Consider the following 42,804-nt stretch of genomic DNA (forward strand, 5'->3'; position numbering starts at 1 on the left):
CTGACTATGACGTCGAAGCTGTCGCGGACCGGCGTTCGCCTCGCATCCTCCGTGACGTACTTTGGTTGCGCGGCCTCCGTGTCCGCGGTGGAATTGGCGGCTTCAGCCACGGAGGGCACCGCCCATCATGTTCGAGCCCTTGAGCACGATCCGCTGCGCCAGTACGAGCACCAGCATCACGGGAAGCATGGTGATGATCGTGGTCAGGATGACCTCGGGGATGCCGATGTTGGAGTTGCTGATCACGTTCGGGTTCAGGTCGGGCGAGGTCGACGCCAGCACCGCAAGACCGACCGAGAGCGGGAAGTCGCTGCTGCGCAGCATGATGTACGGCAGGATGAATTCGCCCCACGACCGCACGAATGAGAAGAAGCCGACGAGGGCGACGATCGGCCACGACAGCGGCAGAGCGATGCGCGCGAAGATGCGCCACTCGCTGGCACCGTCGATACGGGCCGCGTCGTACACGTCCCGGCCGATTGTCGTCGAGAAGAAGATGAACGTGAGGTAGATGCCGAGCGGGAACACGCTGCCGGGCAAGATCACCGCCCACCTTGTGCCGATGAGGCCGAGGGCGACCATCTCGAGGAACTGTGGCAGCACGAGCGCTCCGCCGGGAAGCAGGATCAGCGCGAGGGTCGCGGCGAGCGCCGGCTTACGGAGCCGGAACGAGCAGGCTCCGAGCGCATAACCTGCCGGAATCGTGACCGCGAGGGTCAGTGCAAGTTGGCCAACGGTGAGGACGACGGTGTTCCAGATCCAGGAGTAGATCACACCGTTGTTGAAGGCCGCGACGTTCGCCCACGCGTTGACGACGTTCTGGATGGACCCAAAGCTCCATGCCGGCTGTGTCGCGAGTTCGGAGCCGGTCTTCGTGCCCGCGATGACGAGCCAGAGGATCGGGAGTACCGTGTATGCGGCCCAGAGCAGCAGAGCGACCCAGGCGAAGAGGATCAGCGCGCGCGATTTCGCCCGGTGGTCGACGCTGATCCGCATCCGCCGCGGTGGTCGTGTTCCGGCGACGACTGCCGCTGTGTCGGGGGCCGTGTGGGTTTCGGTGAGTGCCACGGTTTCAGATCTCAATCTTGAACAGTCCGGTCGTCCTCACGACGAGGGCGGCGGCCGCGAGGCCGATGACCAGGAGAACCAACGAGATCGCCGCCGCCCCGGGGAAGTTGCCGTACTGATAGGCGTAGGTGTATGCGAGCTGCAACGGCGAGAAGTTGTTCCCGACGGCGCCGTTCGTCACCGCGACCATGAGCTGCGGTTCGGCGAAGAGCTGGGTCGCGCTGGCAACACTGATGATCAGGAGGTAGGCGATCCACTTTCGCAGGATGGGCAGCTTGATGTGCCAAAACACCTGCCACCCGTTGGCCCCGTCGATCGCTGCAGCCTCCTCGACTTCTTCGGGCACCGAGCTGAGCGCAGCGAACATGAGCAGGATCCCCTGGCCCGATGTCCACACCGCGATCAGTGCGAACAGGGCCGCGAGGCTGGCCGGGCTGTCGGGGCGGACGATGTCATAGAAGCCGCTGAAACCCATCCACTCGAGGAACCCGCCGATCGGCGAGATGCGCGGTGTGAGCAGGAACATCCACAGCAGCACGCCGGCCACGCCGACCACGGCGTGCGGGAGGTAGTACAGCGTGCGGAACGTGGCGGCGACGCGCGGCGCCCTCGACTGGAGTAGCACCGCCAGCCCGATCGAGATGATCATCGTCGGAATGAGGAACAGCAAGGCATATAGGCCGAGGTTCGCGAACGCCCGCAGGAAGCGATAGTCGTTGAACACCTGCACGAACGTGTCGAACCCGGCGAACCCGCCCGTGGGTGACATGAAGGCAAGGTAGACCGTGTAGACCGCCGGGATCAGTGCGAAACCGGTGAGCAGCAGGAGGTACGGGGTCGCGAAGAACACACCCGCACGCGCCTGGCCTGAGTTGGGGTTCTGGCGGCGCCGCGGACCGCCATTCACGCGCACCGTACCTCCTGCTGTGGTCGTCATCCTCTCAGCGCTCCGTTTCCACGGTCCAGCCCGCAGCTTCACCCTCGTCGATGATGTACTGCTGCCAGGTCGGCACCAGCTCGGCGACAGTCTTCCCCTGTGCGATGCCTGGCATCACGACCTGGTCCCAGCTCGCACGAACTGACTCGACCGGCATCTCGAACCAGTAGTTGGAGAGGGAGTCCTGAGCCGCTTCGAAAACGTCTGCCAGCGAGCCATCCTCGATCACGAAGCTGGCTTCGTTGGTCGTGATCCAGTTGTCCTGTGCCGGCTTGTAAGCGGGCAGCGTGACGGTTTCTTCAGCCGTCTGGTACGGCCCGGTCGCGAGCCATTCGACGACGTCGGTCGCCGCCTGCAGGTACTCGCTGTGGCGCGAGACCGCGTAAGAGACGCCGCTGCTGTAGTTGAAGACCTCGTCCTCGTCGGCCCAGCGCAGCGGAGGCGCGACGCCGAGGTCGCCGGGCTGCCAGCCGTAGGCGTCGAGGAGGCGGAACTTGCCGACGTGGGCAGGACCGACGAGCATGGCGAGCTTCTTGGGCTCACCGAACTCGGCGATGAACTCGGGCGAGTTGCCCGCGAGCGGCGTCATGGCGCCGGCAGCCAGGAGGTTGTCGACCATGCTGATAACGCGTTCGCATTTCGGGTCGGCGAGGTCGCTGAGGATGGTCAGCTCGTCGACCTTCTCCGCCTGCGGGCATCGCGACGGTGGGAACATGCTCAGCCGGACGGCGCCGTCGCTGACGATGTAGCCGGGGTGCTCCTGCGCGATCTGCAGGCCGAGGGCCTCGAACTCCTCCCACGTTTCAGGGATGTCGTACCCGTTCTCGGCAAGGAACGGCGCGTTGTACCAGAGCACGATGGGCGAGATGTCGTTCGGCACGCAACGAACGTCGTCGGCCTCAGGACTGCAGGACTCGACGACCGCGGGCGCGAAGTCATCGAAGAAGCCGTCACTGAGGTACGGCGCGATGTTCGCCGAGTAGTTCACCGGCGCCGAGCTGAAGGCGTCGATCTGGAACTTGTTGAGGGTGATGATGTCGGGCCATCCCTCGCCGGCCTGATTGGCGAGGAGCAGTCGCTGTTCGACGTCGTCCGGCAGGATCTCGATGGTCAGATCGACTTCGGGGTGCTCTTCGGCATACATCTTAAATGCGGCCTCACGGGTCGAGTCGGTCCAGACGAGGAGCTCGGCCGGGCCTTCCTTCTGATCGACCTCAGTCGCGGGCTGGGCAGAGCCGGGCACGCATCCTGTGAGCACGAGAGCGGCGGCGGCGGCGACCGTAGCGCCCGTCGCCAGGCGGAACGGGCGGGGCTTGGCCCGCGCGATCCAATGGGCAATCGTCATTGATTCTCTCCTTCGTCTTTCGACTCCACACAGCGTCGTCAACGACGCTCATGTCAAATCATCACATATCTTATCTGTTATCTGTTCAAGAGATTCGACGCGATATCGAACCGTTACCTTTTCAGCGGACCTACCCCTTGGCCTCGCCGTGGTATGCCGCCAGCAATACCGCCTTCGTCTTCGCCCATGATTCGCGGATGTGCGACTCCATCGCCTTTGCAGCTGCGTCGGCGTCGCGCCGCTCCACCGCCTCGAAGATCGCCTGGTGCTCCCGGTGGGACTGCTTGACTCGGTGCATGGGCACGAGCCCGGGGTATGAGTGGGTCCACTGGTGCGCACAGCGGACGACCCATTCGCCGATGTAGTTACCCGACTGCTCGAGGAGCACGTGATGGAACTCGCGGTCGGCGCGCAGGTACGCGGTCGGGTCAGGCTGCGCTTCGACGAGCTTCGCAAACGCCGCGCGAAGCTCCTGGTCCCGCGCGTCGTCGAGCGCGCGGACCGTTCGCCGCACCAGTGCACCCTCGATCGCGGCGCGCACATCGATCAGGTTCCCGGCGATCTCCAGTTCGGGGTCATGCTTGATGAGCGCGTTGATCACGATGGGGTCGAGCACGTTCCAGTCCGAGCGCGGACGGACGGTCGTCGGCTTGCCCTGCGCGATCGCCACCAGCCCCTTCTCCTCGAGCACACGCAGCGCTTCGCGCACCACGCTCCGACTCACCCCGAGTTCGTCGATTAACTCTCGCTCGAAGGGAAGCCGCTCACCCTCGGGGTAGGCGCCTACGGCCATGCGATCGACGAGCGCCTCAACGACGGCCGGCACGAGGTGCCCTGCTCGGACAATGGTCCCGCCGATGGGTGCACCCATGGTACTTCCCGGAAGCGTGTTCGACATCGGTCGCCTGCCTTTCGATAGGTGAGATATCTTACCTGTGACGAGCCGAACCGCGAAGGAAGACACGATGAAGCGACTTCACCCCGACCTCACCTGGCCAGCCCCGTACTCGTGGGTGGCCGACGACGACTGGCCGCGCGCGGACGGGATCAGCGGGCTCACGCCTCGCTACGAGGGTGGTGAACTGCTCGGACTCGACAACGACCGGGTCGAAATCCGCGTGACGACGGAACCTTGCGGAGCCTTCCGTCTGCGCGTGACTCCGAGCGATCCGTCCACGCAGCCGTACCGAGTGGACGACCGTGTGCTCGCGCCAGAGCGCGCGTCGTCGGCCCCGATGGCCACCGAGACCGCCGACGCGGTGGAGTTCCGGCACAGCACGAGCAAGCTCCGACTCACTTATCCGGATTTGTCGATCACGCTCGACGACGAGCAGGGAACGGCGCTCACACTCACGCGCCTGGCCATCGACGACACGGCAGCGCCCACGCGCTTCCGCATGGACTTCCTCCGGGGTGCCGACGGCCCGATCCTCGGGCTCGGCGGCCGGATCGCGTTTCCCGACCGTTCAGGGAGCACGGCCGACATGTTCGCGACGAAGGGGTATCACCAGCGCGGCGACTACGGGGGCCTGCCCATTCCGGCGTTCCTCGAGCTCGGAGGCAGCGGGGTGATCCTGTTGAACCCCCATCCGCACGTCTACTTCGACCTCGGCTACAGCGATCCGCGGGCATGGTCTGTCGAGTCGCCCGGCGGACCGATCGACCTCGTCGTTCTCGCACGCCCGACACCCACCGAGTGGACGCGACTGCTGCACGAATTGACGGGGCGACCGCCGTTGCCGCGCCCGCAGTGGCTCGGCACCTGGTTCTCGTGGGCCGGATACTCGTCGTCCGACGAGTATCGCGACTGGATGCTCCGCTTCGAGGCTGAACACATTCCAATGGACGTGTGCGCACTCGACCTGCACTGGCGCGGCGGGAGAATCTTCGAGGAGGACGAAGGCGGCGAGGGGATCAACCTCGGCTGGGACCCCGAGAAGTTCGGCTCGCATGCCGATCTGCTCGCGACGCTCGCCGACCAGCAGATCGACACCGTGCTGCACGTCAATACGAAGATGTACAGCGGCGCGCTCGCTGATCAGGGCCGACGCGACGGCCTGATCCTCGATGCCACCGAGGATCAGTGGATCGTCGATCTCGAGAATCCCGTCGCGGCAGACTGGGCGTGGGACGAGTACCGGCCGCGGATCGAGGAGGGTGCCGCTGCGTGGTGGATCGACAACAGCGAACGGGTCGAGGGCGTGCTGACGAGCGGGATCCCGGCGCGTAACTTCTACAGCAGCCTCTGGAACCGCTTCCTCACCCGACGTACCACCGAGCTCACGGGTGAGCCCGTCCTCACCCTGACGAGGGGTGGCTGGCTCGGCGACCAGACCGCCGCGCTGCCCTGGTCGGGCGACACAACAGCAGGCGTGAGCCGGGTCAAAGAGGACCTCAACTTCATCCTGAACCTCGCCATGACGGGCTTCCCGTTCGCATCCGTCGATCTGGGCGGGTTCAAGGAGCAGTCGACATCCGGTCTCGGCGTCATCGACACCGACGAGAACGTCATCCGCCGCATCGCACACGGATTCCTTTTCATCCCCGTCCCACGACTGCACAGCGGCGTGCTCACCGAGCCGAAGCTACCGTGGCGCTACGAGGGCAGAGCGCGCGATCTCCTCATCGAGTTCATCCGACTCCGTCATCGCCTGGCACCGACCTATCTGTCCGGGGCGATCGACGCCGTCGAACGCGGCATCCCGCTCGTGCGACCGCTCCTGTTCGACTTCCCCGACATCACAGCGACGCACTCGATCTTCGATGAAATGCTTGTCGCACGGTCGCTGCTTATCGCACCCATCACCGACGAAGGGTGGGGCGAGCGTGAGGTGTTCCTTCCGCCGGGCTCCTGGTACGACTACTGGTCGGGTCGACGGCACGAGGGCGGGCGCGCGCATCTGGTCGACGCGCCACTGTACGAACGCGCGGGGCTGCCCGTGTTCGTGCGCGAGGGCGGCATTCTCGCGTCACGCGCGATGTCGCGACCTCGTGAAGGCTTCACCGAGCTCACACTGAGCATCTACCGCCGTGCGGAAGATCTGCTCAGCACTGACGAACGCGACCCCGAACCGATGGTATTTACAACGCCCCGCGGCAGCCGCCTGACCCTCACTGCCGACTGGGACCGGGACGAGCTCACTCTCCAGACGACGGGAGACGAGACCTGGCGCTTCGCGTTCGACTTCCCGGTCGCCTCCGGTGCACCCCGCCTGCGCACGGCGGACGGCCAGCTCGTCGAGCACCAGCTCGTGATCCCGCCCGGGGACCGCCGGCCCATCAAGATTGAATGGGCGGCCCCCGCCTGACTCGATGTGCGATGCGCCCTTCTTCGGGCAGTCCGTTCGTCTGCCATCATCGGGTCGATCGCGGCCCGCCGGCAGTCACCCAGGCCCGTTCGAACGCTCTCGTACTCCTGCTGTCGTCGACGACGACGACGGATAGACCATTGCGACGAATACTGGGGAACGACCCCATCGCGATGCGCTCGTTTTCAACCGTCGCCGACTCCTCCCGCACGTTGACGCCATGCTGGCGTCGCGGAGCGAGTGATGGTGCTCATCCGAGGCCCGTCCGGGGTCGCGTTGAGAGATACCGTCGAGCGTCCACGTGGACACATGGTGGACACAAGCTGGGCAGATCGGGCCCGAAACCACTGACCGAGGCCGAACGACGCGAGACGGCGGAAGCATTCGAAAACCCTTGATTTTGCGCGGCAGGACTCCTCACTCCGCGGAATCCCGCCCTAGACTTGACACTCCGAAATCCCGCCAACCGCAGTTTCGAGTCCCGTTACTCGCCTCTCTATGTCCGCGCGCTCGACGACCGACGGGCGCTATCAGTCGCCGCCCTCGCCGCGCTTGAGTGCCCGCCTGAACTGAACTGCGCATGCAGCCAGCGACACGACGACAGCGAAGAGGAACCCGATGATCTTGAACGGCAACTCTTGCGGCATTACGACTGCCAGCACGAGACCAATCAAGATTCCCAAAGCGAAGCCTTCTCGAACGTAGAAGGCGGCAAACTTGGCGAGCACGGTGACCCCGATCGGACTTCAGAAGCGACTTCGACCATAGCTGCATGGATGTGATCCGCTAGCGCCCGCTCAGCGACCGACATGAGGGCGCGCCGATCGCAGCGATGGGATGCTGGACGCATGGATGTGACCGGCGCGTTAGACCTTCTGAGCTTGATGCGTCCGGCCAACGTCGAATTGTCTGCAGAGACGGGACTACGCCACGACGCGGCCTACCTGCGAATCTGGCAGCCCGCCAGACCGGATCGATGGGGCGTGGTCTGCACCCCAGGTGACCGATGGTTTGCACTGCAGGTCGGCGGCGGCTTCTCTTTGAACCATTTCGAGGAGGACACCGATGACGAAGATGTCCGTCGGCTGCTTTCGAACTACGTCGATCTCGCGGTCACTTATGTTCGCGGTGATATCACGGCCGCGAAGACCGGCCGGTTGCGCTCGCCGCGCGTGACACTGCCGACCAACAACGGTCCCGTTGACTTGAGGATGTCGGTGCTGGCCGGCTTTCGAGCCGCGATCACGCCAAGCCGCTGACCTGAACGCTCCGTGACCGTGCGCTCGGCGACGGGCCGCTGCGCGCGGTGATCCACCCTTTACTGAACGGGCGGCGCTTCGTTCGGATGCGGCGGCAAGATAGGAGCGTGCCGTCGACCTTCACGCTCGTAACTGACGCTCAAATCTCCGCTCAGGCACTCTTCGACCTATCGCTCGATATCCATGCGCATGTCTCGTCGATGTCGCAATCTGCCGAACGCGCAGTGGCGGGCGTGATGACGGGACAGATCGGTCTCGGCGAGACGGTCACCTGGCGAGCCCGGCATTTCGGTGTCTGGTGGACCATGACGTCACAGATCACCGCGCTAGACCGACCCACGCAGTTCATCGACCAGCAGGTCCGCGGCCCGTTCAAGACGTTTATCCACGAGCACCGGTTTGAGCAGCTCACGACGGGCTCCCGCATGACTGACACAGTCACAGTCGCGTCGCCGATCTTCGGATCGCTGGCTGAGCGACTGGTACTCGTTCCGTATCTCCGCGGCCTCATCGCGAAGCGCAACGAACATCTCCTCGCCGCGCTGCGCTGAGCATCGGTAGATGCGCACGATGGCCGACCCGGCAGCGCACAGGAGGTTTAGCCAGCCTTCCATCGCATGCTCTGCGGCCTCGATGTGCGGTGGCGACGCTTGGCGTCCGTCCTCGCATCGGGAAACGGATCCAACCACAACCTGCCCTCGTCCGAGTGGCTCGGTTGCCCGTTCACGGGCGGGATGTTTGGATGGCGACATGGCCCTTGCACTAAGCGTTGCCGTCGTGATGATCGGCTCCACGCTGTTGCTGGCATCGGTGCTCGTGGTTACCCTCGCGAAGCCCGACGAGTCCTTTCCGCTCTGGGGCAATCCACGCGTGCGCCGCGGCGCAAGCATCGGACTTCGTGTCGGCGGTGTTCTCCTCGTCATGCTGGGTTCACTTTGGGGCATCGCTCCAGTCGCCGGGTTCTGGGCCATCGTTCCGGTTGTTATTGCGTTCGCCCCTGGAACGGTGGCGATTCTGCTCCACAACACAACCGTTGCCCGTCAGGCGATCACCAGCGAACCGGTAGCGACCTGACGCTGCCGCTTCGACTGATCGTCGAAGCGCGAGGGCCATATGTCCGTCCGGGTGGATCTGAATCGGGTTCGACCCGCAACAGAACCTGCCTGCGCACGTTGACCGACCCGCACACGCGCCGTCGAAGAAGATCCACGAGCGTGCGAGGTAACGGGTTCATCTCGAACCCGCTCGTCTTACGTGCTGGTGCGATATCAAGTGAGCGTGTCGTCGTTGATTGCGTCTCGGTGGTTGGTGAGGATTGCGGCGGTTGGCGTGGCGATGTTCTGCGTGACGGGATGCTCGGCGCAGTCCGCAGCATCGTGTGTCGCGCCAGAGGCGACCGCGTCACCCGAGACCGGTGCGCCGGCTGAGCCCGTGACGATCGCTGGGCAGTACTGGCAGCCGTGCAACGACACGAACTACTCCACGGAGGACCCTTGGCCCAGCGTGTCGGTCGAGTGGAGCCAGGAGAACGAAGTGGTGTCGCTTGGGAGCATCCCGATTGAAGACGGTGCTTTTAGTGGGGAGGTTGAGATCCCCGCTGATGCGAGCCCGGGCGATGCGGTGCTGCGGATCAGCGCTGGGTACTCCGAGCTCGAATTGCCGATCGCTGTCTCAGCGCCATAGCGCGTCGCGCGCTGGTCGACCGGCCCGGGGGCGCGCAACGCGCCTCAGGTGTGAGGATCGGGGTATGGACGTGTCTGACGATGATCCCCAGCTCGGTCCCGCGGACGTCGATCGCGCGGCGCTGCAACAGCCGGGAGTCGTCTTGCACACGCTCGCAACCGAGATCGGCGCGCGGGTGGACGAGGCCTCCGCTGAGGGTGCACCACCCGACGGGTGGCGAGTCCTCAAGCGACACCAGTCCGGCCAAGTCCTCGTTGGCGCGCCTGTTGACGCCGAGGCGACTGTGTGGCGCGTCGCCCATGTCCAGCCGGTTTCATCCGACGCCACGGTCCGTGTGCATCCGGAGACCATGACGCTGCGCCCGAGCCGGGCGCAACGCAGACAGGGCCTCGCGTTGCGTTGGCCGACGTTCATGCAAGGTGCTTCCGGCGCCGACGGATTCGCCGTCGACATCGTCAACACCGGCTCGCACCGCTGGATCCCCAACGGTGACGGGTTTCACGTCGTCGGCGTGTTCACCGAACCCGGCGAGACGGCGTTTCACTTTGGCTGGGCGGACTCCGCTCAGCGCACGGCGGTCCCGCTGGATCCGGGAGAGTACGCACGCGTGAGCGTTGCGATCATGCCGAATGTCTGGGAACGCCTCGAGCCCGGCGCCCACGATCTGCACGCCGTGTTGGTCAGCCTCGGTGTGCGTACCGAGACGGCACTCAACGTGCATCTCTCGCGGGAGGTGCTTGGCTCTCACCGACAGCAGCAGGGGTCACAGCTCACACCCGACGATCGCCGCCGGGCTGTCGATGAGGAGGTTGCTCGCGTTCGGGGCGTTCTCGCCGCCGCCGGGGCATTCGCTGAAGTCACCGCCGCAATCGCCGCATCGAACACGGATGAGAATGCCGTTGCCCGACTGGGCGAGCTGCTCAACCTGGGCGAAGCGGCGGCTGAGGCCATCTACAACTCGACGCTCCACCAGCTCCGCCCAGGCAACGCGACACAGCTTCACCACCGGTTAGACGAACTGCACCGCCACCGCGCGGCGATCTAGCTACACCACGCTCTGCGAACGTTGCTGAGCACTCGCAGCCCGCCCGCTGGCCGACCGGCTTGCGGCCGGCCGCTATCGCATACTTGTCGAATGAGCCTCCGTCGCGGCGATGACTCTCGCGCTGTGCGCCGCCGGAAACGGCAGCCCGGTGAACGGTGGGCACAGGTCAGACCCAGATCCTGGGACGACTACCGGTGGCTCGGGTGGGGTGCAGCAATCTCATTCCTATTCCTCGCCGTGTACTTCGGCGTCGGCCTTTTTCTCGGTGGCACGTTGGAATGGCGCTGAGCGATCGCGGCGCCGGTCCGGTATCCGGTTCATTCGCCGACGACGACGTCCTTACACGGAGCAGCAGCACAGCGCCGTCCACTAGACGACCGTCGAAGGGTCGACGTTGTCGCGAGTCTCAGTCCGCTTTGGGCAGATGCTCGCGCATCCGAGAGTCACTTCTCGGCGGAACGCTCCATGGGCAGTCCGCGCCGCAGATTGAGTGCGGCGATCACGAGACCGACTCCGATGAGAGCCAGCACAATGCCGCCGATCAGCGACATGGTGGGCGCCACGAGCGTCTCGAAGAACTTGACGCCGCCCACGGATAGCAACAGCGGCGAGAGCATGCCAGCAGCGATGAGCGTTGCGGCCGAGTTTGCAGCGAGGATTGCGCCGATCGTCAGCACCGCAAGTCCGGCGACGATCAGCGTCACCTTCACTGTCATCCCGCCTCCGTCGTAGAAGTTGGTGTGACTGTACACCTCACTCCGCCGCCCATTCAGCGGGTCATCACCGGGTGATGTCCTCCGGATTCTCCCTTATTCGGCGGGGTACCGAAGAACCCACTCCTGCGTGGCGTGCTTTCGTCTTAAAGGCGCAGGTCGCCGACGAAGCCGTTGCAGATGCCACTCTCGCTCGCGAGGGCTTGGTCGAGGATGGTTCCGTCGTTGCTGGTCACCCAGGTCGGGTAGGGCTGTTCGGGCATGGTCGCGTCGGCGCGAGCGGCGTACTCCTCGGATGCGGGCGCATCGTTGTCGACGAAGTAGGCATCCCAGGCTGCGTAGACGAACATGCAGTGGTAGATCCCGGCTGTGGTCGCATAGCCCGACCAGTCCCCCTTCCCGTGCCAGCGGCCAGCGGGGAGGCCTGTGATTGAAGACGGCCACGCGAACCCCGGCGGGAGCGGATCCACCCAGGTGGCGACTTCCGCGGCGTACGTGGTGTCGCGCGCATCGACCGGGTGCGTCGGCGTGGGGGTGGGCGATTCCGTTGCGCTGGGGGTCGCGGCTGCAGGCGTCGGGGCCGCCGCTGCGACATCGGCAGTTCGTTCAGCGGCGGCTTCGTCCGCGGGCGCGGTGCACCCCGAGAGTGCGAGCGCAATAACAACACACGATGCTCCCAGAGCGAGTTTGGCGATGCGGGTCACACGCGCATGCTCGCATGCAATCGTGGTGGAGACCAACCGTAGTTTTGGCTCGCGTCGAAATCGCGCTTGAGGGTCCGACCGATGCGCGCTCTTGCGTACCAACAGGTCGAGTCGATCGTCTTTCATCGCCCGCCGCCTCACATCTCCGTACGCCTAGATGCCCGTTCGAGCGGCTGGCCTCGCCGTACGGTGCCCGCACGCCGACGGGCCTGCGTCCGTCAGCCGCTCGCGCTTCGCCCGTCTACTAGCGGGACTGAATCGTTGGCGCTGGGCGCCAACGGCCGAAGCGCCGCGAGTGGTTGCCAGGCTGTACATGACGCCAGTAGCTTTCGGGAGTGGCGCACCAATACGCAGTCGACGTCATCAATTACATCGAGACCAGCTGGGGCGAGGCGCTATCGCCTGCGCTCGCCGAGGACATATCAGGGGCATCCGATCGAGTCTTGGCTGAGTTCCTGGAAGGGTGGCCGAGTCGAAGTGTCGGCGACGGAGCCGCGCTTGAGCCTCCAACGATTGAGCGCGGCCAGCTACGGCCAGTCCTGGGCGCATCCTGGGACTTGGAACGTGAGAAGCGAGCGGCGCTAGCCCTGTTGCTCTACGTGCCTTCGGTATCCGTGAGCGCGGACCTCATTCACTTCCACTGGTACGTGAACACCGAGAACTTCGCGCCTGAAGACGGCCGGGCTCGGATGCGGCGAACACTTGAGTGGCTCGCGCACGTGCGCCCGCTCGTCCTCGACGGTTCGATCTACTTTGGCGGAGGGAACCTCGGCTACACCGATTTCGAGTGGAGGAGAGAAGTGTTCGATCGCCTTCTTTCCGCCAGGAAGAGCAACTGGCGCGGTACCCCGCTGGCTGCCATGTCTCGCGACACGGCCAAGGATCATCGGGAGGCTGAAACAGGCAGGTACGACTGCCCTGGGAACGATCCGGGAACGGCTGCTTGGATCAGACGCTCGACGAGAGTGTGTATGACGGGCCACGGTTCCACTGTTGGGTCGTGATCGGGTGACGCCGATTCGAGGAACGAATCTATGTTGCGCTGCACGGCCTCCTTGTCGCGTTTGGAGAGGCTGCCCTGGTACACGTTGATCGGTGCCTGGGGGCCCTTCCATTCCACCTTCGCCGGGTCTCCCTGTGCGACGCGAAGTTGGTCCAGACCGAACTGAAACTCGATCGAGACGGCACGCCCATTGATGTTCAGTTCTGTGTCACCGCTTGGGCCGTTGGTGGGATAGGACTCGCCGTACGGGACGTCCGGGAGTAGCAGGTATCGGTTGGTGGCTGGCCGCGGCGCGGCGTCGAGGGCTCTTGCTGCGACCTGTCCTGCGGCGTCGTTGTCGAGGACCCCCACAACGCGGTTAGTCACCCCTGCAGCGGCAAAGCTGCGAAGTGTTCGCATGACCTGTCCGCTGTTGTGTTCCGCTTTGGCTTCCTCGTCGAGAAATCGGAACATATGGGCCACGTGAGGGGCGACCAGTTCGAGCGCTCGAGCGAGATAGCGCGCGTCCGTCACGCCCTCGGTCACGACGATGATCGGACCGCCGGAGCTGACGCTCGCGGCGAGCTCGTCCGCAGCCAGCTTCGTGATGTCGTCGACTTCCTTGAAGTAGTCGGCCATGTAGAGGTCGTAAAGATCTAGACGAACCTCTTCGTCGTCGTCAGCAGACTCCAACTGGAGCGCGAAGAGTGCGCGGCGATCGAGGCCTGACTCGACGAAGAGGAAGACCACTTCCATACACGCTTCGTCCACCTTGTCGAGAAGCCGATCCGGCACCCCGCTCTCCAGGGCGACAAGCGCTCGATCGAGGATCTCGTCCGGAGACATGTCAACTAGTGGATCTGCCGGGTCCTCGTCCTCGAAGAACTCCGCGAGGCCGGACGTCAGTTCGTGTCGGCAGGCCGCTGCCGTGAATCCCATCAGGTCCAGGCGGGCCCGAACCGCTGCGACTCTCGCTCGGTAACCGAGAAGGTTTGTGGAGTCGGCAGCATTGATCACGTCTTCGTCGGCGATTTGCTGCTCCTCTTCGTCCGGCCCATATCCAGCGTCGGATCGAGCAAGCGCGGCGAGCCATGCTTCATCGGCGTATTTGTCCGACTCAGTGAAGGCCGTGAGGATGGCCAGCGGCTCTTCGTTTCGACCCCATTGGATCTGCGTGCCTCCGCGATACAACCACCACCTGCTGCTCATCCTTGGCCCTCCCTCTGTCTCGACCGATGCATGGGCTGGTGGGCGGGATCGTTGCTACCTGTACCGCGCCCGCATCATCACCGTAGGCCCTCATGACACGGCAGCGGGGCGATCCTTGGCGGGCGGCGCGGCCGGTCAATGAACAACGGTCCCTGAACCGGACGTTGTCACAATCGCTCCACGGCTACACGTTCGGGGACCGTTGTGAGTGCAGGAACGAGTGGATGCCTAGGTCGATGACGACGTCGGCTGTCTGGTTCCCGCCGCATCGATCGGTGCCATCGATGCGTGTCCAAATCGACGCTGACGATGCCCTCCCGAACCGTGGCCCCGTCAGAGTTAAAGATCCGAAATCCCATATCCGCTGGAGAGTCGAGCAGTGTGGCGGTCCACCCGGCGAGGCTGTCTCCCTCGAGTCCGAATATGCCGGTCGCCACGGGCGGCGCCGTCGACCCGATCTCTACGGGCATTTCGACGGGACCGGTTGTGCAGTCGTGACCGCTGCACAACTCGATGCTCAATCCGGCGGTCGGCTGCGTCAGTTGGATCGAAGGCGACGCTGGTGTACCCGACGGTGGTGCACGCGAACGGCACCGGGAACGACGTGCAGCCAGCCAGCACGACCGCCGCGCCCGACACAGCGATCGAAGAAAACAGCCTGCGCATGCGACTCAGTTTCGGTGGAAGGCGCCCGAGGGGGATCGGATCGTTAGCACCTGCAATTGCGTGAGGCTGCGCGCATCATGGCGATTCGTCGAAAGTTCGTTGCGGTGCACCGGTCGTGTACGGCGGGAAGGTGGTCACCGATCAGCTGCTCCTAGAGCGGCAGATCTGCTGGGTACCCGATTGGCGTGAACGCGCGAGGGCGAATCGGACAATACCTAGTGTGAGTACCCACGACGGCGCGATCATCGCCCGCTCTCTTGATCAGCGGGCCGCGTTCGCCGAGTTGTACGACCGGCACGAGCGAGTCGTGTACCGGTATGCCGCTCGGCGACTCGGTGCGACGCATGCTGCCGACATCACGTCCGAGACGTTCCTGGTCGCATTCAGCAGGCGAGACGCCTTCACCGGCGGCCGGGATGCGCGGCCGTGGCTGCTGGGCATCGCCACAACCCTCATGCACAAGCACGCCCGCCAGGAAGCCCGAGCCTGGAAGGGAATGCTCGCTGCGGACCTCGCCCGCGTCGACGTCGACCACATCGAACAAACCGAAGCTCGGCTGGATGCGAGGACTATCGCGGGACGGCTCGGCCGGGCGCTCGCGCGACTCGCGGCCGGTGATCGAGACGTGCTGTTGCTGCACACCTTTGGAGATCTCGACCACGCCGGCATCAGCGAAGCGCTGAGCATCCCGGTCGGCACGGTCCGCTCACGACTGAACCGCGCACGCCGGAAACTGCGCGCCGCGATCGCCCCGGCACTCGACGAAGACAAGGAAGAGAACCATGGACGAGCTTTCGCTCCTGCGCCGAGCACGGACTGACATTCCCGAGCGCACCCCCGACGAGATCGCTCGCGGACGGGCCGCGCTGTTCACCGCTATCGAGGACGAGTCCCCGTTCGCGATCTTCGACCCGGCCGACACCGCAGCAACTGCGCCGATGCGGGAACCGCTCGATCGACGTCGGCGGCGCGTCGCGACTTGGACGGGGTTCTCCGTTCTGGGGGCGGCTGCGCTGACCGTCACGCTGGTCACGGTCAACGTTGTGGGTGTCCCCGGGGTGGAAGTCGGCGCCGACCCCGCGGCCGCCAGTGTGCTGGAATCGGCCGCCACCGCAACGCTCGACTTCAGCGACCCTGTCGTCGGCGCCGGTCAGTACATGCTCGTGCAGACCGACGCTCTCTACCTGGGACAAGGCAACGTCCCCGGCGACGCCGACTCGCCCGCCGCATTCCTCGAGAACTCCCACGAGGAGCTCTACGTGCCGGCCGGCCGCGCGGACGATTGGGTATGGATCCGCTGCATGCGCACCCCTGCCCAGACCTTCGGCCCCGAATCCGAAGCATTCGCCGCGCAGGTCGCCGAAGACCAAGCCAAGTGGGACACCGATCTCATCCGCCACCTTCCCGCGGGCGCCGCTCCCAACGGGTCGATGTTCAGCGGTTACGGAAATGGGACCACGGTCAGCGACGACTACACCGCTCTGCCTCGCGACCCGACTCAGCTGCTCCACGCGATCTACGAGATCAACGGAGAGACCGGCCCGTCACGCGACGCGCAAGCATTCGAGTGGATCGTCTCCACACTGCGCGGGGGAACCGTTCCCGCCGAGTTCCGCGCCGCCCTCTACAAGGCGACCGCCGAAATTCCTGACGTGACGATCACAGAGAAGCAGGCCACCCTCAACGGCAAGACAGGTATTGCGATCGGCCGCCAGGAGCCGTCGTCGAACACTCGTCGGGACATCATCATCGATCCCACCACCGGGCAGTTCATCGGCGAGCGGGAGGTGGCCATCGACGGATGGGCGGGCGTCCCGGCCGGCACCATAATGGCCTCGACTGCCGTGACCACCACGATCGTCGACGCCGCACCAACGGACACCGCGCTCTGCGGCAATCACCGATAGGCGCACCTCATGATCGACCTGCCCACGGCGAGAACGATCACGCCAGCAGACGTCACACTCCCGCCTACCGTCCACGTCGACATCACCTGGGTCTTAGAAGAAGCTGGCAGCCCCACCTCGCGGTCGCTGACCAGACTTGCGCGGGCGTCCTGGCGATCGTCGGGGCAGCAAACCCAGCTCCGAGTCGGGTTCCGCGTCCTGCGGACATTGAGGCGGAGAGCTTCGCTGCCGAGAACCTGCTGGAGCAGCTGAACGTCGCCGCGGCCGGCCAGGATGCTGCAGACGGGGATCGCGGTGCCCGAGTCGAGGCATTGCTTCAGTCGATGACCGGGAAACACGTCCCCAGTTCCTACGTGTCGATCCTGGTCGGCCCGCGGAACGGCGATAGGTTCCCTGTCGCCGTCTATTCCTATTGGGAAGATAAGTCCTTCTCCGGCGCCTGGAACGACTCCTACTTCGGTCGCGCGTGCGGCATCTATACGGTCGGCGATCAAGCCGTCACCTTCGAGTCTGTCGACTGTCCAGAGACCGTTCCCGAACAGCCCTCCGCTATGACCTTGGTCAGCGAAGGGTGGCTCTTCGGATAACGCAGACGGCCATCACCGCTGGACCCGCAGAGCGCGCCCGAACCGCCGACCTGTCTCGGATACTGGGGGCATGGCGAGCGCAGAAGAACTGGACCGAGGAACCAACATCGGACAACGCAGTGCCGTCGCTGCGACGATGCGACTCTTGGGAGAGTCGGCAACCGCGCGGTTTGTTCCGACGGACGGCGAAGACGAGGTGTGGTTCGTGCTTCCGGACGCTCCCCACGCCGACGGACTTCGCGACGCGGAAGAGGTGCTCACGCAACTCCTTCGCCGGAAGGTGTGGATCACCGGAGATCTCGCGCGGTACGAAAAGTCACCTGACTTCCCGTCCTGATCTGCACGGCTGCGCGCTGAGCGACCGACTGCCGGGCACCTTCGCTAGATTCGCGTGGTGGTTCATCTTCGTCGCGCATCGTTCGGGCTCGCCGCGCTCGTGCTGTCAATCGGGCTGACCGGCTGTTCGATGGATTCGGTGATCTGGGGACCGGACGGCGCGGGCGTGATCCAGACAACCGAGGAACTCATCGACGCCATGGCGGGTGGTAGTCCGACCGATCTCATCTGCGCGGACTCCGAGGCGGAGCTCGGAGGACCGATCGATTGGCTCGGTCTGTCGGCGGGCGAGCCCGAGCAGTTCTCCGCAGAATATTGGGAAGAGCAGGCGCCGCTCGATCCTCAGTGGAACATCAACCTTGAGGGCCCGCCCGAGGGGCTGACACCCGGCTCAACGTTCCCGGGTGACGTCTTCTACCGGGAGACTGAGGACGGCCTTTGCGTGATCGACATCGCATGGTCAACCCTCGTGGCCGAAGGCTGACGCTGCACCCGGCACCGCAGGCGGAGGATGACCCACCTCTGCGTCACATACGGGGCACGTGTCGGCAGACCCACCGCGCTGCGGGCGCCGGGGTCGCGAGATTGGAAGTTGTGCACAGTGGGTGCGATTCGTCGGAGGGGTGCCACTCGCCGGAAGACTTTGAAGGTGGATACCGTTTCCGAGGAATACCTAGTGTGAGCACAGACAGCGACATCCTCAGGCGCGCCGAACGGACACCGCAGGTGTTCGCTGAGGTCTTCGACCGGCACGCTGGCGCGGTCGAGTCCTTCTTGCGGCGTCGGTTGGGTGCGGACGCTGCTGAGGACGCACTGAGTGAGACGTTCCTTGTGGCGTTTCGCCGTCGCGGATCGTTCGACCATGCGTGGGAGTCGGCGCGGCCGTGGCTGTTGGGGATCGCCGCCAGGGTGGCAGCGAAGCACCGTGCCGCGGAGGCCAAGCATTGGCGGGCGGTGGAGGCATCAGCCGCGCGCGAGGAGCGTGCCACGTCCGGGGGGATTGAGGAAGCTGCGGGGCGGGTGGATGCTGCCGCGGCGATTCGCGCGCTGGCTCCTCGAATTGCGGCGCTATCTGCGAAGGAGCGCGACACGCTGCTTCTGTATGCCTGGTCGGGGTTGCTGCCGGACGAGATTGCGCAGGCGCTGAATATTCCGGTCGGAACGGTGTGGTCCCGGCTACATCGGATCAGACGGAAGTTGGCGCCACCCGGTTCGAATGTTGCGCGATTGACCTGGATCGGAAAGGAGATGGGTGATGGAACTGTTGGAGCTCGTGCGTGAGATTGGAAGCGAGCCCGATGCGTCGGCTGCGGATCGGATCGCCCGTTCCCGGTCACGGCTTGTGGCAGCGATGACGGAGTCGGGACAGACCCGCACGCGTACGACTGCCGACACTGGAGCAACGGTGCCAATGCCGAAACCGCTCAATCGACGTCGTCGGCGCGTCGCAACATGGACGGGGTTCTCCGTCCTGGGGGCGACCGCGCTGACGGTCACCCTTGTCGCGGTCAACGTGGTGGGCGTCCCCGGCGTGGAAGTCGGTGGAGTCAATATCGGTGGAACCGAGCCTGCCGCCGCGAGTGTGCTGGAATCGGCCGCCACCGCGGCGCTCGAGTTCAGCGACCCGGTCGTCGGCGCCGGCCAATACGTGCTCGTGCAGACAGATGGGGTCTTCCTCAACACGGGCAGCGCCCCCGGGAGCGATCAGCCCGCAGCGTACCTTGAGAACTATCACGACGAGCTCTACGTGCCCGCCAATCGTGACGACGAATGGATATGGGTTCAGTGCGTGCGCACCCCCGCCAAGACGTTCGGACCCGAATCGGAAGCACTCGCCCAGATCGTCGCGGAAGACCGGGTCAAGTACGACGCCGACATCATCCGACGCCTCCCGGCAGGTGTAGGTCCCGATGGGTCGATGTTCAGCGGCTACGGGACTGGGACGACTGTCAGCGACGACTACGACGCGCTTCCCCGCGACCCGGTCCAGCTGCTGAACGCGATCTACGAGCTGAACGGCGCGGCCGGCCAGTCACGGGATGGGCAAGCTCTCGAGTGGATCACGAGCACCCTCCGCAGGGGAACCGTGCCCGCCGAATTCCGCGCCGCCCTCTACAAGACGGCCGCCGAGATCCCCGGTGTCACGATCACCGAGGAACAAGCCACCCTCAACGGCAAGACAGGGGTCGCGATCGGCCGCCTGGAAACCGCGACCAACACGCGTCGAGACCTCATCATCGACCCCGCCACCGGACAATTCATCGGGGAACGCGAAGTCATCCTTGACGAAAGCGCTGGCGTCCCCGCCGGCACCGTGACGGCGTCGTCGGCCGTGACGACTACGGTCGTCGACGCCGCGCCCGCAGACGCAGCCCTCTGCGGCAATCACCGATAGGCGGAGATGACCAACCTGCGCGCGGCGAGAACGATCACGCCAGCAGACGTCACACTCCCCGGCCACCGTCCACATCGACATCACCTGGCTCCTCGCAAAGCCGGCCGCTCCGCAGGCACAGCGACCCGCGAGAGGCGAACAGTCAGCGTGCAGCGCTCTTCGCGGTCGTCGCCCAACCAAGCTGGGTGGGTCGCGCGCGTCGGCCGCCCCTCAGCGCGGGGGTGCGTCACCGCACGCAGGGGGACCCTCCTGCGCGCGGCGCATGCGGATAGCTGCTGACAACTGTGTCGGCCGCGCGCGGCGCATGCGGATAGCCCCACGAGCTGCTGACAACTGTGTCGGCCGCGCGCGCCATTTCGACGGCCGCGATGCGCCGAGTCCGCGAGCACCGCCCAATGGGCACAATCTCGACTCCGCCCAGATACACGTGTTTGTGACGTGCGCTTTTAACCATACGTCTTTACCCCGTGTAGAATGGACGCATGACGTCACTTCTCGGCACGCTGATCCGGGTTTCCCGGGCGGCCGCGGGGCTCGACCAAGCAGAACTCGCTCGTGCAATGGGAGTGGGCCAGCAGACAGTGAGCGCGTGGGAGCGCGGGCGCTCTCGACCTCGACAATCTCAGCTCCCCGCCCTCTGTTCCGTCCTCGGCCTCTCTCTCGATGAGGCGACCGCGGCAGGCAGTTATGAAGTGGATCCTGCGAAGGCGACCCACAATCTAGTGCTGACCCTTCCCTTTGAGAATCTCTCTGATGAGGCGTTCGAAGCATTCATCCGGGACTTGAGCGCTCGTACGTATCCCGACCGGAGCGCGACCCGTAACGGATCCACGGGACACAAGCAGTTCGGCGTGGATGTTTTCATCGACGGCGGGGGCGAGCGGATCGGTGTCCAATGCAAGCGCCACAAGACGTTCGGCCCGGAGGACATCCGTGCGGCGGTTGCTGAAGTCACTACGGAAGCGAAGATCACATCCGGCGTCATCGCATTGAGTCGCAAGACCGCGACACCAGCGGCACGATTGGAGATGCAGGATCACCCAGGTTGGAGACTGTGGGACGGTGAGGACCTGTCCGCGCTCGTCCGACAGCTGCCTCGTCGGGACGCTCTTGCCCTCGTCGACACGTATTTCCGCGGAATGCGGGAGCCGTTCCTCGGCGTTCGCGAGCCCAGTCCGTGGTTGACACCTGATGAGTACGACTCTGCGCTCGCCGGGCGTCTTGGTGTTGATCGCGACTTCGAACTAGTCGGCCGTGAGAACGAACTCCACCGACTCATTGACCTCAGTGCGGCACTCGAGGAACGGATCATCTTGATCGGTCGCGGCGGGATAGGTAAGTCGCGTCTCCTGCGTGCCTTCGCGCGCAGCGACATCGGAAGGGCTGTGGTATTCGCATCGCGCGGTTCTATCGCTCCTGAAGGCTACGAGGCTCTGCCGGAGGGCGCGCCAGTCGTCGTGATCGACGACGCTATGGATCTTGAATTCGACGTACGCGCTCTGGAACTCGGGATACGGCGTATTCGGCCGGACGCCACCTTGGTGATGTCGACGCGACCTCGCGCAACCCCTCAACTTCATGCCGCACTTGAACTCTCGGAACCTGAGGCCGCGAAAGTCTCAATCACACTCGATGACCTTTCGATCGATGCGGCCGAGTCTCTCGCTCGCGAGGCACTCGGCGAACTCGCCTCCGATACTCGAGTCGAAGGCCTAGCACGCGTTGGCTACGACTGCCCATTCATGATCGTCCTCGGCGCGCACCTGATCCGGGAGGGGGTTCTGACAGACAAAGACCTCGTGACGCAGAACGAACTGCGCCAGCAAATCCTCACGCGGTTCACCGACATCGTGATCCGCGGCTCGAACGCGGATGCACGCATCGCCGTACTGCAGGCCATTGCAGCCGTTCAACCGGCGAACCTCAAGGACCCGGAGTTCCTCGACGTCATCGCCAGTGTGAGCAACATCGATGAGGCGAGGGTTCTGGACGTCGTAGATGAACTCGATGACCTCGGTCTGGTTCTGCGACGAGGTCAGACTGTTCGGGTCGTCCCCGACCTCCTGGGCGACGCGATCTTGGAGCGGGCGCTTGTATCGAGGTCGGGCCTCGACAAGCGCTTCGCGATTCGACTCGCCGACGAGGCGCGAGGTCTCGCCCTTTCGCATGCACTTCGAAATGTAAGCGTGATCGATTGGCAACGACGCGCGCAGGGGCCGTCTGAGTTGGCCGACACACTCTGGTCGGCGCTGGCTGAACACGCCCTCACGCTCCCCAACTCTGCGCGCATTTCCCTTGCGAAGAGAGTTGCTTCAGTGGCCGCCATCTACCCCGGACGCGCCTTGGATCTGGCTGATCTGCTGCTCGCAAATCCCGCCCCTGACGAAGAGGATCCCTTCAGTGGGATATGGGGACCTCCGCGTGCATTCACCACCACCGAAGTCGCGCGCGCGCTAGCACCCCTGATCGCAAATGCGGGAAGTGACGTCGACCACCTTCCGCGGTCGATGAGGATGCTCGTCGAAATCGGTGGTCCCGATACGCGGAGCGAGAACCAGAACCCGGAGCACGCGATGAGGTTGCTTCGCGAGTTGGGTCAGTTTCACCCCCGCCGCACAGTGCGCTTCAACCGCATCTATGTCGATACGGTCGCCGAACTGCTCGCCGAACCGGAACTAAAGCCGCGCGCCAGTCAACTCGTTTCGCTCCTGGGCCAGGTCATGGCGCACGACGTCGTCATGACGGAATCTCGCGGATGGAATCTATCCATCGCTCGGCACGACATTGACCTTGACGTCGTTTCCGATGTGCGATCGGCCGCAATCACCATCGCGATCAACGCACTCGAGCGCAACGATAGGTCGGCGTACGCAGCGACGGAAGTGCTTGAGAAGGGCTTGATGTCGAACCACCGCTCTGATGATGTGACGGAGGAGTTCACGACCGTCGTGGCCGGATTGGGTTCGGTGCTGTCGGATGCGTCGCGTCCCGCCGGCCTTCGGCTTGCGGCCTATCGCGCGCTCGGCTGGCATGCCACCTACGGCGAAGGCGCTCGGCGGTCGGCCGCACGCGCCGCACGCAGGAAACTGGCTGCGGACGATGACCTTCTGCTCGCACGCGTGACGCGCGGTGGCTTCCATACGGATGAGGACTACGAGGATGAGGCCCAGACCGATGAAGGGGGCGGCGAGGGAACCGAGTCGCCCGCCGTAACCCGTTACCATCGGTCCGCCGCGCAGCTCGAGGAGGCGATACAGGATCTGTCCCGCCGATGGAACACAGCCCTTTCGCCGGAGCAGATCCTCACCCGACTTCGCGATGCGATGGACGATGCGCTGATTGAAAGAGAGCGATTCACCCCGCCGCAGCGGTTGCTCCAGCTCTTATTCCTGTCGAATCCCGATCTCACTCGCGCCGCGCTCACGCCGCGCACTCCAGCCAGTCCTGCGGACGATTGCATCGTCGAAGCGGCCCTCGTCGTTTGCTTCGCTTCGGACTACCCGGACCTCTTGTCAATCGCGATGGACAAGATCGCGCAAGGCGAGCAGTCCTCTGCGATGGTTGCCTCAGCCGTGGGGGGCGCTATAGGCCCACTTACCCTCGGCCAGACCCGCGTTGTGGACGCACTGCTGACAACGAGGCACCCCGCCGTCTACTCATCGCTGCTTGCGACCGCTCGCTGGCGCGAGGAGCTGGACCCCGAAGTCGTGCTGGCAATCTTGCACGCAGCTCCGATCGAAACAAACTCGGCGGTTGCCGAGGCCGCTGCGAGCGTCCTCACCGGAAGCACCACAGTTCCATGGGCCTCCCTATCCGCAGATGAGCGCGCACTCTTCATGGATCGCTTCGCGCAGACGCCCAGTCTCGACGCTTATGACTTCGGTGAGTTGATGACACGGCAGATTGCAATCGATCCGTATGCGGCGCTTGCCTTCCTGCAACGCCGGATTGATCGGCAGAATGATGGACCCGACGACTACGACGCATTGCCGTACCTCGAATCGATGCCATTCAGTTTCCGAGTGAGCCCTGACCTACCGGGATTGATTCGGAACCACATCGACTGGCTCCTCGAAGATGCCCCGCACCGTCGAGGGCACGATGGCCTCGACGTCCTTCAGCGAATGTTCGTCGGATACGAGGAGGACGTGCTGGCCCTACTGCTCTCTCTGATCCAGACGCAGCAACCGGATCGCGTCGGTTTGGTACGAGCTGTCCTGAACGGCGCGCCTCGTGACTTCGTTCTCCGAGCTCCGAGCTTCGTTGCCCGAGCGATTGAGGCCGCATCAGCGCTGCCAGAATCGCTCGAGCGTGATGTGATCCTGGGCCTCCACGGCTCGGCCGAGTACGGAAGTCACTCGCGGGCCATCGGCACGGACGATCCGGAGGATGTCGCACTCAGGACCGGCGCAGAGCGCCTCGCAATTCAGTTTGACTCGACTTCAGCGGTGCGCCGGTTCTACGACGAGGTTGCAGCTCGTGCGACCGCTCGAATCGCGTCTGAGCGCCAGGACGATGCGAGCCTCCGGAGCCCACGTCGCTGGTGACGTAGACCGGCCGGGTGCCGGACCCACAAGCCATCGTCACTCCGACGTCAGCCGAGCTTTCACACATGCAGCCTGCTCTCCCGGAGGTGACATCAAGCGGCCTCGGCGCACCGTGCCATGGGCCTCGCTATCCCGCTTGCGAGCCGCACATCGCGTTCCGCTCACGCGCATTGCCCGCTTGAGGATCCTGAACGGGCCTGCACCCGGATGTGGATCGGGATCGGGCATGCGCGCGTGCTAGTGCGGGATGCCCAAGATCTCATACGGCCAGCCTGGGCCATCGCACCGGGGGCGCCCATACTCTTGCCTCTGCCGGCGTACAAAACCGGAGGCTGAGCCTTGAACCCGGATCCATTGACGTGACCGGTCGGTCAGCGGCTCTGACCGCGATGGCCGGCGCCTCATCTTCGGCACGCGCAGGTCTACGCCGACGCGTTATTCCTCGCGCGCGGTCATGCGGAGTTCGAGACGCGATGGCACGACTTCGACGGTGGAGACATGAATGACGGTTTCCTCGCGGTCACGGGCGACCTTGTCGATCTTGACCAGGGCGTCGTGCTCCGGGCGGTCGAGCAGGAGTGCCGTTTCTTCGGTTGTGAAGCTGACGCCGATGCGACGTTCGACCTCATGGAAGCGAACTCCGTAGGTTTCGCGGAGCACCCGGTAGGTCGACGTCGCGGCGTCGATCATGGTGTCGAGGCCTGGATACCGCTCGAGCGAGTAGGAACTGTCGTCGAGCGACAGCGGAACATCGTCCAACAGGAACACGCGGACCAGCCGGAAGACGGGCGACCCTTTCCGCACTCCGAGTCGCTGCGCGATGGTCTCATCCGCGGGAGCCGTCGCGGCCTCGACGATGCGACGGGAGGTTGGACCCTCAGTGCTGAGCTGATCGGAGAAGCCGCCCATCGCCATCGTGCCGAGCGACGGGCGTTCTGCGGCCACGAATGTGCCGCGTCCCTGGCGCCGGGTGACCATGCCCATCTCTTCGAGATCGGCGACTGCGCGACGGACGGTGATGCGGCTCACGCCGAACCGTTCGCACAATTCGGGTTCGGTGGGCAGCTTGCCGTCTCCCGAGAAGACCCCGGTCTCGATCTCGAACAGCAGCGTGTTGCGCACTTGCTCGTGCAGCGACATCGCAACAGGCTGGGCCATCGGTCGCCTCTCTAGACGGGCTGGTATCGGCGAATCAACTGGGCACGCGCATCGTCGCCTGCCTCGACAGGGTATCCGAACGCGCCACGGTACGTGCAGGCTAGAGCACCCGCCGTCGCAGCGATCTCGAGGCACCCGTCGATGTCATTCCCGGTGGCGCGCGCAGCAAGGAAGCCCGATATGAAGGCGTCTCCTGCTCCTAGCGCATCGACCGCGTCGACGGGAACGACCGCGGCGACGGCCCGGGCGTCGTCGGTGTACGCGCACGCACCGCGGGACCCGCGGGTGACGACCGCGGCGCCGACGCCGGTCGCGAGCGCTGTACGCCCGAGGTCGTCGATCTCGGACTCCGTCAGGTCCCCTCCCGAGAAGAAGCCGACGTCGATGTGCGTCCCGATCCGAGCGAGGAGCCCGGCGGGCGCGTCGTCCGAGAAGTCGAACGACACCCTGATGCCCCGTTCGGTGAGCGCCGCGAGCTCGGGCTCGATGGCCGAGTACACGGAGGTGTGCACCCGGTCGTATCCCTGCAGGTAGGCGAAGTCCTGCTCGGTGAGGCGCAGTCGGAGACCATGCTGGACGCCTCCGTAGTTGGAGCCGACGAAGCGGCGGTCTCCTTCCTCGTCGAGCGACACGAAGGCCATGCCGTTCGCGCCGTGAGCTCGACGAGCGCGCTCGTGGTCGATGTGAAGCTCGTCGAGCACGTTCAACAGGTGCGTCGCGAAGCGGTCGTCGCCGACGATGCCCACGAAGCCTGCGTCCGCCCCGAAGAACAGGCGGCTGTAGACCGCGACGTTCAGCGCGTTGCCGCCCGGGTATGCCAGGTCTTCGTGCAGGTAGCAGTCGAGCACGTCGTCGCCGATGCCGACGACGGACGGTGCGGGAACGGAAGCCAGTCGGTCGCGAAGCTCTGCCGGCGTGTACACGTGATCAGCCTTTCACGCTGCCGGCGGCGACGCCGGCGACGAAATAGCGTTGCAGGAGCAGGAAGACGATGACGATGGGGAGCGCCGCGACGACGAGTCCGGCGAGGAGCACACCCCAGTCGGTGGAGAGCGCGTCGCGGAACGCCATGAGACCGGCGGGGATCGTGCGGACGGCGTCTGCGTCGACGTAGACGATCGCGAACAGGAACTCGTTCCATGCGAAGTACGCCGTCAGTACGGCTGCGGTGATGAGGACGGACCGGCTCAGCGGGAAGTAGACGTGCCGCAGTACCTGTGGCGACCGGCATCCGTCGATGGTCGCGGCATCCACCAGTTCCGTCGGCACCGCGAGGAACACGGAACGGATGAGGATGACGGCCATCGGCAGACGGAACGCGACGTACGGGAGGATCATCGCCCAGTACGTGTTGAGCAGTCCGAGCGAGTCGAGCAGCCGGTAGAGCGGGATGAGACTCACCTGCGGCGCGACGACCAGCCCGCCGAGCATGATCACGAGGACGATGTCCGCGAAGCGGTTCGCCAGGCGCACCATGCCGTAGGCGCACAGCGCTGCGACAAGCACGGTGATGGCCGTCGACAGAATGGTGACGATGAGCGAGTTTAGGAAGTACTCCGAGATCCCCCGCTCCCACGCGGCGGCGTAGTTGCCGACCAGCCAGGTGCTTGGCAGCCCCCAGGGATCGGCATAAATGTCGGTCGACGCCTTGAACGATGAGATGACCATCCAGAACAGCGGATAGGCGATGGCGATCGCATAGGCGGCGAGCACGGCGTAGACCGGGATGTTCCAGGCGGTCCAGCGATTGACACGGCGGCGCCGGCGGGCACGCTCTCGCCGGGGCTTCGGCGTCGTGATCGCGACGGTGTCGAGCGGCGCCGTGCTGGCCGAGTCGTCGAGCACCGCGTAGGAGGCGTCGCGCACATTCGAAGTCGACATGTCAGTCCTTTCCCGTGCGGAACGAGACCAGCTGGATCACCGAGAGCACGAGCGTGATCACGAAGATCAGCGTCGCGATCGCCGAGGCGTAGCCCATCTGGTTCTGAAAGAAGCCCTGGTTGTACATGTAGGTCGCGAGCACCTGAGTGGTGTTGCCGGGGCCGCCGCGCGTGAGGATGTAGGGCTCGTTGAAGACGGTGAACGAGCCCGACACGGTCAGGATCATGGCGACGAAGATCATCTCCTTCGCCTGCGGGACGGTGACGTGCCAGAACTGGCGGACGCGCCCGGCACCGTCGAGGGATGCCGCTTCGTAGAGTTCGACCGGGATCTGCTGCAGCGCGACGACGTACAGCATGCATACGTAGCCGATGCTCTGCCACTGCGAGACGCTGATGACCGCGCCCATCGCCGTATCGACATTGGCGAGCCACGCGGTCTGCAGTCCACCGAGGCCGATGAGCTCGAGGAAGGCGTTCAGCAGGCCGCCGCGCGCGTCGAACACGAAGGTGAACAGCAGCGCGATGACCGTCATCGAGATGACGGCGGGGATGAAGTAGACGCTCCGCAGGAATGCCCCCATCCGCGGCCCCAGCAGACGCGTGAGCCAGGCGGCGACGACGAGACCTCCGATCACCTGGAACATGATCGAAACGACGGCGTACAGCGTGTTGTTGCTCAGGGCGGTCGCGATCACCGGATCGGTGAACAGCCGGGTGAAGTTCTCGAACCCGACGAACTGCATGTCACCCGACCCGGCCGACAACCGGAAGAAACTGAACCCGACGTTGGCAGCGAGCGGGTAGTAGACGAAGAGCCCGATGATCGCGAGAGCGGGCGCGACATAGAGAACGTTGAAGGTACGGGCGCGAGTCTTCATGCGCCTTCCTCTCATTCGTGAGATGCGACGGATGCCGGCGCATCGGTGAGCCGGGATGTGCGGAGCCGCCGCCAGGCACAGGTGGCGCGGCGGCTCCGCACGCGGGTCAGGATTCCGCGCGCACTCGCGCCGCGGCATCCTGAACGGCCTTCATGACACCCTCGGGTGTCTGCTGGCCGTTGAGCATGAGCTGCGTCTCGGTGAGGTACGCCTGCACGATCTGCGGATCGTAGGCGTTGTCGAGCCAGGTCGTCATCGCCGTCGCATCGACGATGCCCTGCGCGAGCTCCTTGGTGATGGGAGCGACGTCGGCCTCTTCGACGGCACCCTGCACCGCGCTCAGCTCACCGGTGTCTTCCGTGTACCGGATGCCGTTCTGCTTGTTCACGACGAACTCGAGGAATCGCTGCGCCTCTTCCGGGTGCTGCGTCGTCTCGGAGATCACGAAGCCCTCCGGGGCGCCGGTGAGCTGACCCGCATCCCCCTTGCCGCCGTCGACCGACGGAAAGTTGAACGTGCCGTACTCGAACTGCGCATCGCCGAAGTAGCCGACCTCTGCGCTCTGCATGTACATGATCGGGGCCTCGCCCGCGATCCAGGCATTGCGGGCGACCTCGTGCGTGACGGCCGTCATGTCCTCGTTCATGTACGCCGAGAGCTCCTGGAAGCGCTCCAGCGCGTCGACATAGCCCGGATCCGTGAACTCACCCGCCGCCGGATCCTGGTCCGCCTGGAACACCGCCGGATCGAGCACGCGCTGGTTGAGCGTGCCGACATAGTGCGCGATGGTCCACTGGTCGGCGGCGCCGTACTCGATCGGCGTCATCCCGGCATGCTTGATCTCACCGAGCACATCGAGGAACTCGTCCCATGTGGTCGGCACTTCGAGGCCGAGTTCGTTGAACAGGTCGGCGTTGTAGAAGAACAGCTTGGAGTGCATACCGAGCGGAAGCCCGTACTGCACGCCGTCGATGCTCATCGGTTCCAGCTGACTCTCGAAGAAGCTGTCGCGGACCTCGGTGTTCTCGTCCAGCCACGGGCCGAGATCCATCACGGCCCCGCCTTCGACCAACTCGTTGAGGAACGACCCGCTCCACGAGAACATGACGTCCGGGGCGTTGTCAGAGCCCGCGACGACCTTGACCTTGTCCTTGTACGCGTCGTTCAGGACGCTCTCGACGTTGACCTTGATGTCGGGATTCTCCGCCTCGAACTCCTCCACGAGTTCGGCGAAGTACGCGTTCTTCGGCTCGTTCGGCCAGCGGTGGAAGAAGTCGATCTCGACGGTGTCTCCCGACGCCTCAGCGTTTCCGCTGGCGCAGGCGGCCATCGGCAGAACGAGTGCGGTGATGCCGACAGCGGCGGCGGCGATCCGTGCACGTGTACGCATGTGCGTTTCCTTTCGATTCAGTAATCCATGCGCCACATGTAGCGACGCACGCTCAGCGGGTGTCCACGGTGGTCGGCGAGCGCGTCGGCGTACGTGCGCAGCACCGGGTTGAAGAGGAGGTGCGCGGCGATGCCGCGGACCGAGTCGTCGATCCCGTCGAGGCCGAACTCCGCAGCGTCGATGACGAGCGCCTTATCGGAGTGCTTCGTCAGGAAATCGACAGCGCGCTGCTCGACCGGGCGAGTCTCGTCCAGCCCGAGGAGCGCGATGAACGGCACGTCCACATCGGTGATCTCGAACGGACCGTGGAAGTACTCGCCCGAGTGGATCGCTGCGGAGTGCACCCACTGCATCTCCTGCAGGAGGCAGATCGCGAACGAGTACGCCGTGCCGTAGTTCGAGCCGGCGGCCATCGTGTAGATGAGCGGCTCACGACGCGACGCGAACGCCCAGCGGTCCGCGGCCTCGGTGTGCGCAGCCCGCGCGGCCGGCACCAGGTTCGGCAGTGAAGCGGCCACCGCGTCGATCGCCTCGACGAACGACGCGCCCTCCCGGTCGTCCAGAATGCGGGCGATCAAACGGAGGAGCAGCACTGGTGCCACATACGATTCGCTCTTCTCGGCACCGTGCTGATAACCGATGACATACTCGGACGCCTGCGCCAGCGGCGAATCGAGCTCATGAGTGAAGGCCACCGTGAGCGCACCCCTCTCGCGGGCGTGCTGTGCAGCCGCGACAGTCTCGGGCGTCGTACCCGAGTGGGAGCACAGGATCACCACGGTCTGTGCGTCCACCCGCGACGACCCCCGCGAAGTGAACTCGGCAGCATTCAGCGCGACAGCTTCCAGGACTGCCGCGGACGTGCCGAGGAAGTACTCGCCGGGCAGCATGACCGCGTACGAGCCGCCGCAGGCGGTGAGGACCACGCGCGACAGAGCCGTGCGCGAGGCGATGGCTTCGCGCACGGCGGCGAGCTGCTCCTCGATGACGGAAGAAGCGGTGGAGACGACAGTAGAACTCACAATGTCCCTTTCTCGTTATAGAACGTATGCATACGTTATAGGACGTTATAGGACACTGCAAGATGTCTTCTTATCCGTTCACCGCGACGGCTTGGTGACTGCGGCGCCCGCGCCGATCGAATGACGACCCCGTCTTTTACCGGACTGGACATCGCCACGCGGGACGAGCGACTCCTCCCTGCACCGCCCGCGCCTGTTGTGGCGCGGGGTTTGCGTAGGGTTGGCCCCTGGTGTTCGCGCCCTGCCAACGCGTACCGAAGCTCCACCACGGCTAGACACGGCTCAGCCCCGCCGCCGGGGGGTGTGCCAGAACGAGGGCTGCGTGAACGTCCGCGGCTGATCCACCGAGCGTTGTCAAGCCGGACCCGATTCACCTGGTGAATCGGGGCATCTCGATCTCCGGGGCGCTACGCCGGGCATGGTCAGTTCGGAGTGTCGCAGCCGGCGTTGGAATTGCGCGGCGAACTCGCCACCGCGGAGATCGCGATCGCACCCGTTGCTCCGGCCTAACATCGGCCGCCCAAAAGTTTCGTACAACCTTTTTGGGTACTGGATACGATGGGCCCTAATGAGGAGGGTCGATGCCCGGAGGGACCTCGCCGTGGCGAGTGAATGATGTTGTCAGGTACGACCTAATGCGTGAGGCTGCGGCGCGGGCCATGGCGCTCCTGTCTGCGGCGGCACAGTCAGGGGAATCGGGCGACTCCGACGCCGACGCACGGCGGGAGCTGGCACGGTTGCGCCGCGAGGTGCTTGCTGTCGACGCGTACGATCGCGCGGCCGTCGCAGCTGTCGCCGCCCGCATCGACCAACGGACTCGTGAGCTCGAAGGTCCCCTCTCGTGAAGCCGGCCCATCTGGATGGCGATGCGCGCGAACGGATCCTGCGTCGCGACATTCTGCCGCTGTACTTCCCCGAAACGGAGTCGGACCCGACCCCGAGGCTGGTGCTCGTCGCTGGCCAGCCCGGGGCGGGACGCTCACGCGTGTCCTGGCGCCTCGTCCGCGACGCAGGATCGGAGGTCGCAGTACTGACGGGTGAGGATCTTCGTGCGTTCCATCCGGGCACTCTGCACCCATCCGCGAGCGCGGATCCTGAGTCTGCGGCGTCAATCGCGCAGGCAGCGGCGGGGTGGGTGAGCGCGTGCATCCGGCACGCGCGGGAACAGCGCCGCTCGCTCGTGCTGGAGGGGACGTTTACAAACGTGGCGGCGGTCGCTGGCACAGCGGAGCGGTTCGCCGCGGAGGGCTTCACCACCCGGCTCGTCGTGGTGGGCTCCAGGCGGGCAGAGAGCCTGCTGTCGGTCACGTCGGAGTACCTCCGGAAGGTGCAGGCCGGTGATGCGGTCGCGGTGGTCAGCCGGGATGCACACGATGAGGGATTCGCTGCGACACGGAGCCTGATCGCGTCGGTGGAGGAATCGGCGTGGACGAACCGGTTGACGGTGATCGATCGCGCTGGACGTGTGGTCTTTGATGCTGACCGGTCCGCAGGGTCGGCGGCGTACGCGGGCGCGGGCGCGGCGCTGGCGGAGGCGCAGTCGGCGCGAATGGGGCGGTTCGATGCGACGCAGTGGTTGAGCGAGTTGCACCACGTCACCGATTTCGCCGCGACGCGTCGGCAGCTTCCCGCGGCGGTGACGGAGTTGCTCGTGGATCTGCATGAGACGTCGTTGCGGGAGGTAATCCCGGAGCTGCACGTGCCGGCGGGAGGCCCATTCGCGACCGCGATGGAGCAGAAGACCGTCGCCGCCTTGGTGGCGCTTCGCAAGGACCTCATCCCGGCGGTGGGCCCGGTCGATATCGCGGCGCCGGTGGTGGTTCCGGGTGGTCCGGAGCGTGGAGGCGTGTCCCGGTGACGCGTGTCGTCGGGTACACTCGCGCCGTTGCGTCTGACCAGGATGTGGCCGCCGATGTTGCCGCGCTGACCGACGCCGGCGCCGAGCAGGTCTTCACCGACGACGCGGACGCTGATCCGCGGCAGCGGCCCGGGTTGGCGGAGTGTCTGGAGGCGCTGCACCCGGATGACGTGTTGGTGGTGTTGAGCGCCTCGCATCTGTCGCATGCGCTGACGCATTTCGTGACTACGGTCAGCTATCTGGGTGAGCGTGGTGTCGGATTTCGATCGCTGAGCGAGCCGGCATTGTGCACCGGGGGGCGCGTGGATCCGGTGGAGGTGCTGAGGGCGCTGGAGGCGCTGCGGCATCGGCTGCTGAGTGTGCGGACCCGGGCAGGGATGGCGTCGGCGGCAGCCGCCGGCAAGCGCCCGGGAAGGCCAACGGTGATGACGCCGGACCGAGTGGCGATGGCGCTCGAGCTGCGCAACCTGGGCCGGCCGGTCACGCACATCGCCCGAGTGCTGGGGGTGAGCGCGAACTCAGTGCAGCGCGCGCTCGCCTCACTCCCCCGTGGCACCGATAGTCCGGGTTAGGGTTCCAGGCCCGGCAGTTGCGGGTGGCGGTCGATGGTGAGCCAGACGCGGATGAGGGCTCCGTGCGCGTGGTCGTCTTCCCAGTCAGGTTCGGTCAGCGCCCACCGGTGCATCAGCCGTGCCGCCGTGCGGGTGTGCCTGCCGGCATCGAGGACTTCGGCGAGAGCTTCCGCTTCCGGGAACTGCAGGCTGCAGACCAACTGTTCGTCGTGACTGGTGAGCCGTTCGTCGATGATGTCGGCGAGCCGGTCGATGGTCTCCTCGAGCCGGTCCCACGCGACGATGCTGTCCGGAATGGCCGACCCGGGGCCCGTAAGGGTGGACGTCGTTGTCGTGTTCATATCGGTTCCTCGTTTCTCGACTTTGGTGGTGCCTTTCCTGGCAAGTGGCGTCGTGTGCGACCGGAGCCCGTGGCGTGCCGGGTCGTGGAATACCTCTAATGAGTGGTGGCTGGCCTGTGGCGTAGCTGACAGGCTGGTGCCGGCCCCGTCGGTGTGACTCTTGGAATAACTGCCCTGCGCTCGATTGCGGTGGCTTGCCTGCGACCTGTCCGCCGTGCGTGCGTGGTGACTTAGCTCCGACTTGTCCGCTCTGGGGCCGGTGCCGGCTTGCCCGTTCCAGTGGCTTGATAGAAGGTTGCCCGCCTTAGTGGTGTGGCTCGTTAGAGGTCTGCCCTGCAACGACTCCGCGGCCGGTGTTGTCTGTCGGAGATTGAGGAGGACAAGATGCCTGTCGTGGCAGAGCAGTATGCACGGGTGGTTGGCGTCGACACCCACGCCCGTACCCACACGTACGTGACCATTGACGCGATCACCGGCCGAGTGATCGGGGAGGCCACTTTCCCGACGTCGCCGCCGGGAATCCGCAGAGCGATCGCCTGGATGACCCGCAATGGACAGGGCGAGGTGCTCGCCGCGATCGAGGGCACGAACACTTACGGCGCGACGCTCGTCGCTGCGCTGCGGACCGCGGGGATTGCACTGACAGAGGTGCATCCGCCTAAGCGCGCGGAGCGCACGCGCGGCAAGTCCGACGCTATCGATGCGGAAGCGGCGGCGCGGACCGCGCTCGCACAAGAAGTCGGCCTGCTGATCGTGCCCCGCGAGGGGAAGATGCGTTCGGCGCTGCGGGTGCTGTTGATGTCGAGACGCAGCATGGACACTCGCCGCACCGCGGACCGCAACGCACTGACCGCGCTGCTGCGCTCGATCGACCTCGGCATCGACGCTCGAAGGCCGCTCACGGCACGTCAGATCAGCGTTATCGCCGGGTGGCGAGCTCGACCGACCGACGACATCGAATTGCATTATGCCCGCGTTGAGGCGACCCGGCTGGCGCGGGACAGTCTGCAACTCACCGCTGCGCTGCGACACAACCGTGACCAGCTTCAGGAGCTGGACGCAGCGCTGGCGCCAGGGCTGCTCGAGCGCTGGGGCGTCGGCCCGATCACAGCCGCGGTGTTCCTCACCGCCTGGTCACACCCGGGCCGTATCCGCTCCGAGGCGGTGTTTGCCAGCCTCGCCGGCGCCGCGCCGATCCCCGCCTCCAGCGGCAACACCATCCGCTATCGCCTGAACCGGCAAGGAGATCGCCAGCTGAACCGGGCACTCGACGTGGTCGCGAAATCCCGCCTCGCCACACACGCCGAGACCCGCGCATATGCGAAACGACGTCTCGTGGAAGGGAAATCGGATGCCGAGATCCGCCGTATCCTCAAGCGCTACATCGCACGTCAGATCCACCGCGAGCTCACCTCAATCTTCTCCCTCGCTCCGACAATCAGCGATCATGCGGGCGGGGTCACGGCCTTGCGTCCGGTGCCGCCGTGCTCCTCTTCCGCACCCTCGAGTTTGTGGTGGATCTCGGTCACGGCCTTATAGACCAGGAAGAGGCCACCCGCGATGAGGATGAGATCCTTCCACGAGAACCCGAGCCCCCACAGCACGAAGATCTCTTCCTTGAGCGTGATGATCCAACCGGCGAAGAGCACCAGGATCACGCGGATCACCATCGCCAGCGTCAGGCCGAGGTTGCGGGCCTTGGCCTGCTGCTCCTTCGGCAGCTTGGACGCGAGGATCGAGATGAAGATGACGTTGTCGACGCCGAGCACCACCTCGAGGACGAACAGCGTCAGGAACACGGCGATCAGATCGGGCGTGAAAGCGAAGGAGAAGTCCACGCGGCTATCGTATGCGGCCGTGTCCACAGGGCCGCTGAGACGGCGCTCCTGGGGATGGCCCCCGAACATGCTGGGGATCGTCACCCTATTCCCCCGCGGCCATATGCACCTGCGTAGTGTGGGCCCTAGCGATCGGCATCCGCCTGTGGCTCCGCGTCGACCCGGCGGTCGGCATCCGACCAGAGCAGGTGCGATCATCGCCACCATCACTGTTGTCGCACCTGAGGCTGCCCGTCTGGGCCCGGTCCGACAGACCTATGCCGGCACCGAGACCTTCCCGCCCGTCGCACGGGCGTACACCGAGGTCTCCCAGGTCGTTCGCGAGACCGGCCTGCTGCAGCGTGCGCGCTGGTTCTACGCGATCGTCGGCGGCGCGATCCTGCTCGCCCTCGGCGGCGCGATCACGGGCTTCATCCTGCTCGGCGACACCTGGTACCAGCTGCTCATCGCCGCCGCGCTCGGCATCATCTTCACGCAGGTCGCCTTCCTCGCCCACGAGGCCGCGCACCGGCAGATCCTGGTGTCGGGACCGTCGAACGACCGTCTCGGGCGGTTCCTCGCCGCGGGCGTCGTGGGCATCAGCCTCTCGTGGTGGAACAACAAGCACAATCGCCACCACGCCAACCCGAACCGCGTGGGCAAGGACCCCGACATCGAGGTCGACACCATCCGGTTCCTCGAAGAGGATGCCGCGAAGGTGGGCCGTCTCGGCGCGCTGATCACCCGCAAGCAGGGATGGCTCTTCTTCCCGCTGCTGACGCTCGAGGGCTTGAACCTTCACGCGCTGGGCCTCAAGCACCTCTTCTCGCGCGGCGAGGTGAAGGGCCGCTGGATCGAGCTCTCGCTGATCGCGCTGCGCTTCTCGCTGTACCTGACCCCGCTCTTCCTGTTCCTGCCGATCGGCATGGCGTTCGCCTTCCTCGGCGTGCAGCTGGCCGTCTTCGGCGTCTACATGGGCGCCTCGTTCGCACCGAACCACAAGGGGATGCCGATCATCGCGGCCGACGCGAAGCTCGACTTCTTCTCGAAGCAGGTGCGCACCTCGCGCAACATCCGCGGCGGCTGGTGGGCGACCGCCCTCATGGGCGGCCTCAACTACCAGGTCGAGCACCACCTCTTCCCGAGCATGGCGCGGCCGTACCTCTCCAAGACCCGCGAGATCGTCATGGAGCAGTGCCGCACGCGCGGCGTGCCCTACACCGAGACGACGCTCCTGCGGTCGTACGGCATCGTCATCGAGTACCTCAACCGCGTCGGCCTCTCGGCCCGCGACCCGTTCGACTGCCCCATGGTGAACCGGTTCCGCGGCGCCTGAGCAGACACGCACGAAAGCGGGGGACGGATGCTGCGGCATCCGTCCCCCGCTTCAGTGTGGTCGCCGCGCGAGGGCCGATCAGTCGAGCATCTCGCGCAGGCGGGCGGCGAAGCCCGCCGGGTCGCCGGGGAACCCCGGCTGATCCGTGAAGCCGGCGTGGTGGCTGGGGAATTCGGTCACCTCCACGTCGAGCGCCGCCGCGACCGCGCGGGCGCCGCGCGCGGGGAGTGTGTCGCCCGACTCGACGCCCACCGCGATGACGAGTCGGTCACCGAGGCCGCGCAGGGCTTCCGCGTCGACCCGGTACTCGATGATCGCCGGCATGTTCCGCAGCAGCGGGTTCGTCCGCGTGCCGTCGTCGACGGCCGACATCCCGAACAGGGCCGGGTCCGGCGCCGGCTGCTCGAGGTAGTCGTCGGGCACCGGCCCGTCGAGCATCACGAACGGGATGAACTTGGCCATCGCCGCCCCGTCGCCCTGCGCGGCGTAGGTGCGCTTCATGTCGGCGATCACCGCGAGCACCCCCTCACGGTCGGGCAGGTCCGCCGCGAGCGGCGGCTCGTGCACCACCGCGACGCGAACGTCCTCCGGGTGGGCGGCGAGCAGGCCCAGCAGATTCACCGCTCCGCCGCTCGTGCCGAACGCGTCCACCGGGCCGACGCCGAGCGCCGCGATGACGCGATGCAGATCGTCCGCGTGCCGCTCGACGCTGATGTCGCCGGTGCCGACAGGGTTGCGCCCGGCTCCGCGCGGGTCGTAGGTCACGACCGGGCGATCTGCGAAATGCCCGGCGAGCATCTCGAGACCGGTCGCATCCATGGGGGCGGCGAAGAGGAAGAGCGCCGGCGTCTCGACGCTCGCCGTGGCGAGGTCTCCGTGCACGTCGTAGGTGATCGCGTCGTCACCCGCGCCCACGACGTGGGTGACGACGGTGCGTTCGGTGGTGTTCTGGGTCATGTCATGCTCCGCGCGCCGAGGTCAGACCCCGGCGAGCACGCCCTCGAGGCGGCTGTAGCTGGCCTCCATGCCGTCGGTCATACCGGTGGCGAGCACGATGTCGCGCGTCTCCTTGTCGGGGTACTCGATCAGCAGCGTGATGAGGGTCGCGCCGTCCTCCTCGTACAGGTTGAGGTCGTTGAGCGTCGACGGGTACTCCGTGCCGGTCATGTGCTCGGTGGTGACCGCGCGGCGCGGCGCCTCCGACAGCAGCGTCTCGCCGTCGAACCCGAAGGCCTCGCCCTCGCCGCCCTCCACGGGCTCCCACTGGTAGCGGTAGCGACCGCCGACGTTCGGGTCGACCTCGCATACCGACATCCGCCAGCCGTCCGGTCCGAGCATCCACTTCTCGAGAAGCTCGGGCTCCTGGTGCGCGCGCCAGACGAGATCGATCGGCCCCTCGATGAGCCGCGTGATCCGGACGTGGGTGTCGTCGAGGATCTCGGTCTGGGTGCCCTTGCCGGCGGCGTACGCCCGCAAGCCTTCGAGCACGCGGTCGAGCTGGTTGACCGCCATCGTGGCGCCCTCGATCATCCCCATGCCGACGACCTGCTCCAGAGCCTCGGCTGAGGTGAAGTACGTGACGTTGCGCAGCTGCGACCCCTGCGCGGTGCCGTCGAAGTTGAACACCATGCGCGAGACGGGGAGGTCGGTGTTCGGCGTGCCGTTCTCGTCGGCGAAGGCGTCGAGCACCTCGAACGAGCGCGGCTCGGCCACGGAGAGGAACTCCCACGAGCCATACGACTTCTCGCCGCGCGGACTGGTCATGTGGTACACCGCGCGGCCGCCGGGCGCGAAGTCGAACGAGGTGAAGGTGGCGGGCCAGCCGGGAGGTCCCCAGAAGCGCTCGAGCTGGCGCGGGTCGGTGAACGCGTCCCAGACCCGCTCGACGGGCGCGGCGAACTCCGCCGTGAGCGTCATGGTGAGCGCTTCGGGGTCGGTGGTGACATCGGTGACGGGCATCTCATACTCCTTGCGTGTCGGTCTTGTCGGTGCTGTCGGGGTCATCGGCGGGTGATTCAGGGGCTGTGGCCGGTGCGGCCAGCAGCGCGTCGAGCCGGTCGATGCGCGACCGCCACATCTCCTCGTAGCGGGCGAGGAGCGCCCGTGCCCGGGCGATCATCGTGGGATCCGCTCGGACGAGACGCTCGCGGCCCTCGGCGCGCTTGATGATGAGGCCCGCGGCCTCGAGCACGGCGACGTGCTTCTGCACCGCGGCGAACGACATGTCGTAGTCGTGCGCCAGCGCCGAGACCGAGAGCTCGCCCTCGATCGTGCGGCGCAGGATGTCGCGCCGCGTGGACGTGGCGAGTGCGTGGAACACGCGGTCGATGTCATCATCGCTGAGCTCAATTCCTACAACCATTTGGTTGTAGGTTACGACTGGTCGAGGTCGCCGTCAACCCCCTCTCACGCCGAATAGACTGGACGGGTCCGGCATCCCCCGAAATTTCTGGAGCTGAGCCGCGTGACCACCCCCTCTTCGACCGCTGTCGCCGATACCGTCGAGAACGCCACCGCCACGCCGGAGAAGGAGCAGCCGTACGCGGCGCTCGGTCTCAAGCCCGATGAGTACGACCGCATCCGCGAGATCCTCGGCCGCCGCCCCACGTCGGGCGAGCTGGCGATGTACTCCGTGATGTGGTCGGAGCACTGCTCCTACAAGTCCTCGAAGATCTACCTCCGCAAGTTCGGCGAGAAGGTCTCGGACGAGATGAAGGAACGGCTCATGGTCGGCATGGGCCAGAACGCCGGTGTCGTCGACATTGGCGAGGGCTGGGCGGTGACCTTCAAGGTCGAGTCGCACAACCACCCGAGCTACATCGAGCCGTTCCAGGGCGCCGCCACCGGCGTCGGCGGCATCGTCCGCGACATCATCTCGATGGGCGCTCGTCCGGTCGCGGTGATGGACCAGCTGCGATTCGGCGCCGTCGACAACCCCGACACCGCGCGCGTCGTGCACGGCGTCGTCTCCGGCATCTCGTTCTACGGCAACTGCCTGGGCCTGCCCAACATCGGCGGCGAGACCGTGTTCGACGCGGTCTACCAGGGCAACCCGCTCGTCAACGCGCTGGCGGTCGGCGTGCTGCGCCACGAAGACCTCAAGCTCGCCAACGCCACCGGGGCCGGCAACAAGGTCGTCCTCTTCGGCGCCCGCACCGGCGGCGACGGCATCGGCGGGGCATCCATCCTCGCCTCCGACACGTTCGCCGACGGCGGTCCGACCAAGCGCCCCGCGGTGCAGGTCGGCGACCCCTTCGCCGAGAAGGTGCTCATCGAGTGCTGCCTCGAGCTCTACCGCGACGAGCTCGTCGAGGCCATTCAGGACCTCGGTGCCGCCGGCATCTCGTGCGCCACCTCGGAGCTCGCCGCCAACGGCGGTTCGGGCATGCGCGTCGACCTCGAGAACGTGCTGCTGCGCGACCCCTCTCTCACGCCGGAGGAGATCCTCATGAGCGAGAGCCAGGAACGCATGATGGCGATCGTCGCGCCCGAGAAGCTCGACGCCTTCCTCGAGGTCGTCGGCAAGTGGGACGTCGAGACCTCTGTGCTCGGCGAGGTCACCGGCGACGGACGCCTGCAGATCTTCTGGCACGGCGAGGAGATCGTGAACGTGGACCCCTCGACGGTCGCCGTCGACGGCCCCGTGTACGAGCGCCCCGTGGCGTACCCCACCTGGATCGACGCGCTGCGCGACGACTCGGCATCCGCTCTCCCCCGTCCGACCGACGCCGAGACGCTTCGCGACCAGTTCACGCGGCTCGTGGCGAGCCCCAACCTCGCCGACACGTCGTGGGTGACGAACCAGTACGACTACTACGTCATGGGCAACACGGCGCTCTCGTTCCCCGACGACGCCGGCATGATCCGCGTCGACGAGAACTCGGGCCTCGGCTTCGCGATCGCCACCGACTGCAACGGCCGCTACTGCCAGCTCGACCCGTACCAGGGCGCGAAGCTCGCCCTCGCCGAGGCGTATCGCAACGTCGCCGTCAGCGGCGCCGTGCCGACGGCGGTCACCGACTGCCTCAACTTCGGCTCGCCCGAGAACCCCGAGGTCATGTGGCAGTTCTCGCAGGCCGTGGACGGCCTGTCGGACGGATGCCTCGAGCTCGGCGTCCCCGTCACCGGCGGCAACGTCTCGTTCTACAACCAGACCGGCGACCAGCCGATCTTCCCGACGCCCGTCGTGGGCGTGCTCGGGATCATCGACGACGTCGCGCGCCGCATCCCGTCGGGCTGGCAGGACGCGGGCGAGAACATCTACCTCCTCGGCGTCACCTCGACCGAGCTCTCGGGCTCGCAGTGGGCCGGCACGATCCACGGGCACCTGGGCGGTCGCCCGCCGGCGGTCGACCTCGGCCAGGAGAAGAAGCTCGCCGAGCTGCTGCACGCGGCCGGTCAGCAGTCGCTCGTCTCGTCGGCGCACGACCTGTCGTCGGGCGGGCTCGCGCAGACGCTCGCGGAAGCCGTCATGCGTTTCGGCGTCGGCGCGCGGGTGTGGCTGAACGAGATCCAGGAGCGGGACGGAGTGGATGCCGCGACCGCGCTGTTCTCGGAGTCGACGGGCCGCGTCATCGTGACGGTGCCGCGTGAGGACGACGTGAAGTTCCGCGGGCTGTGCGACGGTCGGGGCTACCCGGTGCTGCGCATCGGCGTGACCGACGCCGCCGCGGACGGCGACGAGCCGGCGCTCGAGGTGCAGGGGCTGTTCACGCTGCCGCTCGCCGAGCTGCGCCGGCTGTCGACGTCGACTCTTCCCGACGCCTTCGGCCCGATCATCACCGAGCACACCGCCTGACTCCGACGCGAACTCCGGTGATCGGCTCATACGCACGATCCCGGCTCAGCACACGAGCCGGTCTCGCGCGGATGCGCCGACGTGGTGTGCGCCCGGCGTCACCCTAGGATGGGACGCATGGCGCCGGAAGAGGACGAGTACAGCGGTTTCAACGACACCCGGCAGCGGCGCGTCAAGATCATCGCGTGGGTGACGATCGTCGCCCTCATCCTCGTCGGCGGCGGCGCCACGGTCTTCGCGCTCCTCTTCGGCTGACCCGTCCCGGGTCGCCCCGCACGGACTTCGCAGGGCCTCACGGGTGCCGCAGCCTCTGCCCGCGATCCCGCGCGGTTCTGCGGTGCCGGCGCGGGTGTCAGGAGATTCCCGGCGACAACCGCGCTATATCGCGATTACCATGGCACCGTGGAGCCGATCCTCCTGATCATGGCGAGTTGGTGGTGGATCGCTCCGGCCGCCGCCGGCGCCGGAGCGGCGACCTATGCCGGCCTGACGACACGCAGCCGCCGAGCCCGAAGGCTCGAGCTCGATGCCGCGCGCCAGGAGGAATCCCTCGCCTACCGCGAGCTCGTCGCGGCGAAGGCGCGCGTGCGCACCGCGAGCGCCGACATGATGACCGCGAAATCCCGCACAGGTGCCCCCGCCTTCCAGACGGGCGATGCGCGCCGTGAGCTGCTGGCCGCCAAGCAGGCCGAGAAGACGGCCTCGCTCGCACTGCGGGCGAGCCGGTCCCGCGTGAAGGCGGGCTACGCCCAGTACCGGGCCGCGACGGCGCGCGATCCCCTGCCCATCGACCGCCTGTACGCCGCACATGACGCGATCAACACGCGGTGGCTCGCGTACGAGACGGACGTCGACAAGGCGCTCGCGTATCCGCAGATGACCGACGTGCGGCATCCCGCCACCCTCGCGTTCCTGCGCGCGCAGCGCGAGGCGCTCGCCCAGCGCCCGACGCTGCGGGAGCGCGCGACGCCCGAGCAGTACCTCGAGTACCGCGCGGCGGTGCGTCATCTCGAGTCCACGTTCGACGAGGCCGAGCGCCAGGCCGGGGTCGCCGGAGCCG

The 42,804-nt window shown here is 66.0% G+C and carries 37 protein-coding genes and 1 pseudogene (1 of these 38 cut by a window edge); 18 read left to right on the plus strand and 20 right to left on the minus strand.

What is annotated here, in order from left to right:
- The 5 genes from VIP82_RS22710 to VIP82_RS22730 form a co-directional block, all read right to left on the minus strand.
- Positions 1–110, minus strand: the start of a protein-coding gene (locus VIP82_RS22710) for an FAD-dependent oxidoreductase (RefSeq protein WP_331912852.1). 1,198 nt of this gene lie to the left of the window's left edge; the window shows 110 of its 1,308 coding nt (coding positions 1–110); it begins with the start codon at positions 108–110; the stop codon falls past the left edge of the window.
- Entirely contained in the window at positions 103–1,068 is a 966-nt protein-coding gene (locus VIP82_RS22715) for a carbohydrate ABC transporter permease (protein WP_331912854.1), read from the minus strand. The genes VIP82_RS22710 and VIP82_RS22715 overlap by 8 nt, the downstream gene beginning before the upstream one ends.
- A gap of 4 nt (positions 1,069–1,072) precedes the next feature.
- Positions 1,073–2,005 (minus strand): carbohydrate ABC transporter permease, encoded by a 933-nt coding sequence (locus VIP82_RS22720; protein WP_331912856.1) that lies wholly within the window; start codon positions 2,003–2,005, stop codon positions 1,073–1,075.
- A 4-nt stretch (positions 2,006–2,009) separates the two neighbouring features.
- Entirely contained in the window at positions 2,010–3,350 is a 1,341-nt protein-coding gene (locus VIP82_RS22725) for an ABC transporter substrate-binding protein (protein ID WP_331912858.1), read from the minus strand.
- Between the two features lie 130 nt (positions 3,351–3,480).
- Positions 3,481–4,176, minus strand: a complete 696-nt coding sequence (locus VIP82_RS22730; protein ID WP_331912860.1) for a FadR/GntR family transcriptional regulator — start codon at positions 4,174–4,176, stop codon at positions 3,481–3,483.
- Between the two features lie 139 nt (positions 4,177–4,315).
- Here VIP82_RS22730 and VIP82_RS22735 point away from each other — a divergent pair, with 139 nt between their 5' ends.
- On the plus strand, positions 4,316–6,658 hold the full coding sequence (locus VIP82_RS22735; RefSeq protein WP_331912862.1) for a glycoside hydrolase family 31 protein: 2,343 nt from the start codon (positions 4,316–4,318) through the stop codon (positions 6,656–6,658).
- Between the two features lie 530 nt (positions 6,659–7,188).
- On the opposite strand, the gene VIP82_RS22740 is transcribed toward VIP82_RS22735, so the two are convergent.
- A complete protein-coding gene (locus VIP82_RS22740) occupies positions 7,189–7,386 on the minus strand; it encodes a hypothetical protein (protein ID WP_331912864.1) in 198 nt (65 codons plus the stop codon).
- Between the two features lie 120 nt (positions 7,387–7,506).
- Between VIP82_RS22740 and VIP82_RS22745 the strand changes: the two genes are divergently transcribed.
- The 4 genes from VIP82_RS22745 to VIP82_RS22760 all read left to right on the plus strand — a co-directional run bounded on the left by VIP82_RS22745 (position 7,507) and on the right by VIP82_RS22760 (position 10,645).
- Positions 7,507–7,917 (plus strand): hypothetical protein, encoded by a 411-nt coding sequence (locus tag VIP82_RS22745; RefSeq protein WP_331912866.1) that lies wholly within the window; start codon positions 7,507–7,509, stop codon positions 7,915–7,917.
- Positions 7,918–8,024: 107 nt separating this feature from the next.
- A complete protein-coding gene (locus VIP82_RS22750) occupies positions 8,025–8,468 on the plus strand; it encodes an SRPBCC family protein (protein ID WP_331912868.1) in 444 nt (147 codons plus the stop codon).
- 199 nt (positions 8,469–8,667) lie between these two features.
- Positions 8,668–8,991, plus strand: coding sequence for a hypothetical protein (locus tag VIP82_RS22755; protein ID WP_331912870.1), 324 nt, complete (start codon positions 8,668–8,670; stop codon positions 8,989–8,991).
- A 673-nt stretch (positions 8,992–9,664) separates the two neighbouring features.
- Positions 9,665–10,645, plus strand: coding sequence for a hypothetical protein (locus VIP82_RS22760; RefSeq protein ID WP_331912872.1), 981 nt, complete (start codon positions 9,665–9,667; stop codon positions 10,643–10,645).
- 443 nt (positions 10,646–11,088) lie between these two features.
- Here VIP82_RS22760 and VIP82_RS22765 read toward each other — a convergent pair whose 3' ends face one another.
- The 3 genes from VIP82_RS22765 to VIP82_RS22775 form a co-directional block, all read right to left on the minus strand.
- The gene (locus tag VIP82_RS22765) at positions 11,089–11,361 is read right to left on the minus strand and encodes a hypothetical protein (protein WP_331912874.1); all 273 of its coding nucleotides are present in this window, start codon (positions 11,359–11,361) and stop codon (positions 11,089–11,091) included.
- Positions 11,362–11,504: 143 nt separating this feature from the next.
- Complete coding sequence (locus tag VIP82_RS22770; protein WP_331912876.1) at positions 11,505–11,708, minus strand: hypothetical protein; 204 nt, start codon at positions 11,706–11,708, stop codon at positions 11,505–11,507.
- Between the two features lie 1,237 nt (positions 11,709–12,945).
- Positions 12,946–14,253: a HEPN/Toprim-associated domain-containing protein gene (locus tag VIP82_RS22775; RefSeq protein ID WP_331912878.1), complete on the minus strand. Its 1,308-nt coding sequence runs from the start codon at positions 14,251–14,253 to the stop codon at positions 12,946–12,948.
- 886 nt (positions 14,254–15,139) lie between these two features.
- Between VIP82_RS22775 and VIP82_RS22780 the strand changes: the two genes are divergently transcribed.
- The 6 genes from VIP82_RS22780 to VIP82_RS22805 all read left to right on the plus strand — a co-directional run bounded on the left by VIP82_RS22780 (position 15,140) and on the right by VIP82_RS22805 (position 24,691).
- Positions 15,140–15,739 carry an RNA polymerase sigma factor gene (locus tag VIP82_RS22780; protein ID WP_331912880.1) on the plus strand — a complete coding sequence of 200 codons (600 nt, stop codon included), beginning with the start codon at positions 15,140–15,142 and terminating at the stop codon, positions 15,737–15,739.
- Positions 15,702–16,826, plus strand: a complete 1,125-nt coding sequence (locus VIP82_RS22785) for a CU044_5270 family protein (RefSeq protein WP_331912882.1) — start codon at positions 15,702–15,704, stop codon at positions 16,824–16,826. The genes VIP82_RS22780 and VIP82_RS22785 overlap by 38 nt, the downstream gene beginning before the upstream one ends.
- Positions 16,827–17,807: 981 nt before the next feature.
- Positions 17,808–18,233, plus strand: coding sequence for a hypothetical protein (locus VIP82_RS22790; protein ID WP_331912884.1), 426 nt, complete (start codon positions 17,808–17,810; stop codon positions 18,231–18,233).
- A gap of 194 nt (positions 18,234–18,427) precedes the next feature.
- On the plus strand, positions 18,428–19,030 hold the full coding sequence (locus VIP82_RS22795) for an RNA polymerase sigma factor (RefSeq protein WP_331912886.1): 603 nt from the start codon (positions 18,428–18,430) through the stop codon (positions 19,028–19,030).
- Positions 19,023–20,144 (plus strand): CU044_5270 family protein, encoded by a 1,122-nt coding sequence (locus tag VIP82_RS22800; RefSeq protein WP_331912921.1) that lies wholly within the window; start codon positions 19,023–19,025, stop codon positions 20,142–20,144. Before VIP82_RS22795 ends, VIP82_RS22800 begins: the two co-directional genes overlap by 8 nt.
- Before the next feature lie 482 nt (positions 20,145–20,626).
- The gene (locus VIP82_RS22805; protein WP_331912888.1) at positions 20,627–24,691 is read left to right on the plus strand and encodes a helix-turn-helix domain-containing protein; all 4,065 of its coding nucleotides are present in this window, start codon (positions 20,627–20,629) and stop codon (positions 24,689–24,691) included.
- 435 nt (positions 24,692–25,126) lie between these two features.
- Here VIP82_RS22805 and VIP82_RS22810 read toward each other — a convergent pair whose 3' ends face one another.
- From VIP82_RS22810 to VIP82_RS22835, 6 genes are all read right to left on the minus strand, one after another.
- Positions 25,127–25,831 (minus strand): GntR family transcriptional regulator, encoded by a 705-nt coding sequence (locus tag VIP82_RS22810; RefSeq protein ID WP_331912890.1) that lies wholly within the window; start codon positions 25,829–25,831, stop codon positions 25,127–25,129.
- Between the two features lie 29 nt (positions 25,832–25,860).
- Complete coding sequence (locus VIP82_RS22815) at positions 25,861–26,772, minus strand: PfkB family carbohydrate kinase (RefSeq protein ID WP_331912892.1); 912 nt, start codon at positions 26,770–26,772, stop codon at positions 25,861–25,863.
- 4 nt (positions 26,773–26,776) lie between these two features.
- The gene (locus VIP82_RS22820) at positions 26,777–27,730 is read right to left on the minus strand and encodes a carbohydrate ABC transporter permease (protein ID WP_331912894.1); all 954 of its coding nucleotides are present in this window, start codon (positions 27,728–27,730) and stop codon (positions 26,777–26,779) included.
- Between the two features lies 1 nt (position 27,731).
- Entirely contained in the window at positions 27,732–28,610 is an 879-nt protein-coding gene (locus VIP82_RS22825) for a carbohydrate ABC transporter permease (RefSeq protein ID WP_331912895.1), read from the minus strand.
- Positions 28,611–28,716: 106 nt separating this feature from the next.
- Positions 28,717–30,000: an ABC transporter substrate-binding protein gene (locus tag VIP82_RS22830; RefSeq protein ID WP_331912897.1), complete on the minus strand. Its 1,284-nt coding sequence runs from the start codon at positions 29,998–30,000 to the stop codon at positions 28,717–28,719.
- 17 nt (positions 30,001–30,017) lie between these two features.
- Positions 30,018–31,022: an SIS domain-containing protein gene (locus VIP82_RS22835; RefSeq protein ID WP_331912899.1), complete on the minus strand. Its 1,005-nt coding sequence runs from the start codon at positions 31,020–31,022 to the stop codon at positions 30,018–30,020.
- A gap of 841 nt (positions 31,023–31,863) precedes the next feature.
- Between VIP82_RS22835 and VIP82_RS22840 the strand changes: the two genes are divergently transcribed.
- Complete coding sequence (locus VIP82_RS22840; protein WP_331912901.1) at positions 31,864–32,880, plus strand: zeta toxin family protein; 1,017 nt, start codon at positions 31,864–31,866, stop codon at positions 32,878–32,880.
- A complete protein-coding gene (locus VIP82_RS22845) occupies positions 32,877–33,452 on the plus strand; it encodes a recombinase family protein (protein WP_331912903.1) in 576 nt (191 codons plus the stop codon). The genes VIP82_RS22840 and VIP82_RS22845 overlap by 4 nt, the downstream gene beginning before the upstream one ends.
- Here VIP82_RS22845 and VIP82_RS22850 read toward each other — a convergent pair.
- Complete coding sequence (locus VIP82_RS22850; protein WP_331912905.1) at positions 33,449–33,793, minus strand: hypothetical protein; 345 nt, start codon at positions 33,791–33,793, stop codon at positions 33,449–33,451. The two genes, VIP82_RS22845 and VIP82_RS22850, sit on opposite strands and share 4 nt — an antisense overlap.
- 384 nt (positions 33,794–34,177) lie before the next feature.
- Between VIP82_RS22850 and VIP82_RS22855 the strand changes: the two are divergent.
- Positions 34,178–35,203: pseudogene (locus VIP82_RS22855) on the plus strand (IS110 family RNA-guided transposase); the annotation flags it as partial.
- A 35-nt stretch (positions 35,204–35,238) separates the two neighbouring features.
- Here VIP82_RS22855 and VIP82_RS22860 read toward each other — a convergent pair.
- Complete coding sequence (locus VIP82_RS22860) at positions 35,239–35,631, minus strand: TerC family protein (protein WP_331912907.1); 393 nt, start codon at positions 35,629–35,631, stop codon at positions 35,239–35,241.
- 196 nt (positions 35,632–35,827) lie between these two features.
- Between VIP82_RS22860 and VIP82_RS22865 the strand changes: the two genes are divergently transcribed.
- Positions 35,828–36,946, plus strand: a complete 1,119-nt coding sequence (locus VIP82_RS22865; RefSeq protein WP_331912923.1) for a fatty acid desaturase family protein — start codon at positions 35,828–35,830, stop codon at positions 36,944–36,946.
- Between the two features lie 78 nt (positions 36,947–37,024).
- On the opposite strand, the gene VIP82_RS22870 is transcribed toward VIP82_RS22865, so the two are convergent.
- Genes VIP82_RS22870 through VIP82_RS22880 form a run of 3 tightly spaced genes read right to left on the minus strand, consistent with a single transcriptional unit; the run spans position 37,025 to position 39,308 of the window.
- Complete coding sequence (locus VIP82_RS22870) at positions 37,025–37,903, minus strand: alpha/beta fold hydrolase (RefSeq protein WP_331912909.1); 879 nt, start codon at positions 37,901–37,903, stop codon at positions 37,025–37,027.
- A gap of 21 nt (positions 37,904–37,924) precedes the next feature.
- Entirely contained in the window at positions 37,925–38,905 is a 981-nt protein-coding gene (locus tag VIP82_RS22875; RefSeq protein WP_331912911.1) for an SRPBCC family protein, read from the minus strand.
- 1 nt (position 38,906) lies between these two features.
- Positions 38,907–39,308, minus strand: a complete 402-nt coding sequence (locus VIP82_RS22880; RefSeq protein ID WP_331912913.1) for an ArsR/SmtB family transcription factor — start codon at positions 39,306–39,308, stop codon at positions 38,907–38,909.
- Positions 39,309–39,410: 102 nt separating this feature from the next.
- Here VIP82_RS22880 and purL point away from each other — a divergent pair, with 102 nt between their 5' ends.
- The 3 genes from purL to VIP82_RS22895 all read left to right on the plus strand — a co-directional run.
- Positions 39,411–41,744: a phosphoribosylformylglycinamidine synthase subunit PurL gene (gene purL, locus VIP82_RS22885; protein WP_331912915.1), complete on the plus strand. Its 2,334-nt coding sequence runs from the start codon at positions 39,411–39,413 to the stop codon at positions 41,742–41,744.
- 117 nt (positions 41,745–41,861) lie between these two features.
- On the plus strand, positions 41,862–41,999 hold the full coding sequence (locus tag VIP82_RS22890; protein ID WP_331912917.1) for a hypothetical protein: 138 nt from the start codon (positions 41,862–41,864) through the stop codon (positions 41,997–41,999).
- A 147-nt stretch (positions 42,000–42,146) separates the two neighbouring features.
- On the plus strand, positions 42,147–42,804 hold a 658-nt coding region (locus tag VIP82_RS22895), incomplete at its 3' end, for a hypothetical protein (protein ID WP_331912919.1).

It is taken from the genome of Microbacterium sp. (assembly GCF_036566905.1).
Classification (GTDB): domain Bacteria; phylum Actinomycetota; class Actinomycetes; order Actinomycetales; family Microbacteriaceae; genus Microbacterium.

What these genes read in the sequence shown, in the direction of transcription:
- VIP82_RS22725 (WP_331912858.1), bottom strand. Translation starts at nt 3,350, where the DNA reads ATGACGATTGCCCATTGGATCGCGCGGGCCAAGCCCCGCCCGTTCCGC.
- VIP82_RS22775 (WP_331912878.1), bottom strand. Translation starts at nt 14,253, where the DNA reads ATGAGCAGCAGGTGGTGGTTGTATCGCGGAGGCACGCAGATCCAATGG.
- VIP82_RS22770 (WP_331912876.1), bottom strand. Translation starts at nt 11,708, where the DNA reads ATGTTCGTCTACGCAGCCTGGGATGCCTACTTCGTCGACAACGATGCG.
- VIP82_RS22875 (WP_331912911.1), bottom strand. Translation starts at nt 38,905, where the DNA reads ATGCCCGTCACCGATGTCACCACCGACCCCGAAGCGCTCACCATGACG.
- VIP82_RS22810 (WP_331912890.1), bottom strand. Translation starts at nt 25,831, where the DNA reads ATGTCGCTGCACGAGCAAGTGCGCAACACGCTGCTGTTCGAGATCGAG.
- VIP82_RS22765 (WP_331912874.1), bottom strand. Translation starts at nt 11,361, where the DNA reads ATGACAGTGAAGGTGACGCTGATCGTCGCCGGACTTGCGGTGCTGACG.
- VIP82_RS22870 (WP_331912909.1), bottom strand. Translation starts at nt 37,903, where the DNA reads ATGACCCAGAACACCACCGAACGCACCGTCGTCACCCACGTCGTGGGC.
- VIP82_RS22850 (WP_331912905.1), bottom strand. Translation starts at nt 33,793, where the DNA reads ATGAACACGACAACGACGTCCACCCTTACGGGCCCCGGGTCGGCCATT.
- VIP82_RS22880 (WP_331912913.1), bottom strand. Translation starts at nt 39,308, where the DNA reads ATGGTTGTAGGAATTGAGCTCAGCGATGATGACATCGACCGCGTGTTC.
- VIP82_RS22805 (WP_331912888.1), top strand. Translation starts at nt 20,627, where the DNA reads ATGACGTCACTTCTCGGCACGCTGATCCGGGTTTCCCGGGCGGCCGCG.
- VIP82_RS22830 (WP_331912897.1), bottom strand. Translation starts at nt 30,000, where the DNA reads ATGCGTACACGTGCACGGATCGCCGCCGCCGCTGTCGGCATCACCGCA.
- VIP82_RS22745 (WP_331912866.1), top strand. Translation starts at nt 7,507, where the DNA reads ATGGATGTGACCGGCGCGTTAGACCTTCTGAGCTTGATGCGTCCGGCC.
- VIP82_RS22785 (WP_331912882.1), top strand. Translation starts at nt 15,702, where the DNA reads ATGGACGAGCTTTCGCTCCTGCGCCGAGCACGGACTGACATTCCCGAG.
- VIP82_RS22755 (WP_331912870.1), top strand. Translation starts at nt 8,668, where the DNA reads ATGGCCCTTGCACTAAGCGTTGCCGTCGTGATGATCGGCTCCACGCTG.
- VIP82_RS22760 (WP_331912872.1), top strand. Translation starts at nt 9,665, where the DNA reads ATGGACGTGTCTGACGATGATCCCCAGCTCGGTCCCGCGGACGTCGAT.
- VIP82_RS22890 (WP_331912917.1), top strand. Translation starts at nt 41,862, where the DNA reads ATGGCGCCGGAAGAGGACGAGTACAGCGGTTTCAACGACACCCGGCAG.
- VIP82_RS22825 (WP_331912895.1), bottom strand. Translation starts at nt 28,610, where the DNA reads ATGAAGACTCGCGCCCGTACCTTCAACGTTCTCTATGTCGCGCCCGCT.
- VIP82_RS22820 (WP_331912894.1), bottom strand. Translation starts at nt 27,730, where the DNA reads ATGTCGACTTCGAATGTGCGCGACGCCTCCTACGCGGTGCTCGACGAC.
- VIP82_RS22735 (WP_331912862.1), top strand. Translation starts at nt 4,316, where the DNA reads ATGAAGCGACTTCACCCCGACCTCACCTGGCCAGCCCCGTACTCGTGG.
- VIP82_RS22720 (WP_331912856.1), bottom strand. Translation starts at nt 2,005, where the DNA reads ATGACGACCACAGCAGGAGGTACGGTGCGCGTGAATGGCGGTCCGCGG.